This window comes from Prosthecobacter sp. (genome assembly GCF_044227185.1).
Lineage (GTDB): Bacteria > Verrucomicrobiota > Verrucomicrobiia > Verrucomicrobiales > Verrucomicrobiaceae > Prosthecobacter.
In genome coordinates, this window is record NZ_JBGAFO010000023.1 from 1 (window position 1) to 53,632 (window position 53,632).

At 62.4% G+C, this 53,632-nt stretch carries 57 protein-coding genes and 1 pseudogene; 15 read left to right on the forward strand and 43 right to left on the reverse strand.

Annotated features, from left to right (window positions below):
- Positions 1-408: 408 nt before the first annotated feature.
- A complete protein-coding gene (locus tag ACILSQ_RS31050) occupies positions 409-885 on the reverse strand; it encodes an REP-associated tyrosine transposase (RefSeq protein ID WP_395747598.1) in 477 nt (158 codons plus the stop codon).
- Positions 886-1,219: 334 nt separating this feature from the next.
- Positions 1,220-3,214, reverse strand: a complete 1,995-nt coding sequence (locus ACILSQ_RS31055; RefSeq protein ID WP_395747599.1) for a DUF1549 and DUF1553 domain-containing protein — start codon at positions 3,212-3,214, stop codon at positions 1,220-1,222.
- Between the two features lie 189 nt (positions 3,215-3,403).
- Between ACILSQ_RS31055 and nuoF the strand changes: the two genes are divergently transcribed.
- The 5 genes from nuoF to ACILSQ_RS31080 all read left to right on the forward strand — a co-directional run bounded on the left by nuoF (position 3,404) and on the right by ACILSQ_RS31080 (position 8,247).
- Entirely contained in the window at positions 3,404-4,798 is a 1,395-nt protein-coding gene (gene nuoF / locus ACILSQ_RS31060) for an NADH-quinone oxidoreductase subunit NuoF (RefSeq protein WP_395747600.1), read from the forward strand.
- 110 nt (positions 4,799-4,908) lie between these two features.
- On the forward strand, positions 4,909-5,526 hold the full coding sequence (locus tag ACILSQ_RS31065) for a hypothetical protein (RefSeq protein ID WP_395747601.1): 618 nt from the start codon (positions 4,909-4,911) through the stop codon (positions 5,524-5,526).
- A 317-nt stretch (positions 5,527-5,843) separates the two neighbouring features.
- A complete protein-coding gene (locus ACILSQ_RS31070; RefSeq protein ID WP_395747602.1) occupies positions 5,844-6,464 on the forward strand; it encodes a hypothetical protein in 621 nt (206 codons plus the stop codon).
- 132 nt (positions 6,465-6,596) lie between these two features.
- Complete coding sequence (locus tag ACILSQ_RS31075; RefSeq protein ID WP_395747603.1) at positions 6,597-7,226, forward strand: hypothetical protein; 630 nt, start codon at positions 6,597-6,599, stop codon at positions 7,224-7,226.
- Between the two features lie 388 nt (positions 7,227-7,614).
- Positions 7,615-8,247, forward strand: coding sequence for a hypothetical protein (locus tag ACILSQ_RS31080; protein WP_395747604.1), 633 nt, complete (start codon positions 7,615-7,617; stop codon positions 8,245-8,247).
- 192 nt (positions 8,248-8,439) lie between these two features.
- On the opposite strand, the gene ACILSQ_RS31085 is transcribed toward ACILSQ_RS31080, so the two are convergent.
- Positions 8,440-9,381, reverse strand: coding sequence for a hypothetical protein (locus ACILSQ_RS31085; protein ID WP_395747605.1), 942 nt, complete (start codon positions 9,379-9,381; stop codon positions 8,440-8,442).
- Between the two features lie 119 nt (positions 9,382-9,500).
- Between ACILSQ_RS31085 and ACILSQ_RS31090 the strand changes: the two genes are divergently transcribed.
- Positions 9,501-9,932, forward strand: coding sequence for a hypothetical protein (locus tag ACILSQ_RS31090; protein ID WP_395747606.1), 432 nt, complete (start codon positions 9,501-9,503; stop codon positions 9,930-9,932).
- 16 nt (positions 9,933-9,948) lie between these two features.
- Here the strand turns inward: ACILSQ_RS31090 and ACILSQ_RS31095 are convergent, their stop codons facing one another.
- On the reverse strand, positions 9,949-10,107 hold the full coding sequence (locus ACILSQ_RS31095; RefSeq protein ID WP_395747607.1) for a hypothetical protein: 159 nt from the start codon (positions 10,105-10,107) through the stop codon (positions 9,949-9,951).
- 96 nt (positions 10,108-10,203) lie between these two features.
- On the opposite strand from ACILSQ_RS31095, the gene ACILSQ_RS31100 reads away from it, so the two are divergent.
- Entirely contained in the window at positions 10,204-11,181 is a 978-nt protein-coding gene (locus ACILSQ_RS31100) for a BPSS1187 family protein (protein ID WP_395747608.1), read from the forward strand.
- Positions 11,182-11,199: 18 nt separating this feature from the next.
- On the opposite strand, the gene ACILSQ_RS31105 is transcribed toward ACILSQ_RS31100, so the two are convergent.
- Together ACILSQ_RS31105 and ACILSQ_RS31110 are read right to left on the reverse strand one after the other, a co-directional pair.
- Complete coding sequence (locus ACILSQ_RS31105) at positions 11,200-11,817, reverse strand: hypothetical protein (protein WP_395747609.1); 618 nt, start codon at positions 11,815-11,817, stop codon at positions 11,200-11,202.
- A 12-nt stretch (positions 11,818-11,829) separates the two neighbouring features.
- Positions 11,830-12,012 (reverse strand): hypothetical protein, encoded by a 183-nt coding sequence (locus tag ACILSQ_RS31110; RefSeq protein WP_395747610.1) that lies wholly within the window; start codon positions 12,010-12,012, stop codon positions 11,830-11,832.
- A 267-nt stretch (positions 12,013-12,279) separates the two neighbouring features.
- On the opposite strand from ACILSQ_RS31110, the gene ACILSQ_RS31115 reads away from it, so the two are divergent.
- Positions 12,280-14,460 (forward strand): prenyltransferase/squalene oxidase repeat-containing protein, encoded by a 2,181-nt coding sequence (locus ACILSQ_RS31115; RefSeq protein WP_395747611.1) that lies wholly within the window; start codon positions 12,280-12,282, stop codon positions 14,458-14,460.
- Between the two features lie 240 nt (positions 14,461-14,700).
- Here the strand turns inward: ACILSQ_RS31115 and ACILSQ_RS31120 are convergent, their stop codons facing one another.
- Positions 14,701-15,132, reverse strand: coding sequence for a ketosteroid isomerase-related protein (locus ACILSQ_RS31120; RefSeq protein WP_395747612.1), 432 nt, complete (start codon positions 15,130-15,132; stop codon positions 14,701-14,703).
- A 94-nt stretch (positions 15,133-15,226) separates the two neighbouring features.
- Here ACILSQ_RS31120 and ACILSQ_RS31125 point away from each other — a divergent pair, with 94 nt between their 5' ends.
- Both ACILSQ_RS31125 and ACILSQ_RS31130 read left to right on the forward strand, forming a co-directional pair.
- The gene (locus tag ACILSQ_RS31125; RefSeq protein ID WP_395747613.1) at positions 15,227-16,195 is read left to right on the forward strand and encodes a D-alanyl-D-alanine carboxypeptidase family protein; all 969 of its coding nucleotides are present in this window, start codon (positions 15,227-15,229) and stop codon (positions 16,193-16,195) included.
- A gap of 67 nt (positions 16,196-16,262) precedes the next feature.
- Positions 16,263-17,342 carry a 6-phosphofructokinase gene (locus tag ACILSQ_RS31130; RefSeq protein WP_395747614.1) on the forward strand — a complete coding sequence of 360 codons (1,080 nt, stop codon included), beginning with the start codon at positions 16,263-16,265 and terminating at the stop codon, positions 17,340-17,342.
- 384 nt (positions 17,343-17,726) lie between these two features.
- Here ACILSQ_RS31130 and trxA read toward each other — a convergent pair whose 3' ends face one another.
- On the reverse strand, positions 17,727-18,056 hold the full coding sequence (trxA, locus tag ACILSQ_RS31135) for a thioredoxin (protein WP_395747615.1): 330 nt from the start codon (positions 18,054-18,056) through the stop codon (positions 17,727-17,729).
- Positions 18,057-18,324: 268 nt separating this feature from the next.
- On the opposite strand from trxA, the gene ACILSQ_RS31140 reads away from it, so the two are divergent.
- Positions 18,325-19,143 carry a CHAD domain-containing protein gene (locus ACILSQ_RS31140; RefSeq protein WP_395747616.1) on the forward strand — a complete coding sequence of 273 codons (819 nt, stop codon included), beginning with the start codon at positions 18,325-18,327 and terminating at the stop codon, positions 19,141-19,143.
- 375 nt (positions 19,144-19,518) lie between these two features.
- On the opposite strand, the gene ACILSQ_RS31145 is transcribed toward ACILSQ_RS31140, so the two are convergent.
- Complete coding sequence (locus ACILSQ_RS31145) at positions 19,519-21,012, reverse strand: YfbK domain-containing protein (protein WP_395747617.1); 1,494 nt, start codon at positions 21,010-21,012, stop codon at positions 19,519-19,521.
- The gene (locus ACILSQ_RS31150; protein WP_395747618.1) at positions 21,009-21,560 is read right to left on the reverse strand and encodes an RNA polymerase sigma factor; all 552 of its coding nucleotides are present in this window, start codon (positions 21,558-21,560) and stop codon (positions 21,009-21,011) included. The genes ACILSQ_RS31145 and ACILSQ_RS31150 overlap by 4 nt, the downstream gene beginning before the upstream one ends.
- 166 nt (positions 21,561-21,726) lie before the next feature.
- Between ACILSQ_RS31150 and ACILSQ_RS31155 the strand changes: the two genes are divergently transcribed.
- Complete coding sequence (locus tag ACILSQ_RS31155; protein ID WP_395747619.1) at positions 21,727-22,017, forward strand: hypothetical protein; 291 nt, start codon at positions 21,727-21,729, stop codon at positions 22,015-22,017.
- A gap of 170 nt (positions 22,018-22,187) precedes the next feature.
- Here ACILSQ_RS31155 and ACILSQ_RS31160 read toward each other — a convergent pair whose 3' ends face one another.
- The 30 genes from ACILSQ_RS31160 to rpsL all read right to left on the reverse strand — a co-directional run bounded on the left by ACILSQ_RS31160 (position 22,188) and on the right by rpsL (position 47,011).
- Complete coding sequence (locus ACILSQ_RS31160; protein ID WP_395747620.1) at positions 22,188-23,597, reverse strand: efflux transporter outer membrane subunit; 1,410 nt, start codon at positions 23,595-23,597, stop codon at positions 22,188-22,190.
- Positions 23,594-26,710 (reverse strand): efflux RND transporter permease subunit, encoded by a 3,117-nt coding sequence (locus ACILSQ_RS31165; RefSeq protein ID WP_395747621.1) that lies wholly within the window; start codon positions 26,708-26,710, stop codon positions 23,594-23,596. The genes ACILSQ_RS31160 and ACILSQ_RS31165 overlap by 4 nt, the downstream gene beginning before the upstream one ends.
- Entirely contained in the window at positions 26,707-29,847 is a 3,141-nt protein-coding gene (locus tag ACILSQ_RS31170) for a multidrug efflux RND transporter permease subunit (RefSeq protein ID WP_395747622.1), read from the reverse strand. The genes ACILSQ_RS31165 and ACILSQ_RS31170 overlap by 4 nt, the downstream gene beginning before the upstream one ends.
- A 27-nt stretch (positions 29,848-29,874) precedes the next feature.
- Entirely contained in the window at positions 29,875-31,119 is a 1,245-nt protein-coding gene (locus tag ACILSQ_RS31175) for an MdtA/MuxA family multidrug efflux RND transporter periplasmic adaptor subunit (protein WP_395747623.1), read from the reverse strand.
- Positions 31,120-31,318: 199 nt separating this feature from the next.
- Complete coding sequence (map, locus tag ACILSQ_RS31180) at positions 31,319-32,173, reverse strand: type I methionyl aminopeptidase (protein WP_395747624.1); 855 nt, start codon at positions 32,171-32,173, stop codon at positions 31,319-31,321.
- Positions 32,170-33,672, reverse strand: coding sequence for a preprotein translocase subunit SecY (secY, locus tag ACILSQ_RS31185; protein WP_395747625.1), 1,503 nt, complete (start codon positions 33,670-33,672; stop codon positions 32,170-32,172). Before secY ends, map begins: the two co-directional genes overlap by 4 nt.
- Positions 33,669-33,851: a hypothetical protein gene (locus tag ACILSQ_RS31190; protein ID WP_395747626.1), complete on the reverse strand. Its 183-nt coding sequence runs from the start codon at positions 33,849-33,851 to the stop codon at positions 33,669-33,671. Before ACILSQ_RS31190 ends, secY begins: the two co-directional genes overlap by 4 nt.
- A 94-nt stretch (positions 33,852-33,945) precedes the next feature.
- Positions 33,946-34,389 (reverse strand): 50S ribosomal protein L15, encoded by a 444-nt coding sequence (gene rplO / locus ACILSQ_RS31195; protein ID WP_395747627.1) that lies wholly within the window; start codon positions 34,387-34,389, stop codon positions 33,946-33,948.
- A 28-nt stretch (positions 34,390-34,417) separates the two neighbouring features.
- Positions 34,418-35,026: a 30S ribosomal protein S5 gene (rpsE, locus tag ACILSQ_RS31200; protein WP_395747628.1), complete on the reverse strand. Its 609-nt coding sequence runs from the start codon at positions 35,024-35,026 to the stop codon at positions 34,418-34,420.
- Between the two features lie 21 nt (positions 35,027-35,047).
- Entirely contained in the window at positions 35,048-35,407 is a 360-nt protein-coding gene (gene rplR, locus ACILSQ_RS31205; protein WP_395747648.1) for a 50S ribosomal protein L18, read from the reverse strand.
- Positions 35,408-35,422: 15 nt separating this feature from the next.
- Positions 35,423-35,962, reverse strand: a complete 540-nt coding sequence (gene rplF / locus ACILSQ_RS31210; RefSeq protein WP_395747629.1) for a 50S ribosomal protein L6 — start codon at positions 35,960-35,962, stop codon at positions 35,423-35,425.
- Positions 35,963-35,986: 24 nt separating this feature from the next.
- A complete protein-coding gene (rpsH, locus tag ACILSQ_RS31215; protein ID WP_395747630.1) occupies positions 35,987-36,376 on the reverse strand; it encodes a 30S ribosomal protein S8 in 390 nt (129 codons plus the stop codon).
- A 27-nt stretch (positions 36,377-36,403) separates the two neighbouring features.
- Positions 36,404-36,988, reverse strand: coding sequence for a 50S ribosomal protein L5 (rplE, locus tag ACILSQ_RS31220; protein ID WP_395747631.1), 585 nt, complete (start codon positions 36,986-36,988; stop codon positions 36,404-36,406).
- Positions 36,989-37,080: 92 nt separating this feature from the next.
- Positions 37,081-37,365: a 50S ribosomal protein L24 gene (rplX, locus tag ACILSQ_RS31225; RefSeq protein ID WP_395747632.1), complete on the reverse strand. Its 285-nt coding sequence runs from the start codon at positions 37,363-37,365 to the stop codon at positions 37,081-37,083.
- Positions 37,366-37,370: 5 nt separating this feature from the next.
- Positions 37,371-37,739 (reverse strand): 50S ribosomal protein L14, encoded by a 369-nt coding sequence (gene rplN, locus ACILSQ_RS31230; protein WP_294398988.1) that lies wholly within the window; start codon positions 37,737-37,739, stop codon positions 37,371-37,373.
- A 42-nt stretch (positions 37,740-37,781) separates the two neighbouring features.
- Entirely contained in the window at positions 37,782-38,066 is a 285-nt protein-coding gene (gene rpsQ, locus ACILSQ_RS31235; RefSeq protein ID WP_395747633.1) for a 30S ribosomal protein S17, read from the reverse strand.
- Positions 38,067-38,100: 34 nt separating this feature from the next.
- The gene (gene rpmC / locus ACILSQ_RS31240; protein WP_395747634.1) at positions 38,101-38,319 is read right to left on the reverse strand and encodes a 50S ribosomal protein L29; all 219 of its coding nucleotides are present in this window, start codon (positions 38,317-38,319) and stop codon (positions 38,101-38,103) included.
- A 24-nt stretch (positions 38,320-38,343) separates the two neighbouring features.
- Positions 38,344-38,766 carry a 50S ribosomal protein L16 gene (gene rplP / locus ACILSQ_RS31245; RefSeq protein ID WP_184338222.1) on the reverse strand — a complete coding sequence of 141 codons (423 nt, stop codon included), beginning with the start codon at positions 38,764-38,766 and terminating at the stop codon, positions 38,344-38,346.
- A 44-nt stretch (positions 38,767-38,810) separates the two neighbouring features.
- Positions 38,811-39,449 (reverse strand): 30S ribosomal protein S3, encoded by a 639-nt coding sequence (gene rpsC, locus ACILSQ_RS31250; RefSeq protein ID WP_395747635.1) that lies wholly within the window; start codon positions 39,447-39,449, stop codon positions 38,811-38,813.
- 33 nt (positions 39,450-39,482) lie between these two features.
- Complete coding sequence (gene rplV / locus ACILSQ_RS31255; RefSeq protein ID WP_395747636.1) at positions 39,483-39,929, reverse strand: 50S ribosomal protein L22; 447 nt, start codon at positions 39,927-39,929, stop codon at positions 39,483-39,485.
- Between the two features lie 26 nt (positions 39,930-39,955).
- Positions 39,956-40,735 (reverse strand): hypothetical protein, encoded by a 780-nt coding sequence (locus ACILSQ_RS31260; RefSeq protein ID WP_395747637.1) that lies wholly within the window; start codon positions 40,733-40,735, stop codon positions 39,956-39,958.
- Between the two features lie 21 nt (positions 40,736-40,756).
- Entirely contained in the window at positions 40,757-41,035 is a 279-nt protein-coding gene (rpsS, locus tag ACILSQ_RS31265; RefSeq protein ID WP_184338226.1) for a 30S ribosomal protein S19, read from the reverse strand.
- 24 nt (positions 41,036-41,059) lie between these two features.
- The gene (rplB, locus tag ACILSQ_RS31270) at positions 41,060-41,899 is read right to left on the reverse strand and encodes a 50S ribosomal protein L2 (protein ID WP_395747638.1); all 840 of its coding nucleotides are present in this window, start codon (positions 41,897-41,899) and stop codon (positions 41,060-41,062) included.
- Positions 41,900-41,941: 42 nt separating this feature from the next.
- Entirely contained in the window at positions 41,942-42,226 is a 285-nt protein-coding gene (gene rplW / locus ACILSQ_RS31275) for a 50S ribosomal protein L23 (RefSeq protein ID WP_184338228.1), read from the reverse strand.
- Between the two features lie 2 nt (positions 42,227-42,228).
- Positions 42,229-42,840 carry a 50S ribosomal protein L4 gene (gene rplD / locus ACILSQ_RS31280; RefSeq protein ID WP_395747639.1) on the reverse strand — a complete coding sequence of 204 codons (612 nt, stop codon included), beginning with the start codon at positions 42,838-42,840 and terminating at the stop codon, positions 42,229-42,231.
- Between the two features lie 17 nt (positions 42,841-42,857).
- Positions 42,858-43,511, reverse strand: coding sequence for a 50S ribosomal protein L3 (rplC, locus tag ACILSQ_RS31285; protein ID WP_395747640.1), 654 nt, complete (start codon positions 43,509-43,511; stop codon positions 42,858-42,860).
- A gap of 36 nt (positions 43,512-43,547) precedes the next feature.
- Positions 43,548-43,856 carry a 30S ribosomal protein S10 gene (gene rpsJ, locus ACILSQ_RS31290; RefSeq protein ID WP_395747641.1) on the reverse strand — a complete coding sequence of 103 codons (309 nt, stop codon included), beginning with the start codon at positions 43,854-43,856 and terminating at the stop codon, positions 43,548-43,550.
- A gap of 41 nt (positions 43,857-43,897) precedes the next feature.
- Positions 43,898-46,048, reverse strand: coding sequence for an elongation factor G (gene fusA, locus ACILSQ_RS31295; RefSeq protein WP_395747642.1), 2,151 nt, complete (start codon positions 46,046-46,048; stop codon positions 43,898-43,900).
- Positions 46,049-46,095: 47 nt separating this feature from the next.
- Positions 46,096-46,569, reverse strand: a complete 474-nt coding sequence (gene rpsG, locus ACILSQ_RS31300) for a 30S ribosomal protein S7 (protein ID WP_395740378.1) — start codon at positions 46,567-46,569, stop codon at positions 46,096-46,098.
- 37 nt (positions 46,570-46,606) lie between these two features.
- Positions 46,607-47,011, reverse strand: coding sequence for a 30S ribosomal protein S12 (rpsL, locus tag ACILSQ_RS31305; protein ID WP_395730645.1), 405 nt, complete (start codon positions 47,009-47,011; stop codon positions 46,607-46,609).
- Positions 47,012-47,341: 330 nt separating this feature from the next.
- Between rpsL and ACILSQ_RS31310 the strand changes: the two genes are divergently transcribed.
- On the forward strand, positions 47,342-47,968 hold the full coding sequence (locus tag ACILSQ_RS31310) for a hypothetical protein (RefSeq protein ID WP_395747643.1): 627 nt from the start codon (positions 47,342-47,344) through the stop codon (positions 47,966-47,968).
- Between the two features lie 2,220 nt (positions 47,969-50,188).
- Here ACILSQ_RS31310 and tadA read toward each other — a convergent pair.
- Positions 50,189-50,734 (reverse strand): tRNA adenosine(34) deaminase TadA, encoded by a 546-nt coding sequence (tadA, locus tag ACILSQ_RS31315; protein WP_395747644.1) that lies wholly within the window; start codon positions 50,732-50,734, stop codon positions 50,189-50,191.
- 82 nt (positions 50,735-50,816) lie between these two features.
- Here tadA and rpe point away from each other — a divergent pair, with 82 nt between their 5' ends.
- Entirely contained in the window at positions 50,817-51,491 is a 675-nt protein-coding gene (gene rpe / locus ACILSQ_RS31320) for a ribulose-phosphate 3-epimerase (RefSeq protein WP_395747645.1), read from the forward strand.
- 141 nt (positions 51,492-51,632) lie between these two features.
- On the opposite strand, the gene ACILSQ_RS31325 is transcribed toward rpe, so the two are convergent.
- Together ACILSQ_RS31325 and ACILSQ_RS31330 are read right to left on the reverse strand one after the other, a co-directional pair.
- Positions 51,633-52,022 carry a tetratricopeptide repeat protein gene (locus ACILSQ_RS31325; protein WP_395747646.1) on the reverse strand — a complete coding sequence of 130 codons (390 nt, stop codon included), beginning with the start codon at positions 52,020-52,022 and terminating at the stop codon, positions 51,633-51,635.
- A 15-nt stretch (positions 52,023-52,037) separates the two neighbouring features.
- A pseudogene (locus ACILSQ_RS31330) lies at positions 52,038-52,121 on the reverse strand (SEL1-like repeat protein); the annotation flags it as partial.
- A 149-nt stretch (positions 52,122-52,270) separates the two neighbouring features.
- Between ACILSQ_RS31330 and ACILSQ_RS31335 the strand changes: the two are divergent.
- Complete coding sequence (locus ACILSQ_RS31335) at positions 52,271-53,407, forward strand: transposase (protein ID WP_395747647.1); 1,137 nt, start codon at positions 52,271-52,273, stop codon at positions 53,405-53,407.
- Positions 53,408-53,632: the final 225 nt, after the last annotated feature.

Here is a 53,632-nt window from a genome sequence, read left to right on the forward strand (position 1 = left end):
GTCGAGAGTTTGCCTCGGACTTCTTTCAGCCACGGCCTCGCGGCCGCTGCCTTGTCCTTCGGCTACGGTTAGCTTCCATCGCTTCCGATCAGTTCCTTTCATCTGATTAGTTCATGTTCATGCCAAGCACACTAGGGCGGCTTGTCCTCAAGCCGCCGGGTCTGGCGGGTTGCGACTGCACAGGTAGGGCATCGATCTCCGCATGCTGCACCCGCTGGACTCCGTTGCTGCCGGTCAGCGCTTGCTCATTCTCCTCGCTCTCGCGGAGGGCTGAGGACAGCCCTCCCTACCCCGCGCTGGGCGCGCGAGTACTCAGCGCGGGTAGGGCGGCTTGTCCCCAAGCCGCCGGGTCTGTTGTGTTGCAAACACCCGGGTCGGACACCGTGCATCGTTCCCTGCAATATCAAATCAGCCACGAATCAACAAACCTTCTCTGGAACATCGCCATTGATGCGGCCATTCCTCGGGGCTGGCGCACAGCCCTTTCCGCACGGGATTCTGCCGGATGTAATGATGCTTGGCGTTTTCCTCATGGCCATCACGCAAGCGATGATCAAAGAAACCGTCCTGCCACACAATTCCGAATTGCCGCGCGGTGTAGCGTTTCCAGCTTTTGAACAAATCTTCCATCACAACCTGTCGCGAAAAACTCAGCAGTGCATGCACATGATCCGGCATGAGAAGCCAGAGCGTGATGTGCCACTTCCGCTGGTCGTGGTAGAACCGCGCAGCATCCAACAATCCTTCAGCGACGGCGGGCAGAGTGAGCTGATCTGTCCCTCTTTCCGAACAGTTCACGGTGACAAAAAACAATGAGCCGTCTTCGATCCAATGAGGCACGTCGTGATGAAGTTTTTTCCGATCCGGCCGATCAGCGCCCTGCATGGGATGACAGTGCTGTTTGAGCGGTGGTATGCAAGGAGCTAATACGGACTCCGGTGCCGCCGGTCAGCGACTTGCTCATTCTCCTCGCTTTCGCGGAGGGCTGAGGACAGCCCTCCCTACCTCCGCGCTGGGCGCGCGAGTACCCAGCGCGGGTAGGGCGGCTTGTCCTCAAGCCGCCGGGTCTGTTGTGTTGCAAATACCCAGGTAGGGCATCACTCTCCGCATGCTGCACCCGCTGGACTCCGGTGCTGCCGGTCAGCGCTCGCTCATTCTCCTCGCTCTCGCGGAGGGCTGGGGACAGCCCTCCCTACCCTGCTGGGCGTGCCATGCCCTCTTAATCCACAAACAGCATCTCATTCCCCGCCAGCAGCGCCTGCGCATACTGCGCCCACACCGCGGCATCCTTCTCCCGGCCGCTGACAAACGCCTTCGCCACTTCGGCTTCACGCGCACTCGGCGCACGGCCAAAGAGGCGCGCATACACTTCCTCCACACGATGCTGCATGGCCCACTTCCCCAGCACTTCGGACTGCTGCTGCATGAAGGGGGAATTCAGTGCAAACAACCCCTGCAACGGCGTGATGGTCTCCGTGCGCCAGGGGTTGTGCGCGCCGGGATCGGGCACGTCGTGGATGCGCAGCATCGGGTCCATGTCCTGACGGTCGGCCGCGCCGTAAAGAGAGCGACGCACGTTGGCGGGAGCGCTGATGGATGACGCCGGACCACCGAGCTTGAGATCGAGCTGCCCCGTCGCGCTCAGAATCGCATCGCGCCAGGATTCCCAGTCGAGCCGGCGGCGCAGCATGCGGGCGTAGAGCTTGTTCTCCGGATCGCGCTGCTCGGACTCAGCGGCCATGCTGCTCTGCTGCCAGGTGGCGGAATTCAGAATCTCACGATGCAGCCACTTCAGCGACCAGCCGTGCTCTATGAAGCGGCCCGCGAGATCATCCAGCAGTTCCGCATGCGTGGGCGCTTCGCCGAGGTTGCCAAATTCGCTCGGCGTATCCACCAAGCCACGGCCGAAGTGGTGCTTCCACACACGATTCACGATCACACGCGCGGTCAGAGGCGCGGCATCTTCCACAATCGCCTGCGCCAGCTCCAGGCGGCCGCTGCCGGTGGTGAACTTGCGCGGCTGGCCGCTCCTGGACGGGAAGGCGGAAAGGAAGCGGCGCGGCACCACATCGCCCAGGTCGTTCGGATTCCCGCGCTTCATCAGCTCCAGGTCGCGTGCCATGCCCATCTTGTAGTCCAGCTTGGTGCCGTGCTCCTTCTCCTTGTTCACCACATACAGCGCGGCCTCTTCCACGGCATTCGCCATCGGCATGTTGAAATGCGGCGTGCCACTCTTGATGGCGGTGATCTTCGCCTCGCAGTCCTGCATCTGCTTCGCCAGGTCCGCGGGCTTTTTCTTCTTCAGGTCGGCGATCTGTTTTTCCAGCGATGCCACATCCGCACGCGCCTTGGCCACGGGCTTCCACAGTTCGTCCTTCATCGTCGGCAGCTCGGAGATCTTCACGGAGGCGAAGACACCGGCCAGCGCATAATAATCCTGCGCACTGATGGGGTCGGACTTGTGATCATGGCAGCGCGCACAGGCCAGCGTGAGGCCCAGGAAGGTGCGGCCGATCGCATCCACATGCTCCTCCCATTCATCCGCCACCGTCGTCTTGATGATCTCCGGCGGGAGCTGCAGCTCCTTGAAATACGTGGGGCTCAGGCCCAGGAAGCCCAGCGCCACGCGGTCCTGCGGCTTCGAGTCAGGAAGGAAATCCGTGGCCAGCTGACGCAGCACGAAACGGTCATACGGCATGTCCTCGTTCAGCGCCTGCACCACCCAGTCGCGGTAGAGGTAGGAGTACTTGGTGGAGTCCAGCCAGTTCGGCGTTTCATCCGCATAGCGCGCCAGGTCCAGCCAGTGCCGCGCCCAGCGCTCCCCGTAGTGCGGGCTGCGCAGCGTGGCGTCCACCGTGCGTCCCCAGTCGGTGAGGGCGGCATCTGAAGTACCCGGGCCATTCCTGGCCCGTCCGGCCCCCTCCGCCACCGGCGGCAGCCCCGTCAGATCAAAAGCCAGCCTCCGCTGCAGCACCCGCTCCTCCGCCCGCGGCGCAGGCTTCAGCCCTGCCGCCTCCATCTTCGCGAGAATATAGTAATCAATGCGCGTCTGCGGCCACGCGCTGTCCTTCACCTTCGGCAGCGGCCCGCGCTTCAGCGGCGCAAAGGACCACGGCACCGGCTTCGGCCCTTCGTCCTTCTTAGCCACAGCCACGCCCCCCGCTGCGAGGAGAAGCAGGGACAGGCACAGGGAGCTGGAGGCGGAGAGGCGCACCCCCAAAGTACAGCGCTCAGGGTGCCAAGCTTTCCAGAAAATAGATCTTATAAGACCTATCCGGCAGCTTGGCTCATGCCTCCCGCCCTTCGTCATTCCTCATTCTGGTTTCGTCATTTCCTCTCCCCGCTTGTGAAATTTTTCACAAATCCCAGTTGCCCAGCTTATTCACACTCGGATACTGGCCCCATGGCCTCCCCTGTCCAGTACCTTCCCGGCAAAGAACCCCATGCGCGTGAAAAGCGCCTGATCTTCAAGAACATCGACCGCGCCGGATACAATCCGTCCATCGAGTGTTACCTGGAGAATGGCGGGTATGAGCAGCTTAAAAAGGCCTTCAAGATGGAGCGCAGCGCCATCACCAATGAGGTGAAGGCCAGCGGACTGCGCGGCCGTGGCGGTGCGGGCTTCCCCACCGGTGTGAAGTGGGGCTTTATTCCGCCCACGAACACGAAGCCGGTCTATCTCATCTGCAACGCGGACGAATCCGAGCCCGGCACCTTCAAGGACCGCTACATCATGCATCAAGATCCGCATCAGCTGATCGAAGGCATGACCATCGCCTGCTTCGCCGTCGGCGCAAAACTCTCCTACATCTATGTGCGCGAGGAGTTCCCCTACGCCGCGAAGATTCTCGAAAAGGCCATCGCTGAAGCGCACGAAAAAGGCTTCCTCGGCAAGAACATCCTCGGCTCCGGCTTTGACTGCGAGATCTACGTGCACCGCGGCGCGGGCGCCTACATCTGCGGCGAGGAAACCGGCCTCATCGAATCCCTCGAAGGCAAGCGCCCCTACCCGCGCATCAAGCCACCCTATTTCCCCGCGGCGCTGGGCCTCTACATGAGCCCCACCATCGTGAACAATGTGGAATCCCTCTGCCACGTGAAGCACATCCTCGAGATGGGCGGCGCGGAGTACGCCAAGCTCGGCACGCCGAACAACACCGGCACCCGCATCCTCTGCGTGAGCGGCGACGTGCAGAAGCCCGGCTACTATGAAGTCGAAGTCGGCAAAGTCACCATGGGAGAGGTCATCAACGATCTCTGCGGTGGCCTCAAGCCCGGGCGCAAATTGAAAGCCATCATCCCCGGCGGCAGTTCCTCCAAGGTGCTGCGTGCCGATGAAAAGTACAAGCTCAAGGACGGCCGCGAGCTCGGCATCATGGACATCCCCATGGACTTCGACACCATGGCCCAGTGCGGCACCATGGCCGGCTCCGGCGGTGTCATCATCATGGACGACAGCCGCAGCATGACCTGGGTCATCAACAACCTCAACGCCTTCTACGCGCACGAGTCCTGCGGCCAGTGCACCCCCTGCCGCGAAGGCAGCCTGTGGATGAAGAAAATCAGCGACCGCATCGTGGGCGGCGACGCCAGCCCCGATGACGTGGACACCCTGGAGACCGTGGCCAACCAGATCGAAGGCAAGACCATCTGCGCCTTCGGCGAAGCCGCCTCCTGGCCCACCCAAAGCTTCATCAAAAAGTTCCGCGACGAACTCAAGTCCGACTGCAAACCCGACCTCACCGGGAAGATTGTGAATGAAGAGACGCTGGTGGCCGCTGCGGCGTTGGTGAAGTGAGGCGAGTGCCAGTGAGGTGCTGCGCGGGTGGTATTCTGAACTCGACAGAGAGAGGCTCTGTCGGGTAAAACGGCGGTATGAAAGAGTCCGCCCCAGACGATCGCCTACCCTTGAGCTGGATCGTAATCGCTACAGTTGTGGGTGGGGTTGTTGTAATCTTGTTTTGCCTTATCTTTGTTTTGCCCCGGTGGTTCCTTACGGACTACCCGACTGGTGAATACGGGCGAACACAGGCGCAGATCAAAGACCTTCGGTACGCCATTCAAGTATACGATGTGGATTACAACCGCTATCCCCTTTCATCCTCCGTCTTGTCCGCTGCGGACGGCAAGGACATCTCGACGCGTTCGCGAGGCCAGATACTGCCCATGCTCATCGGCAATGAAAACGCTCCGCAAGGCAAAATGCAGATGAACCCCAAAGACATCAGATACATCGTCCTACCTAAAGCCCAGAACCACAAATCCGGCACCTGGCAGGACGGCAGTGAACTGGTGCTCAGCGACCCCTGGGGCGAGCCATATTACATCGTGCTCGATACCAACAATGACCACCAGATCGCCAATCCTGAATACGGCGCGGACCCGCCGGCCCCAGACTATGAGAAACGGGGCCAGGCCTCTTCACCGCCCAAAACACTGCCTTTGGAAATACTCATTTACTCCTCAGGCCCGGATCGCGATCCGAAGACATGGCACGACAATGTTTGTTCGTGGTACCCGCGTTGATCGAAATCGCGATACCGGAAACCTTCCCTTCTATCCGAAGCCATGTCCCAACGCAGCGGGCTGAAGGCCCGCAGGATTCAGCCCAGGGCGCAGCGCAGCAAGCCCTGGGTCACGCATGAAAATTTCCCTCCCCGCCGAAGGTCGCGCTCTGAAGGAGCGCGGGAGAGGAACGCACAGGCCAGGAGCGGATGAAAATCCAGCCACGTGGGAGGACAATCAGCCGCCGGGTTTTACGAAGTAGTTTGTGACAGGACCACGAGCCGTCTGCGTCCATTCAAAACTCGACAACCCAAGCTCCTTCCGGTTAAAACGGGGACATGAGCCAGGGCACTCCGTACCATGACCCCCTCGACCTGAAAAAGAATGGCTGCCTCTGGCTTCTGGTCATCGCGGGGACCATCGCAGGGGTCATCATGCTGCCCCAGGGCCTGGAAATCTTTTTCGGCAAAGGGCACAAGAAGCTCCATCCTCAGACCATTTTTAAAGCCATCGCAGGCGCTGTGGCATCGTATGAAACCGAGTACGGGCACTTTCCCATCCCGGAATCCGACTGGCACGGCCCCGATGTTTCCCTGCGCACTCGCGGCCCTGTGGTGCCGGCGCTTTTGGGCAAAGAGGGCCCGCTCAATCCCAAGAGCATCAAGTTCATCGACTTCCCCCAGGCCACGGACCGCAAGGGCGGCCAGTGGCAGGACGGAGCCGAATGGGTGATCAGCGACGCCTGGGGCGAGCCCTACTACATCACCCTCGACACCAACGGAGACGGCAGGATCGCCAACCCGGAATGTGCCGCCGACAGGTCTGATCCGGAATATCGAAAGCGCGAAAAATTCCCCTCCCCTGCGGAGCTGCCATTGACCATCATTGTCTATTCCGCAGGCAAAGATCGCGATCCCAAAACGTGGCACGACAACCCCTGCTCCTGGCGGTCGCGTTAAGGCAGCCCCTGTCGCGATAGCGGCACAGATGCCCCTCCCCGCACAGGCCGGCAAGTCCGCACATTCGCGCTACGACACGCCGCCGTAGGCGGAAGCTCGACAGCGGATGGCTCGTGCAGCTAAAATAGTGGCATGAGTGATCAAGTGCGTAGTGACCGCATGGCAGGATATGCTCGCCTGGGAAAGGGCATGCTGATCGCTGCAGCCGTTGTCCTGGGGATGTTTGTGCTCCTCATCATCCATTATTCTTCATACATAACGGACTCAGGCAGCCACACGGTCAGCGTTAGAGGCGACATCAGAGCTTTAAAGACTGCCCTCCATTCCTACGAGGTCGACTATCACCACTTCCCAATTCCGCAGAATGGCAAGCCCACTGAAGACTTTCAAACACGCTCCCGCGGAGTGCTGCTGCAGGTCTTGCTGGGAGAAAACATCTCGATGCTCAATCCACAAGAGGTCAGATACGACGAGTTCCGCAAAGCCAAAGGACACAGGCACGGTCTCTGGCAGGATGGCACGGAATGGGTGCTCAGCGACTACTGGTGCGAGCCTTTCCACATCATTCTCGACACCAACAAGGATGACCAGATCGCCAATCCTGAATTCGGAGCGGATCAGTCAAACTCAGAGCATGCGGCGAAGAGCAAATCCCATCCGCCGCCTGAGATGCTGCCATTGCACGTGCTGGTGTACTCCTCCGGTCCGGATCGTGATCCCAAAACGTGGCGGGACAATGTTTGCTCCTGGCGCGCGCATTGATCGAACATCACGACACCGGAAACCTTCCCTTTTGTCCGAAGCCATGTCCCAACGCAGCGGGCTGAAGGCCCGCAGGATTCAGCCCAGGGCGCAGCGCAGCAAGCCCTGGGTCACGCATGAAAATTCCCACCCCGCCGAAGGTCGCGCTCTGAAGGAGCGCGGGAGAGGGATCACATGGCCCAGAGCGCCCTGGCATGGCAGCCCATCTGTGCGCGCCCGCGCCGCCTTTCCCGCGTTCCTTCAGAGCGCATCCTTGAAAACGAATCCTGGGGCATTCATAACCCAGGGCTTGTCGCTGCGCGCCTGCGCCCCGGGCTGACTCCGGCGGGCCTTCAGCCCGCGGGAAACATTCTTGCCCATCCCACACTCCTCCCCACATTCCCATCCCATGACACGCTCCACCGCCATGCGCACCGCGAAGATCGCCGCTGCTGTGTTCGGGCCGCTGTCTTTGATGCTCTGTTATCTCACGGTGGTTCATGAGTGGTGGAGTTCTTACTGGCTGGCGCTGCTCATCGGCTCCGTCCTGATCTCCTGCTCCCCCTCCCTGTGCGCCGATCCTATCGTCGAAGACGAAACCGACCGGTCGCTACGGAACAAATTCCTCGACGTCATGGCCGTCCTCTCCGGCCTCGGTGTGGTTTGGGTGTCGCGGAGTTCTTACTGGATGGTGCCGCTCATCTTGTCTCTGCTGGCCTTCTGTTCCCCGGCCCTGCGCGCGGATCCCAGCGCCGAAGGTAAGGAAGCCACGCGTGAGTGGCGGGACAAAAAGAGCTTCTACATCCTGCTCGTCCTCATGGTCCTCAGCTTTGGCTTCATCATTCCATGGCAGCTCAACCGCCCCGAAGTTCACGCCTTCCTCACCTCCCTCAAACCGCAGCTCAAAGACTGGAAACCCACCACCGCCGTGGCGCTCCTGTGCCTGATGATGGTGCGCGTGGGCCTGCGCAAGGCGCTGGCCTTCCAGGCCGCCGATCTCTCCCCCCACCTGCGGCGGGCCGTGCAGGCACGCCCTCGATGAATCCTGCATCATCCTGTGAATCCTGTTTCAGGGTGCCGCGTTGAATGGAATCCCCAATTTCTCCGAGGCGCTTGATTCGAAGGCTTCCAGGCAGAGAGGCTTCGCCCGCGGAATGAAAGACCTGTTTTTTACCACATCATGGCATGATCATGGCATGAAAGACCATGACCAAGTAGGAGACCGCCGCTCAGGTCAGAGGCTGCTACTGGGGGCGGCCAGTCCCAGCACCAGGACGAGCACGATGCCGAAAAGCGCCATCAGAAACAGGCCGCTGTGCGGCGTGAGCTCAAAGTCACGCAACACCTGGCACCAGTGAGGCAGAGGGGTGGGCGTCAGCACCGTTTTGGCCCCTTTCAGCTCGGCCAGGGGCGGGTAGCCCGGCGGGAGCACCACACCGAGGTCCGCCAGCTTGCGCCGGTAGGGCGCGGCCTCGGGGTTTTCCAGCCACCAGCTTTGCGCGCGCTCATACCAGCCGGGCCGGGTGCCCGCCGCCTTGATCTCCGCCGCCAGGCCCGGCCTCTCCCGCAGCACGGCATGCAGGGCGCCGGCCACGTCGTATTTGATCGCGCTGGGGACGCCCAGTCCTAAATGTCCGGGTGGAATGGGGCCGGTCACCTCCGGGTTGCGGCTGTCAAACAGGAAGCGGCCCAGTTGCACAATGCAGTCGTCATCGCCGATGGCCCGCAGCGTGGTCAGATCTGCCCTCCTGGCAATGTCCTGGCCGCCCATGATCGCCAGCAGGGCGAAGCGGTCTCCCACAAAACGCGGCAGCCCGGGCATCTGCCGCAGCCGCTCCAGCGCACGCCGTTCCACCTCCAGATTGAGCTCCCGCCGCTGCTCCTCGGTGTACTGCGTTTTTTGCACTTCCTCCGGGGTGTTCCAGCGCGGATACCCAAACTGGCGCGCCTTGGCACGGCCGTAGTAGGTGCGCAGCAGGGCCGCTTCATTCAGGGCAAAGGCTTCATCAATGGGGCTGAAATCATGCTGCTGATTGATCAGCCCCGTGGCGCGCTGCTCCTCGTCCAGACGCCATTGCGGATCTTTTTTGTCAAACTCCTGCGCAGCCAGCGGCAGGCCTCCCAGCAGAGCCAGCAGGCCGAGGCAGGTCTTGAGAATGCGTTGCGTGTGCGGCATGAGATTGAGTTCATTCTAGGCCGGACGTGCCGGCGCGGTCACGCCCAAACTTGCCCCCCACCTTCCCACCCGGCGGGGCCGCTCGCCACGGGTCCGAGGAAAGCAAATCGCGCCAGGCCATGATCAATCTTGCTGAAAGTGACCGCAGCCTCATTGAGGCTTTTGACAGGTGCATTGCCGAGCACCTGCGATCAGGCGTTGCCATCAAATTCCTGTGGATCCACGTGCTCGCAAATCACGGAGAAGTTCATTTCTATCCCACGGAACGTGCTGACATACAGCATCCGGAAGACGAATTGCTCGGGGCAATCGTGGGGCACACGGCGGAAATCCAAGAGTGGCAGAACGGCTGCGAGTTTCGGCTGCCGGACGGAACCGCGGCCACAGCCAGGGACGCCCGCGAAAGGCAGCAGATCATAGCAGCCCATGTGGCGAGGACTCTTTTCCAAAGAGCCTCCGCTCAGGATCCTGCTTCGGTGCCCGCCAGGATCGTGCTGCACAGCGAATCAGGAGAGTTCGAAACCGCCTGGGAAACGCCAGGTCTTCCATAGCAGGCGCGAGCCTCCCTCACTCCGCCCTCCGCACCACCCGCACGGCATAAATCTTTTCCGTCAGCTCAGGCAGCTTCACCGGCTCCTTGTCATCGCGCAATGGATCACGCGCGAGGTATTCCAGACCGTCTTTGCCGACGATGACGCACCCGTGTTGTTCCTGCGTGGCCTTCAAGACAAGGAAAGACGAAGATCATTGTGCGAGGCCTGCACAGGTGGTAGAACGGCAGCCTTGTTGACAGTCGATTAAGCAAGTCTCCATAATGCGCTCATGAAAACCATCGGCACCGCACTCCTCGCGCTCGCGCTGGTGGCACATGCGGAGGTGACCACCTTTCCCATCGTCCCCTCCGCGACCGATCCGCAGATCAAGCAGTTCGATGACCCGCACTGGATCTATGTGAACCACGACCTCGTAACGGGCTCCCAGGCAAATGGCGTGCAGGACCGGCATGAACTGCTGCTCTGGCTGACGGGAACCGGTGGCCAGGGGCACGATGCCCAGGGCTTTTCCAAGCTGGCCGCCGACCTCGGTTATCATGTGGTCACGCTCATGTTTCCGAATGATCTTCCGGCCTCGGCCTGTGCACGCGACAGCAACCCAAAGGGCTTTGAAGACCTCCGCATGGCCATCATTCAGGGCGGCCATGCCACCTATCAGGACGGTCGCAAGGAGCTGACCATTACGCGGACGGAATGCATCGAAAGCCGGCTGATCAAAGCGCTCCAGTTCCTGCAAGAAAAGCGGCCCAGGGAAAACTGGGCGCAGTTTCTCAAGGCGGACGGCTCCATCCACTGGGAAGCCATCGCCGTGGCCGGTCAATCCCAGGGCGGAGGCCATGCCGCGCTGATCGGGATCAAACACCGCGTCGCGCGCGTGCTGTGTTTTGGCGCACCCAAAGATTACAATCAAAAGCTGAACGCACCCGCAGCCTGGTATGGGCTGGAATCCGCAACGCCCAAAGACCGTTTCTTCGCCTTCAATCATCATCAAGATCCCAAGGGCTGCACGCCGGAGCAGTTGTTAATCAATCTCAAAGCACTCGGCCTGGCCGCTTCAGTCCCGCCTGCGGAGGTGGATTCAGAAGCCCTCCCCTTCCACCACGCGCGGATACTTTATACCAGTTACCCGGCCGTGACCATCACGGGCGTGGACAGCGAAGGAGCCAGGACGGCTCACGGCTCGGCTATTCTCACCAAACACGCAGAGCGCTGGAAACAAGTCTGGACCTACATGCTGACTGAATGAACCCGGTCGGCCGGACTCTCACTCCGTCTTCCGGATCACCCGCACCGCATAGATCTTTTCCGTCAGCTCTGACAGCTTCACCGGCTTCGGGTCATCACGCAGCGGGTCGCGCGCCAGGTATTCCAGGCCCTCCTTGCCCACGATGATGCACCAGTGCTGGATGCCGCCGAGGAGAAAGTATTTCACCACGGGGTAGGCACCCTGCTCCAGAGCCTTGTCCATCACCTTGTGGCTGGCGGCGGGGTGGAACTCGGCGGTGAGCTTGCTCTCCGTCACCTTCGGGATGGCGTTCCAGACCACCCAGCCTTGAGGCAGGAAGCCATCGGCCTTTTTCAGGCGCTCGTTGAGTTCCTTGGGGGTGAGCTCCACGCCGAGATCGCAGCAGGCCATGGCAATGCTGGAAACCAGGCAGCCGTGGCTGCCCAGGGTGCCGGTGGAGGTGCCGAGCTGGTCATCCGCCCAGCGTTTGTCCCTTTGCAGGTGCGTTTTGCCACCATCCGGAAGGCGGAGGTGCAGGTCTTTGCCGCCCGTGGAGGCAATGGCCGGCGCCATGCGAGCCCAGCAAGTGCGGAGAAACACGCAGCCAGTCCCCAGCGTCACCAGAGCCAGCAGGCCGAGGATGGCATAGCGGCGCATGGGACGGAGCTCTTAGTGGCCCTTTTTCTCGCTGTGGTCGGTGGGGCCAGCGTGGGCGTTGCCATGCACTTCGCCTTTGTGGGCCTCGTGCATGCCTTCATGCAGCACCTGGGTTTCCTTCCACGTGTGCTTCCCGCAGGAAGTGGAGGAAAGGACGACGGCGGCGGCGCAAAGGAGGAACAGGGCGGTTTTCATGTGAAATGGGTGGCGCATCCTATCGGTGGAGCCTCGTCGTGCAAATGCATTTCTGGCCCGATCAAAAGGCCGCCATGGCAGCCAGCCCCCGTTTGCCGGAGGGGCTGCAGCGCCAACCGGCGTCGGCGGAACGGGTTCAGGGGCGTTTTTGAAGGCCTGTCACCGCCGTTCTTCCTTCGCAGTTCGTTGACGGACTGTGCAAATTCATCTTGTCGGATGCGCGGGCCAACGTGTATATAGGACGCAGACCAACAGCATCTCCTCGAAATGAACCCCTCGCAGCCAGGAAATCCGCAGAATCCGCAGCCGCCAGCGAACCCCGGCGCCACGCAGCCGTTGCCGCATGGCTACCCACCGCCGCAGGGCTATCCGCCGCAGATGCCGGGCTATCCGCAGGGTTATCCGCCGCCCCAGGGCTATCCGCCGCAGATGCCGGGTGGCTATCCTCCGGGCTACCCACCGCAGATGCCTGGTGGCTACCCTCCGGGCTATCCGCCGCAGATGCCTGGTGGTTACCCTCCGGGCTACCCGCCGCAGATGCCCCAGGGTTATCCGCCACCGCAGGGTTACCCGCCGCAGATGCCAGGCTATCCGCCCGGCTACATGCCGCAGATGCCCATGCCGGCCATGCCGCCGCCGCCCGCGCCTTCGCCTGCGGCACCGCCACCTGCCACTCCCAAGCCCGCCAGCGCCGCCGTGCCCGTCGCGGCTGCCATGCCTGTGCCTGCCGCCGTGGCTCCGGCCATGCCTGTGCCCTCCGGTGGGATCCCGGCCGCACCCGTCGCTGAAGCCGTTCTGGCCGTCCCGGCAGACGATCCTGATGGTGCCCCTGTGCTCATCGAGCACCATGAAGGCGAAGTCTATCACCCGCCCGCGCTCACCCACATCGAGACCGGTCCTCCGCCCAACAAGTTCGTGCAGATGTGGCGCAAGGCTGGTGCCAGCTCCCTGATGCTGAGCATTCTCATCCACGCCGGCCTCGGTGTGCTTGCCCTTTTCATCGTCTTCACCACGGGTGTGATGGACAAGCAGGTGGACTTCCTGCCCGGTGGCGGCACCGCCCAGGGCGCGCAGGCCAGCGCCGATCTGCAGCACAAGGTGCAGCAAAAGAAGCGCAGCACCATCAACAAGCAGATGCCCATGAAGAAGCTGGTCAGCACCAGCACGAATGCCTCCATCACCCTGCCTGAGGCCCCGCCAGACTCCCTGGACATGCCGGACGTCAGCGCCATGATGGGCGGTGGTGCTTTGGGTGCCAGCGGTGGCTTCGGCGCCGGCGGTGCCGGTGGTGGCTTTGGCAAAGGCATGGGCATGGGCGCGGCCAATGGCTTCGTGACCCTGCCGCCCTCCATGCGCAGCCGCTGCTCCACTCAGGAGCGTCTGGAAAAACTGCGTCAGAACGGCGGCACCCCCGAGTGTGAGGCCGCGGTGAGCGCCTCCCTCGAATGGCTCAAAACCCAGCAGAACGCCGACGGCTCCTGGGGCCGTGGCAACAAGTGCGCCATGACCGGCCTGGCCCTGCTCTGCTTCCTGGGCCGCTGCGAAACGCCCGAGTCCCCCTTCTACGGCGACAACGTCATGAAGGGCATCATGTTCCTGCTCGAAGTCGGCAAAAAGAATCCCTATGGCATCTTTTCCGAAACCGGCTGGAAGGGCAAGGCCAACGGCGGCAACGGCGGCGCCGGCACCTATGAGCACGGCATTGCCACCTATGCGCTCGGTGAAATGTACACCCTCGCGCGTCTCGGCAGCAAGTCTCTCCCCGGCATGCGTGAGGCCTTTGAAAAAGGCGTCAAAACCATCATCGAAAACCAGACGCCGAAAGGCGCCTGGGCCTACGGCGGCCCCGACCAGATCGTTTACAACAAAGCTGGCGGCGCCGACCTCTCCGTGGTGGGCTGGCAGTTCCAGGCGCTCAAGGCCGCCAAGAACACCGGCCTGAAAATCGAAGGCCTGCACAGCTGCATTGGCAAGATGACCGACTACCTGGAAACCATGCAGACGAAGGACGGCGGCTTTGGCGGCACCAACCGTGACGCCCACTACAACCAGTGGAGCCTCTCCGGCGTGGGCATCCTGGGCCTGCAGACCATGGCCAAGGGCAAGACCACCGCGATCAAGAAAGGCATCAAGTTCCTGCGCGAATTCATCACCGCCGAGCCTCTGGACTGGAACAAGAACTGCAACCTCTACTGCTGGTACTACTACACCCAGGCCTTCTTCCAGCAGGGCGGAGACGACTGGAAGTTCTACAATCAGCAGTTCCTCCCGCAGATCCTCAGCGCCCAGCAGGCAGACGGCTCCTTCAAGCACGGTCGCCCCAACTGGCCCGCCGGCGACGCCGCGGATGCCATCTACCGCCAGTGCCTCTGCACCCTTCAGCTCGAGGTGTACTACCGCTACCTCAAAGTCGGCGACCGCGAAGAGTCCTCCTTCTTTGACAAGTAAGTTTGGCGTGATGGCAAGCCTCTGAAGTACGATGGTCACTCCTGACCGTCGCTCAGCGTTACCGCCAGCCCCCATCATTCCCAAGAAGCCCCCGACGCCGCCACATCAACGGCATGGGTTTGCCCAGCGCTTGTTTGCAGTAAAGAGTGAATCAGTGTGCCTGCGGGAATGGTGATGGACGGTCAGGAGAGCCGAGTCTCTGCAAGACAGGCGCAGCCAGACCATCGTACTCTTTCTCTCTCACGCCCCCACCTGCCGCAGCCACTCTTCCAGGTTGTAGTAGTTCGTCACGCGGCGGACTTTGCCCTCCTGCAGATCAAAGAACGCGCCCACGCGCAGGCGGTAGCGCTGCCCGGTGGCGGGAGGCAGCCCCTCGTCAGTGGAAAGGTATTCCCCTTCGATGAAAAACTCCGCCGCGCCGCGGGCGCCGTCTTCCGAGGCGAACACCACGAGATCACGCACCTGCTCGCGGTAGCAGCGGTCCATGCGCGCGAGAAAAGCCTTGAAAGCCTCGCGTCCCGTTTCCGCACCACCCTGGTTGATGTCATGCACCACATCTTCAGTCAGCAGCGCCAGAAAGGCGGCGCGGTCGCCGGAGTTGAAAGTGCTGTAGTAAGACTGGATGAGAGCGAGCGCTTGTTGCTGAGGTGTGTCCATGGAAAGGCGGAGCATGAATTCGGCAGCGCCAGCGTCAATCAAATTAGAAAATTACGAAGGGAAATCCACGGTTGCGATACGGACGCGCAGAGCTAAACATCAGAGGTCTATGTTCTCCCCCAGCATGGCGCGGCTCAGCTCCCGCGCATTGATCCTTGGCATCTCTTTTTCGTTCATCACCGGCGCCGCCGCCCTGCGGGCGCAGTCCGCCGTGATGGTCGTTGACGCCTTCAATAAAAAAGTACACGTCGCCGCGGACGCGCTCGCAAAGCGCCCTGTCGGCGGCATGGCTAAAATCGCCACCGCCATGGTCACGCTCGACTGGGCGGAGGCCTCGAAGGTGGGCGTGGGCGTCCTGGCCACCGTGCCCGCCTATGCCTTCCAAATGTCCAATCAGACCAGCATCGGCCTGCAGCCCGGAGACCAGGCCACGCTGCGTGACCTCATCTACGCCACCATGATGACGGGCGACGACATTGCCGCCATCACCCTGGGTGACTTCGTCGGGAAGGACCACCTGGCGCGGCTGGGCCGCAACGGCCACCCCATGGAGGAGTTCGTCAAGCAGATGAACCAGCTCGCCAAGCGCGAAGGCGCGCGCGCCACGCACTTCACCAATCCCCACGGCCTGGAAAACTCCCGCCCCCTGCCCTACTCCACGGCCGCTGACATCGCGCGTCTGGCCATCTATGCCGTGTCCCGCCCCGCGCTGCGCTTCTACACCAATCAGAGCAGCCGCAGCATCACCATCTACCGTGCCGGACAGCAGCTCAGCGCCACATTGCAAAGCACCAATCAACTGCTCGGCGTGGACCGCATTGACGGCGTGAAAACCAGCGTCACCCAGCGCTCCGGCGGCTGCGTCGTCATCTCGGCTGAAAAACCCTCCAGCGTCCAGGTGCAGGCGGACAACACCAGCCTCATCTACCGCCACCGCATGGTCGTCGTCCTCCTGGGTTCCGCCAATCCCTTCGGAGAGGCACGCACCCTGCTGCATCAGGGCTGGGCCGCCTATGACCGCTGGCTGGCGGCGGGCCGCCCCATCACAGACAAGCGCCAGATGCTCGACCAGTTCTGATTTTCATCAGAACCCTTTCCCCCTTCCCTCCACCCCAAAAAACAAACCCTTTAAAAAACAAACCATCATGCGAATCGGAATTCTAAACAGCGGCGGGGACTGCCCCGGCCTCAATGCGGTCATCCACGGCGTCGTCGGCGCCGCACATACTCTCGGCTGGGAAGTCGTCGGCTTTCGCGACGGCTTTGAAGGCCTGCTGCCTCCGGGCGACTACATGATGCTCGACTCCGAAAAGACCGTCGGCATCATGAAACTCGGCGGCACCATCCTCGGCACCACCAACAAAGGTCATTTCGTGGCCAAAGTCGGCGAAGGCAATGTCTCCCAGGTCCCCGTTGAAATCGTCGAGAAGGCCAAGGCCACGCTGCGCCACCTCGAAGTGGGCGCGCTCATCGTCGTGGGCGGAGACGGCAGCCTCACCACCGGCCTGCAATTGTACCAGATGGGCGTGCCCGTGATCGGCGTGCCGAAGACCATCGACAATGACATCCAGGCCACCGCCACCTCCTTCGGTTTTGACTCCGCCGTCGCCACTGTGGTGGATGCTCTGGACCGCCTGCACACCACGGCGGAAAGCCACAAGCGCGTCATCGTGCTGGAAGTCATGGGCCGGCACGCAGGCTGGATCGCCCTCTACGGCGGCATGGCCGGCGGCGCGGACGTCATCCTGCTTCCCGAAATTCCGTTCCACTTTGATCACGTCGCCAAGGCCATCCGCAAGCGCGATGCCGCCGGCCACCACAGCACCCTCGTCGTCGTGGCTGAGGGCGCACGCATGGAAACCGGCGAACTTCTCACCAAGGAAAAAGTCGGCACCAAGGGCGAAGACCGCCTGGGCGGCATCGGCGACTACGTGGCGAAGCACATCGAGAAGGACACCGGCAAGGAAACCCGCGCCTGCACGCTCGGCCATCTCCAGCGCGGTGGCGCCCCCACGGCGCTTGACCGCATCCTCGGCGTGCGCTTTGGCGCCAAGGCCGTCGAGCTCATCTCCCAGGGCAGCTTTGGCCGCATGGTCAGCTACCAGCAGTACCAGGTGGGCGATGTGCCCATCGAGGAGGCCGTGCACCAGCTCCGCCTCGTGAGCAAGGACAGCGAAATCGTCCGCGCCTCCCGCGCCGTGGGCATCTCCTTCGGCGACGAGTAACTCTCATCTCAAATCATCAGCAGGAGGGAGGCATGGAGTCATCCATCGCCTCCCTTCTTTTTTGTTCCGTGCCAAAAAGCAGCCCGCGCTGGGACGAGGATTCCAGGGACGCGCACAGCGCATCCCTACCATCCAGCGTGACGCGGTGCCGCAGCGCTGGTAGGGAACCGCTGCGCCGGGTCCGAAGCTTCGGGTCTATGCCATCGCAGGCATTCAAAAGGTTCGCCGTCCTTGTGGCGACCGAAGACAGCATCTCCGTCCGGGCGGTTTGGCGCGATGGTTCGCGGGTCCGGTCAAAGCCTCCCCCCAAACCCATCTCATGAAAAAAGCAGCCGCTGGCACCAACCAGCGGCTGCTCAAAAAAAACGTTCAGGCATTCAGCACTCAGGCCAGGGCCGCGAGGCGCTTGCTCAGGGCGTCTTTGGACTGCACGCCCACCACATTGTCCACCACCTTGCCGTCCTTGAAGAAGATCAGCTTCGGAATGGAGGTCACGCTGAACTGCGTGGCGAGGCCTGGAGACTCGTCCACGTTCACCTTGGCCACCTTCACCTTGCCTGCCTGCTCCGTCGCCAGTTGGTCCAGGATCGGTCCCAGCATGCGGCAGGGTCCGCACCATTCCGCCCAGAAGTCCACGATCACCGGCACGGTGGAGGAGGAGATTTCGGATTCAAAATTTGCTTCGGTGAGAGTGACGACTGCTTCGCTGGCCATGGTGTGAGTGATGAGGGTTGGAAACGGGATTACGCATGCACGCTGGCACCGGAGACACGCGAATCAACGAAAGTTTTCAGCAACTCCGCCTCCGGCTTCGAAAAAAGACCGCCCAAAAAACCGAATGTGACGACACTCACAGCCAGTCCAATGATTTGAGCCAGTCAGACAATTCACAGTCTGCCGCCCACTTATTGCCACTCTTTGCAGACGAATGTGAAAAACTCTTTCTTGCCGTCTGGAGGGATGCTCTCCTGAGTGCCGGTTCATGAAACAAAGCCATGACTCCGCGGGCCTGCCGGGCCGGAAGTTGAAGCGTTTGTTGCATCAGCTCTGTGAGCGCGCGCAGGATGATGTGAGGCGAATGTCCTCCTATGAAGAAAGCGCCACGCACCAGCTCCGGGTGCGCATGAAGAAGATGATGGCTCTGCTCCGCCTGGCGGATGCAGGCATCGAAACACACACGCTGCACGCCATGCGGCAGCACCTGCGCGCCGTGAAGAATGCCTGCGCCGGCAATCGTGAGCAGGTGGTGCAATGCAGGCTCATCGACAAGCTGACGCGTCGTTTTCATCTCGCTCCCAAACACCGCCCGCAGCTCATGGGCGCGGCGCTGCAGGCGCCCCCCGCCTCCGCCATTCACCACCAGCTTCACGCCATGAGCCAGCTCATCGAGCGCACCTGCATCGAGTCGCTGACGGAGGAGCAGATCCTCGAAGAACACGCCCGCTGCTACCGCAAAGGCCGCCACCTCATGCGGCAGGCGTTTGAGACCACGGACAAACGCACCCTGCACCGCTGGCGGCATCGCGTGAAGGATCTCTACTTCCAGTCCCTGGCGCTGCCGCAGCTCCGCGGTTCGGAGCGGCGCATCCGCCGCGCGCGCCGCCTCGGCCACTTCCTGGGCCGGGATCAGGACCTGGCGAATCTGGCCACCGAGCCCGCCTTTGCCATGCGGCGCAGCCCCTGGGTGCAGGTCATCAATGAACACCGCGACCACCTGCGCGAGCGCTACCTCTCCCTCGGCCACAAGCTCTACGCCGCCCCCTGCGCGCGCTTCAATGGCAAGATCATGAGCTGCGCCTAGCCGTGTTTGGAAACCTGGTGCAGTGCGGAAAATCAAAGCGCTGCTGGCGCGCGGGTCTCCGAGCCCGCAGCACTCCGCCGCACGCAGCAGCGCCGCTTCTCCCCTCAGTTTCTCACAGGCACTCCCCTGACGCTGCTCAGCACACTCGTGCTTGCTCGCCTGGCTGAAGCGAATGAGAAGCCCGCGGGTGTTTGCGACCTGCTGCGGGCTCGGAGGGCCCGCGCTCCACAAGCGACGTGCCAAGCCCCTTGCCTGCCATTCGCCCGCGTCTCCGTCTCAAGAACAGCGGCGCTTCAGCACAGCTTTGCTCGTGGACGGGCGGGCTTTGCGCCACACCCATCCCACGAACAGAAACACCTCACGCTGCCCGTGTGTTTACAATCCCGCGGCCTGCCGCGCATCCTGCACGAGATGGATGAAGCGGGCGCGCTCGCCGTGAGGATCAGCACCTTTCGACTGTTTGGCGAGGTTCAGCACCAGATCGTGGTTCAGCACGCCCAGGTGGTCCGCGCCGCGCAGCAGCAGGCCAAAGCCCACCACGGAGGTTTCAAACACGAAGTCTTCGCGCGCATTTTGCAGCGAGTAGCCGCGGTCGATGACCTGCAGCTTGCTGCTGTCAAAGGGTCCCACCGCCTGGGAGGTGAAGTGCGTGTTCGCCAGCGTGACGGTGGCGATCTGACGGCTGCTGTCGCGCGGGATCTCACCGCTGCCGTTGGGCTGAAATTCATACCAGAGCACATGCGTCCCGGCGCTGCGCAGCTCCGGAGCCGCGAGATGCCGCTCACACAGCATGCGGTACTGTTTCACGTTCGCCTGGTCAAAGGCGATCTGCATCGGGAAGCTCGCGCCCGTGGCGAGCACCGCAGCCTGGTCGGCCGGCAGTTGAATGACGATGCGCAGCAGCCGGTTGGCCGTGTTCCATGGGCAGGCGGCTACTTCCGCTTTCCACGAATGGATGTAAAGGTCCGCATGCCGCTCCGTCTTGGGTTCAGGTTTGACGGGGACCGTCTGCGGCGAGGCAAACATCTGTCCCTGCCCTTTGCCCTTCTGCGGCAGCGGTTTGACCTGTCCAGGGTGCAGACTGAACTGATCAGCGGCCTGCTTCGTCGTGCTGACAAACGTGCCATGCCCCGTTGGCAGAGAGAAGCCGAGGTTGGGAGCAGCCCCGCCAGCCACCGCAGGTGTTTCTTTCTCCTTCTCCTTCACCGGCGCTGCACTGGCCACCATCACTTCTTCCTTCTCTTTCGCGGCGGGTACAGGCGTGGCGGCAGGCACCGCTGCAGGCAGGGGTGCTGGCGCGGAGACGGGTTTGACCTCACCCACCATTTTTTCCGCCACGGGCTTGGGTGTTTCGGATGCTTTGGGTTCAGCTTTGGCGGGCTTGACGGCCACCAGCGGTGCGGGAGCGGCTTTCTCCACCACAGGCTGCGGCTTGACGGCTTCGGGGAGCGGTTCAGCCTTGGGTGGCGTGGCAGCCATCTGCGCGGCAGACTGCACCGCAGGGCCGAAGGACCAGCCGGCCAGGAAAGCCGCGCCGGACAGCGCGATGACGGCGGCGGCCTTCACCAGCGTGCCCATGACCGGCCAGAACGTCTGGTGCGAACGCTGGGACGGCTTGCGCGGCAGCATCGGTTGAATGCGACGCGGCAGATTGGAGGGATGCAGCACGGCATGGCGCTGCTCATGCGTGAGGCGTGAAAGCGGGATGGGAGCGCCGTGCCGCAAGGCATCGGTCACCGCCTCGATCTGCTCCAGCTCGTGCGCCGCGGCCGGCGTGGTGGCCAGCAGCTCGTGCATGTCACGCGCTTCCTCCGCGCTCAGCTCTCCGAGCGCGTAGGCGGTGAAGTGGGGGTTGTCCTGGGGATTCATGAATGGGTGGGTGAGTATTCTTCGCTGATGTCCGTGCTCATCAGCTCGCGAAGTTTCTTGATGGCGTGATGCATGATGAAGCCCACGTTGCCAACGCTGAGCCCCGTGATGCCGGCGATCTCCTGGTAGGAGCAGTCATGCAGAAACTTGAGCCGCACGACTTCGCGCTGGTTCGGCCGCAGGCGGTCCACGCAGTTCCACACGTGCTCATAGAGCTCATGCGTTCCGGCGCTTTGAGAAGGGTCGGGGTCGTGGTCCGTGGCAGCCTCGATGACCTCCTCGTTGCCCAGGTCCAGCCGCTGCTCCTTGCGCAGGATGTCAAAGGCGCGGTTGCGGCACACGGTGAAGAGCCAGGACTTGAGGTTTTCACGGACGCGGTCCGGCTCCGTGAGGTAAAGCCGCAGCATGGCGTCCTGCACGACGTCCCGCGCACGCTCGATGTCTCCACCGAGGATGCTGGCTGTGTAGGCGATGAGCGTGCTTTCATGCTGGTCCAACGCCCGCCTGACCAGCACGGCGGCTTCATCCTGTACGTGTTGGGCGGGCATGCGAGAGTTCAGGGTTGAAACGGGCGGGCACGGGGGGAAATTAGGCCAGGCGGAAAGTTGCCGCCATTTTTTGCCTTGAAAACCGCAATCTTGGCCTGTCCAGCCCCTTCCCGCCACCGGCTCTGCCGTTGACTTGGCCCCCGTCTGGGCCGTCTGTACCATTATTGTGAGCACTTCCTCCTCATCCGGCACCTCGTTGGTCCTCATTCTGCTGGCCCTCGGCGGCGCTGTGTGGGCAGTGCAGCAGTCCCTGGCTCCCCAGCCCAGACCCGCCGTCGTGGAAGAGGCGGCAGAGCCCGGGTCCGAGACCTCCACCGCCCGCCGGGCCCTGGATTATTCCAAGGCCAATGGCGATGCCGCGAACAATGCCATGAGCGACCAGCTCAAGGCCGTGCAACAGATGACCGGCGGGCGCTATGACGGCCAGACCTACGTGCTGCCGGGGGCAAAGAAATAGGCGCGGTTGCTTCCAGGACTGATGTCTGGAACTTCAAAAATCAGCAATCCTGGTTCATCAATCCTCAATCAGGCACGCCCAGGACGCTCATGAGCCGGAGGATTGACGATTGATGAACAATCGATTTTTGATTTTTGAAGCGTCCCCCGGCACGCGAATGCCCTCCTCACTCACCACCCGCCGCCCAGCGCCTTGATCAGCGCCACGGTGGCGTTCAGCCGGCGGGAGCGGATGTCGATGGCGCTGCGCTCGGCATTCAGCGCGGCGGCCTGCGCGGTGGTCACATTGATGTAGCTCAGCGTGCCGGCTTCATACTGGTTGCTGGTGATCCGCTCGCTCTCCCGCGCGGCGCGCACCGCTTCATCCTGCGCGGCGGACTCCGCGGCCAGAATGCGCAGCGTGGACAGCGCATCCTCGGACTCCTGCATCGCCGTGAGCACGGCCTGCCGGTAGTCCGCCACCGCCTGCCTCCAGGTGGCGTCCGCCTGCGCTTTGGCGGCCAGGCGCTGCCCGCTGTCCAGGATGTTGAGCGCGGCGTCCGGGCCGAAGGACCAGAAGTTGTTTCCCTGTGCCAGCAGGTTCGTCAGAGCACGCCAGCCGGTGGCGGCGCCCATGCTGATGGTGGGAAAGAAGGCCGCGATGGCGGCGCCGATGCGCTCGTTGGCCGCCGCCACCCGCCGCTCGCCCGCAGCGATGTCAGGACGCCGTTGCAGCAGCGTGGAAGGCGCGGTGGCCGGCACATCGGGAATGTGCGCGGTGAGCGTGGCAGGCTTCAGCCCAAAATCGGCCGGGGGGCGGCCCGTCAGCACCGCAATGGCATGCTCCATCGTCGCACGTGTGACTCCGGTCTCGATCAAGGCGGCGCGTGAAGTCGCGAGCTGGGTCGCAGCGAGCGCCACGTCGGCCTCGGAGGCGACGCCCTGCGCCTTGCGGTTTTGCGTGAGCTGCAGGGACTTCGCGTAGGTCTCCACCTGGCGCTCCAGCAGTTGCCTCTGGGCATCCGCCGCGCGCAGTGAGAAGTAGCTCTGCGCCGCCTGCGCCTGCAGCGTCAGACGCGTGGACTCCACATCTGCCTGCGCCGCCTCCACGTCCGCCTTGGTGGCTTTGGCGGTATGCCGCAGCCGTCCCCACACATCCAGCTCCCAGTTGGCCGTGGCTCCCACCGACTGGATCTTCTTCACGCCTGACCCGGCCCGTGAAGCGTTGATGGAGTTTGCGCTGCCGCCGCCGCCGAGTGCGCCGCTCAGGTTGACGGTGTAGTCGCTGGTGAGCTGGGCGGTGGGCAGAAAGGCAAGCTTGGCGGCCGTCAGCATGGCCGAAGTCTGCTGCGCCTTGGCCACGGCGGACTGCAGCGACTGATTGGACACCTCCAGGCTGGCCATGATGGCGTCCAGGTCCTTGTCATGAAAAATGCTCCACCATTTGCCACGCGGCAGATGATCCGCCGGCTGCGCCACCTTCCAGCCGGAGCCTTCCTTGAATTTCGTCGGCAGGTTCATCACCGGCGCCTGCTTCTTCGGGCTAAAGCTGCAGCCGGCTGCGGTGAGCATGAGCATGCTGAACAAGGGGCGTTTCATCATAGGGTGACTGGAGCAGAATCGGCAGAAAGGACGGGCGCCGGGGGATGTTTCTTCAAAAAGCGCAACCGCAGGCCGTCAAGGAACAAGTACACCACCGGCGTGGTGTACAGCGTGAGCACCTGGCTGACCAGCAGGCCGCCCACGACGGCCACGCCCAGCGGGCGGCGCAGCTCCGAGCCCACCCCCGTCCCCAGCGCCAGCGGCAGGGCGCCCAGCAGCGCGGCGCAGGTCGTCATCAAAATAGGGCGCAGGCGGAGCTGGCAGGCTTCAAAGATGGCCTGAAAGGATTCGATCCCCCGCTCACGCTCGGTTTGCAGCGCAAAGTCGATCATCATGATGGCGTTCTTTTTCACAATGCCGATGAGCAGGAAGATGCCGATCATGGCCATCACGGTAAACTCCATGCCGCAAACATACAAGGCAAGCAGCGCCCCCACCCCCGCGGAAGGCAGCGTGGAGAGGATCGTCAGCGGATGCAGAAAGCTCTCGTACAGAATGCCCAGCACCAGGTAGATGACCAGCAGCGCCGTGAGAATGAGAACCGGCTGGCTGTCCAGCGAGGCCTGGAAGGCGCCTGCGGTGCCGGCAAAAATGCGCTGTACATCCTCGGGAATGTTCAGCTTGTTCACCGCATGGGTGACGGCCTCCGTGGCCTCGGCAAAGGCCACTCCCGGCGGGATGTTGAACGAAAACGTCAGCGCCGCAAACTGCCCCTGGTGGCTGATGGACAGGGCGGCGGGCGCGGCCACCCAGTGCGCGAGCTGGTTCAAAGGCACCAGCTTGCCAGAAGTGGCGCGCACCATCACCTGGTCAAACGCGCCGGCGTCGTCATTCTGCGAGGCCTCCAAAATCACCCGGTACTGGTTCAGCGGCGCATAGATGGTGGAGACCATGCGCTGGCCAAAGGAGCTGTTCAGCACGGCATCCAGCGCCTGCATGGTCACTCCCACGCGGGCGCACGCATCCCGGTCGATCACCAGCCGCGTGACGGTGCCTTTGTCCTCAAAGTCGCTGTTCACATCCGTGAGCTCCCGCAGGCCCAGCAGGGCCTGCCGCACCTTGGGCTCCCATTTGCGCAGCGTCTCCACATCGCCGGCCTGCAGCGTGTACTGGTACAAGGCACGGCTGGAGCGCCCGCCGATGCGCAGGTCCTGCGAGGGCATCAGCAGCAGCGTGGCGCCAGCGATCTTGGAGAGCTTGCCGCGGAAGCGCGCCAGCACCACATCCATCGTGTCACGCTGGCTCACGGGCTTGAGCGCGATGAACACCCGGCCGCTGTTCTTGGGCCCGCCCATGCGCGAGTCGGAACCGCAGCTCGCATTGACCTTCGCCACCGCCGGGTCATCCTTCGCGATCTTTGCGATGGCGATGAGCTTCTCCCGCATGGCCTGGAAGGAGATGTTCTGGTCCGCGCTGATGTTGCCGATGAGCAGCCCGTTGTCCTGCTGCGGGAAGAAGCCCTTGGGGATCGTGACATACAGCCACCCCGTCAGCCCCACGATGCCGATGAGCGCCATCAGCGTGGCCCAGTGATGCCGCAGCGCGATGTGCAGCGTGTCCGCGTAGAAGGACTGCACCCAGTGAAAAACACCGTCGGAAACGCGGGCAAAGAACCCCGGCTTGTGACCTTCTTTGTCAGGGCGCAGCAGCCGCGCACACATCATCGGCGTGGTGGTCAGGGACACCACCAGAGACACCGCGATGGCCACGGAAAGCACCACGGCGAACTCGCGGAAGAGCAGCCCCATCAGCCCGCCCATCATCAAAATCGGGATGAACACCGCGATCAGCGAGACGCTCATCGAGATCACGGTGAAGGTCACCTCTCTCGTACCCCGGCGCGCCGCCTCCATCACCGGCACGCCGTTCTCCACATGGCGGGTGATGTTTTCCAGCACCACCACCGCGTCATCCACCACGAAGCCGGTGCTGATCGTCAGCGCCATCAGCGAAAGATTGTCCAGGCTGTAGCCGCACAGATACATGACGCCAAACGTGCCCACCAGCGAGACCGGCACCGCCACGCCCGGAATCAAGGTGGCCCGCACCCGCCGCAAAAACACAAACACCACCAGCACCACCAGCAGCGTGGCGATGAGCAGCGAGTACTGCACGTCATCGATGGAGGCGCGGATCGTCACCGTGCGCTCCATGGTGATGTTCAGGTTCATCGCGGCGGGAATCATCGCCTGCAGCCGCGGCACCATCTCTTTGATCTTGTCCACCACCTCGATGATGTTTGCGCCGGTCTGGCGGAAGACGATCAGGGAGACGGAGACCTGGCCGTTGGTGCTGCCGTAGTTGTAGGCGTCCTGCACGGCGTCCGTCACCTCCCCCAGGTCCGCCAGCCGCACCGCCGCGCCGTTGACGTAGCTCACCACCACTTCCTTGTACTGGTCCGCGCGGGAGAGCTGGTCGCTGGCCAGCACCTGCCAGCGCCGGCTGTCGTCCTCCACCATCCCCTTCGGCCGGTTCACGTTGGCGGCCGTGATGGCGTTGCGCACGTCCTCCATCGTCAGGTTGGCCCGCGTCAGCGCCGGCATGTTCATGCTGGCGCGCACGGCAGGCAGCGAGCTCCCGCCGATGCTCACATTCCCCACGCCGTCGATCTGCGAAATCTTCTGCGCGATCACCGTGGAGGCCATGTCATACATCTGCCCGGAGGTGGCGACATCCGAAGTCAGCGCCATGATCATGATCGGCGAGTCCGAGATGTTCATCTTCCGGTAGGTCGGGTTTCCCGGCATGCCGGTGGGCAGCAGGCTGCGCGCGGCATTGATGGCGGCCTCCACATCCCGCGCGGCGCTGTCCACGTCCCGGCTGATGTCAAACTGCAGGCTGATGCTGGTGCTCCCCAGCGAGGAGGAGGACGTCATCTCCGTGATGCCGGCGATGCGCCCCAGCGTGCGCTCCAGCGGCGTGGCCACGGTGGCGGCCATGGTCTCGGGGCTGGCGCCCGGCAGTGACGCCGACACGGAAATCGAAGGCATGTCCACCTGCGGCAGCGGCGACACCGGCAGGTACAGGTAGGCCAGCACACCCGACAACGCGATCGCCAGCGTGGCGAGCGTGGTCGCCACAGGACGATGGATGAAGGTGTCGGTAATGCTCATGCGATGGCAGAACTGACGTTGCCCACGTGCTCCTTGCCCTGCTCCTTTTTATGTGATGGCACAAAGCGGTCAAACATCAGGTAGATCACCGGCGTGGTGAAGAGCGTGAGCATCTGGCTGACCAGAAGGCCGCCCACCATCGTGAGCCCCAGGGGATGGCGCAGCTCAGACCCCTCCCCGCTGCCGATCATCAGCGGCAGCGCACCCAGCAGCGCGGCCAGCGTGGTCATGAGGATGGGCCGGAAGCGCAGCAGGCAGGCCTGGTAGATGGCCTCCCGCGGCGCCATGCCTTGCTCCCGCTCCGCCTCGATGGCGAAGTCGATCATCATGATGGCGTTCTTTTTCACGATGCCGATCAGCAGCACGATGCCGATGATGGCCATCACGCCGAGCTCCGTGTGTGTGAGCTCCAGCGCCAGCAGCGCCCCCACCGCCGCGGAGGGCAGCGTGGAGAGGATCGTCAGCGGATGAATGAAGCTCTCATACAGAATGCCGAGCACGAGGTACATGACCACCACCGCCGCGAAAATGAGCAGGAGCTGGTTGCTCAGCGCGCTCTGGAAGGCCAGCGCCGTTCCGGCAAAGGCGGTCTCGATGCTTTCGGGCATGTCGATTTGATCCTTGATGCGCTGGATCTCGGCCACGGCCGCTCCCAGTGAGACGTCGGAGGCCAGATTGAACGACACGGTCGCGGCTGGAAACTGATCCTGATGCGCGATGGCCAGATCCGCCGGTTCTTCGACGATCCTCGCGATCGAGTTCAGCAGCACCTGCTGCCCGCTCGTGGAGGGCACGCGCACCTGGTCAAATGCGGAGAGGCCCGCCTGAAACTCAAGGTCATGCTCCAGCACCACGCGGTACTGCCCGCTCTGCGTGAAGATGGTGGAGACGAGGCGCTGCCCGAAGGCATTGTAAAGCGCCGCATCGATGGCGGCGACCGTCACTCCCAGCCGGCTGGCCGTTTCACGGTCAATCACCACCCGCGCCTGCAGGCCTTTGTCCAGCAGATCGTCGGCCACGTCCGCCAGCAGGGGGGATTTCCGCAGCTCGTCCACCAGCTTGTGCGTCCACGACTGCAGTGACTCAATGTCTGGAGACTGCAGCGTGAACTGAAACTGCGTGCGGCTCACACGGTCCTCGATGTTCAGATCCTGCACCGGCTGCAGGTACATCTGCACATCCGGCAGCAGATTGGCCCGGTCCTGCAGGCGGCGGACCACCTGCATCGCCGTCACATCCCGCTCATGCCGCGGCTTGAGATTGATCAGCATGCGCCCGCTGTTGGGCGTGGTGTTCACCCCGTCCACGCCGATGAACGATGACACGCTGTTCACCGCCTCGTCTTCCAGCACCAGCCGTGCCAGCTCCTGCTGCCGCCGGCCCAGCGCCGCGAACGACACATTCTGCGGCGCCTCCACAAAGCCCTGGATGAGCCCGGTGTCCTGCGAAGGGAAAAAACCCTTCGACACGCTCTCATAAAGCACTCCGGTCGCCACGAGGGTGGCGGCAAACACCAGCATCGTCGTCGCCCCGTGGTCCAGCACCACGCGCAGCACCCTGCCGTAGAGATGGATGATGGCGTCAAAGGCCCGCGCCACCATCTGCGCCACCGGCCCCTCCCCGCCATGCTTCAGCAGGCGGGCGCACATCATCGGCGTCAGCGTCAGGGACACGATCGCCGAGATCACGATGGAAATGGCCAGCGTGATGGCAAACTCGCGGAACAGCCTGCCCACCACGTCCTGCATGAAAAGCAGCGGAATGAGCACGGCGATCAGCGAGATGGTCAGCGAGATGATGGTGAAGCCGATCTGCCGCGCCCCTTTCAGCGCGGCCTCCATCGGCGGGTCTCCGTTCTCAATGTAGCGCGCGATGTTTTCGATCATCACGATGGCGTCATCCACCACGAAACCGGTGGCGATCGTCAGCGCCATGAGCGTGAGGTTGTTCAGGCTGAAGCCGCACAGCCACATCACCGCAAAGGTGCCTACCAGCGAAAGCGGCACCGCCACGGCGGGAATGATGGTGGCCCTGAGGCTGCGCAGAAACACAAAGATCACCGCCACCACCAGCGCGATGGAGAGCAGCAGCTCATACTGCACGTCCTCCACCGAGGCGCGGATGGTGGTCGTGCGGTCGGTGAGGAGCTGCACCTCCACCGCGTGCGGCAGGTTTTCACTTAGCTTGGGCAGCAGCGCCTTGATGCGGTCCGCCACTTCAATGACGTTGGCCCCCGGCTGCCGCTGCACATTGATCACCACGGCAGGCTGCACTTCTTTTCCTGGCTGCCCCCCTCTGGCGCCCTGCTCGCTCACCCAGGCGGCGAGCCGCATGTTCTCCGCGTCGTCCACCACATCGGCGACATCAAGCACGCGCACCGCCGCTCCATTCCGCCAGGCAATGACAAGGTTGCGGTAGTCATCCGCGGAAAGAAGCTGGTCATTGGCATCCACGGTGCTGCTGCGCGTGGCATTGTCGAAGCCGCCCTTCGGCTGGTTCACGTTCCCTGCGGTGATCGCGTTGCGCAGGTCCTCGGTGCTCAGGCCGCGTGCCGCCAGCGCCACCGGATTGGCCCGGATGCGCACTGCGGGCCGCATGCCGCCGCTGAGCGAGACCAGCCCCACGCCAGAAATCTGCGACAGCTTGGGCACCAGCCGCGTGTCCGCCGCGTCCTGCACCTTGATCAGCGGCAGTGTGCGCGAGGTCAGCGCCAGCGAGATGATCGGCGCGTCCGCCGGGTTCACCTTGTTGTAGATCGGCGGATTCGGCAGGTCCGTGGGCAGCAGCGTGGCCGCCGCATTGATGGCCGCCTGCACGCTCTGCTCCGCAATGTCCAGCCGCAGCCCCAGCGTGAAGCGCAGCGTGATCACGGAGGAGCCGCCGCTGCTGATGGAGTACATCTGCGCCAGGCCCGGCATCTGCCCAAACTGACGCTCCAGCGGCGCGGTGATGGAGGATGTCATCACCTCCGGCCCCGCACCCGGGTACAGCGTGACGACCTGGATGGTCGGATAATCAACCTGCGGCAGTGCCGCCACCGGCAGCAGCCGGTAGGCCAGCCCGCCGACCAGCAGCACCGCCACCATCAGCAGCGTGGTGGCGACGGGGCGCTCGATGAAGATGCGGGAGGGATTCATGCGACATTCTTCAAGCGGTTCCAGCGATTACGGCAGCGGCGCGCCTTTGCCGCCCTTCCCCTCCCTCTTCGGCCGCTCTCCTTTGGTGGCGTCCGCCAGCGGCGGCTTGCCCGGAGTGACCACCTCCACCTTCGCTCCTTCTTTCAGACGGTCCACCCCCTGGGTGACCACCTTGTCCCCTGGTTTCAATCCTTCGGTGATCAGCACGCGGTCCCCCTGTGTGGGTCCGGTGACCACATTGTGCAGGGTCACGGTGCTGTCATCCTTGAGCACGTAGGCGTAGGCGCCCTTGGCACCCCGCTGGATCGCCGTGGCCGGCGCCACCGTGGCCCCCTTCTGCGTGTTCACCAGCAGCCGCGTGATCACAAATTCGTTCGGAAACAGCCGGCCATCCGTGTTCGGCACCTGCGCCTTCAGCTTCAGCGTTCCTGAAGTCGAGTCGATCAGGTTGTCGATCGACAGCAGTTGTCCGCGCCCGAGCAGCTTGTTCATCTCCTTGTCCACCGCCTCCATCAGGACCGGGCCCTCCGTAAATCGTTTGCGCACCGTCGCCACACGCTCCTGGGGGATGGAGAAGACCACGCCCATGGGATCCATCTGCGTGATGATCACAAGCCCGTTCGCATCGGTGGAGCGGATCATGTTTCCGGCATCCACCTGGCGCAGGCCCACGCGCCCCGTCAATGGCGCCACGATCTTCGTGTAGCTGAGCTGAAGCTCCGCGCTGGCCACGGCCGCGCGGTCAGACACCAGGGCGGCCTCATACTGCCGCACCAGGGACTTCTGCGTGTCCACTTGCTGCCGGGCGATGGAGTCCTGCTTCAGCAGCTCGGTATAACGATCCATGTCTTTGTTGGCGTTGGCCATCAAGGCCTCGTCACGCGCGAGCTGTCCCTTGGCCTGGTCAAGAGTCACCTGAAACGGGCGCGGGTCGATCTCCGCCAGCAGGTCTCCCTTCTGCACCATCTGCCCCTCCACAAAACGCACCTTGTCCAGCTGCCCGTCCACACGGCTGCGCACCACCACCACCTGCAGCGAGGTGACCGTGCCCGCCAGGCTGATCCATTCCTCAAAGTCCTCCTGCTTCACCTCCGCCACTGTCACGGCCGCAGTGCCGCCACGCGAACCGCGCCCGCCCCCGGGGCCCGCTGCCTGAGGCGGCGTCCGGTGCATCCACAGCCAGCCGCCACCCGCAAGCACTAGGAGAATGACGATAAAGCATCCGGCACGGCCTTTAGCTGATGATTTGGGAGGAGGTGGGGTTTCGTTCATGTCAAAACAGATCGCGCGCGGGGAGGCTGGCTCCGGGTTGAATCGCACGCAGGATAACGAATCTGGCATGCGCTTAGAAGCAGTCCAGCGGCAGAGAAGCCAGACAAACAAAAAAGATAAGGGGGATCTAAATCCCTCGCGCCCGTAGCCATCCAAGGCTCAACGCCTACAAGATGTAGCGTCTTCCACGAATCAAACGTCAGCCCAGTTCTGACACGGGCCTAGGCGTGAGGTCAGCCGTCCCCTTTGGGAACATCCGATCACGCGCGGTCAGGATTTCAGGCTCGTCCGGTGTGATGAGAACCACATGCTCAAAGTGCGCTGACGGTTTGCGGTCCGTGGTCACCACCGTCCATTTGTCTTCCAAAGTGCGTGTCTTCGCAGTGCCCATGTTGATCATGGGCTCGATGGCCAGGGTCATGCCGGCTTTGAGGCGCGGGCGCTCGCCCTTCCTGCCATAGTTCGGCACCTGCGGCTCTTCGTGCAGCTTCCGGCCCACGCCATGGCCCACAAACTCACGCACCACGGTGTAGCCGTACTGGCTCACATGGTGCTCCACACTGTGGCAGAGATCGCCCAGCATCCAGCCGTCGCGCGCATACTTGATGGCGTTGAGCAGGGACTCTTCGGTGGCGGCGAGAAGATGCAGCGTTTCCTTCGCCACGTTGCCGACGGGAACGGTGAGCGCGTTGTCGCCCACCCAGCCTTCGAAATGCACGCCCACGTCGATTTTGACGATGTCGCCCTCCTGAATCACCCGCGGGCCGCCGATGCCATGCACCACCTCCTCGTTGATCGAAATGCAGATGTGGCCGGGAAACTTGGCCCGGCCATAGCCCAGAAAGGCGCTGGTGGCGCCGCAGGCCTTCATCTCCGCGGCGGCATAGCGGTCCACCTCGGCCGTCGTCACCCCGGCATGCACCTGGGATGCCGTCTTGATCAGCACATCACGCGCGACCTGGCAGGCCCTGCGGATGCCCTGCTGCTGCGCGCCGTGGCGGATGGGGATGCTCCCCGGTTTTACAAAGGCCATGACGCGCTGGATTAAGCTCACTTCAGAGCCAGTTTATACACCACACCGATCAAAACAATGACGGCGAGCGCGACCCAGATCCACACGACGGTCGTGGAGTCCACCGCACGCGCACCCTGCTGGATGCGGTCCACGCGGCCACGGATGCGGCCCTTCTTGAGGAATCCGTCGTAGTGGCTCTGCAGCAGGTGCGTTTCCACCTGGCGCATCACGTCCAGCACCACGCCCACCAGAATGAGCAGGCTGGTGCCGCCGAAGAACTGCGCCGCGGAGCTGGAGATCTTCAGCGTGCTGCTGACGAGACCCGGCATCACATACAGGCCGGTGAGGAAGATCGCGCCTGCAAAGGTCAGTCGGCTCATGGTGAAGTCCAGGAAGTCCGCCGTCGGCTTGCCAGGGCGGATGCCCGGCACGTACCCGCCGCTCTTCTTGAGGTCCTCCGAAATCTGCGTCGGCTGGAACATCGTGGCCACCCAGAAATAGCTGAAGAAGAAGATCAGCAGCGAGGAGATCACGTAATACACCCAGCCGCTGCCCACAATGATCGCCAGCTTCTGGATCCAGCCCACATCCTTGAAGATCGAGGCCAGAATGGTGGAGGGGAACAGCAGGATGGCCTGCGCAAAGATGATCGGCATGACCCCGGAATAATTGATCTTCAGCGGCAGATACTGCGTCTGCCCGCCATACACCTTCCGGCCCACCACACGCTTCGCATACGTGATGGCAATCCGGCGCGTGGCCTGGGTCAGGGCGATGACGCCGGCGATCACCAGGATCATGAAGCCCATCAGCAGCACCAGGGTGGCCGCGCTGGAGGGGTTCGCCTTCACGCTGCTCACAAAGGTCTGCCACACCTGGATGAGGGCCCCAGGAAGGTCGGATACGATGTTCACGCAGATGAGGATGGACACGCCGTTGCCAATGCCGCGGTCGGTGATCTGCTCGCCCAGCCACATCATCAGCATGGTCCCGGCGGTGATGGTGATGACGCTCGTGAAAAGGAAGCCGTAGCCGTAGTTCGGCACCAGCGGGCGCCCGCCCAGCTTGTCGATGGCCTCCTGCAGGCCGGCCATCAGGTAGTTCTGCGCCGGGTCGTGCAGCGACTGGGCCAGCAGCAATGACTGGAACACGCACAGCACGATGGTCGCGATGCGCGTATACTGGGTGATCTTCTGGCGGCCGCCTTCCTCACGGGCCATCTTGCTCAGCGGAGGCCACACCGCGGTGAGAAGCTGCAGCATGATGCTGGCGCTGATGTAGGGCATGATGCCCAGCGCGAAGATGGCGCAGTTTTGCAGCCCGCCACCGCTGAAGATGTTGAGCAGTGCGGCCACCTGGGCGGCGCCGGAGGCGTTGTTCCCCGCCTTGTTTTCAATCCAGGCGTTCAACACCGTGGCATCCACGCCCGGAAGCGTGATGGCGGCGCCGATGCGGACGATGACGATCATCGCCAGGGTGAAAAGAATGCGCGAGCGAAGTTCGGGGACTTTGAAGCTGTTGGCGAAAGCTGAGATCATGGGAGAGAGGAGGCTTTAGTTTCCACTTTGTTTTCGACCCAGGCGTTCAGCACCTTGGCATCCACTTTCGGAAGAAAGATGGACGCGCCGGTCCGGACGATGACAATCGTCGCCAGGGTGAAAAGAACGAGCGTGCGAAGTCCGGGGACTTTGCGGCTCTTGGCGGAGGTGGAAATCATGAGAGAGTGGCTCTAAGCGAAGATGGGCCTGTTTCCTGACAGCATGCGCTGCGCGGAGACCGGCCCATCAAAGAGGTTGGTTGGGTCAGAAAAATCAGGCGGCGATGGAACCGCCGGCTTTCTCAATCTTTTCGCGGGCCGTGGCGCTGACTTTCGCGCCTTCGATGGTGAGCTTGCGGGCAAGGTCACCGGTGCCCAGGATCTTGATGATGTCGCAGTTGCGGCTCACGAGGCCTGCCTCGCGCAGCGCTGCTTCATTGATCACAGCGCCGTCCTGGAAGGCTTCGTTGAGCTCACCCACGTTCACCACTTCGATGGCGTCCTGGAAGAGGCTGTTGTTGAAGCCCTTCTTGGGCAGACGACGATGCATCGGCATCTGGCCGCCTTCAAAACCGGGGCGGATGCCTCGGCCGGCACGGGCCATCTGGCCCTTGTTGCCTTTGCCGGAGGTTTTACCGTGGCCGGAGCTTTCACCACAGCCGATGCGCTTGCGGCGCTTCTTGGCACCGGGGCGGGGTTTGACGTCTTGGAGTTGCATGAAATTAAAAAAGGAAAAAGGGATTCAATCAGAGGGCCTTGCGCTCCTTGATCTCCTTGCCGCGGGCGCGGAGGATCTCGTCGGCAGGACGCAGGGCGGTGAGGGCGGCCAGCGTCGCGCGGACCACGTTGGCATGGTTGCTGGAACCCAGGGATTTGCCGATCACGTCTTTCACACCAGCGGCTTCGAGCACGGCGCGGGCGCCACCACCGGCGATGATGCCGGTACCAGGCGTTGCAGGCTTGAGGAGGATGAAACCACCGCCGTGGGCACCCGTCACTTCATGCGGGATGGTGCTGTCCTTCAGAACGATGTTGAACATGTTCTTGCGGGAGGCTTCGGTCGCCTTCTTGATGGCGTCGGACACTTCGTTGGCCTTGCCAAATCCGCAGCCCACCTTGCCCTTCGCATCGCCGGAGACGACGAGTGCGCTGAAGCTGAAGCGGCGGCCGCCTTTGACCACTTTGGCGCATCGGTTGATGTGCACGACTTTTTCCACACCGTCCGTCTCGCGCGGGCCGCGGTCATCACGACCACGGAATCCACCGTAGGAAGGGGCCGGCGCCTGTGCTTGCGCTTGAACTTCTGCGGCGGCTTCCACCGGCGCTGCTTCGGTAACTACTGTTTCGTCAGCCATATAAAAAAGAATGCGGGTGGATTAGAATTTCAGGCCCTTTTCGCGGGCGGCATCGGCCAGGGCTTTCACCTTGCCGTGATAAATGAAACCGGCGCGGTCGAAGACCACTTCGGTGATGTTCTTGGCCATGGCGCGCTCCGCCAGGAGCGTGCCGACCTTCGTGGCGTTTTCGATGTTCGCCTTGCCGGCGCCGTAGCCTTTTTCCTTCGTGGAAGCCGAAACGATCGTCTTGCCGGCAGCGTCGTCGATGACCTGGGCGTAAACGTTGGTGTTCGAGAAATAGACGGCGAGGCGGGGACGCTCGGCTGTGCCGCTGAGCTTGCGGCGGATGCGCTTGTGAATGCGAGCGCGGATTTCTTTGCGATTGGTAAGAGCCATGATGAGTATCTCCGGAGATTATTTGACGGACTTGCCGGCCTTGCGGCGGATGTGTTCGCCCACATAACGCACGCCCTTGGCCTTGTAAGGCTCCGGCGGATAGTAGGCACGGATGTCAGCAGCGAGCTGCCCGACGACCTGCTTGTCGATGCCTTCGATGGCGATCTTCGTGTTTTCGGTCACCGTCACCTTCACGCCCTTCGGAATGGGGTGCAGGCGGTCATGCGACTGGCCGAGCTGAAGGTCGATGTTCGAACCTTTGACCGCGGCACGGAAACCCACGCCGTGGATTTCAAGATTGCGGGTGTAGCCCTGGCTGACGCCGATGAGCATGTTCGTGATCAGACGCTGGGTGGTGCCATGGAGGGCGCGCACACGGCGGTCTTCAGATTCGCGGGTGACCGTGGCGGTCTTCGCGTCAGATTCGACAGCGACGCCAGCCGGAAGAGTCCAGCCGAGTTCACCTTTAGGTCCTTTGACCTGCACCGAGCGGTCGGCACCTACTTTGAGGGTGACCTTGTCTGGAATGGAAATAACTTGTTTGCCTACGCGTGACATAAGGGTTTGTGACGGGTTGGGGGTTTACCAGACGGTGGCGAGGAGTTCACCGCCCACCTTGGCCTTGCGGGCCTTGGCGCCGGTCATGATGCCGCGCGGGGTGGAAAGAATCGAGATGCCCAGGCCGCCGAGCACACGGGGGATCTCCGTGCTGCCGACGTACTTGCGCAGACCCGGCTTGCTGACGCGGTCGAGCTTGCGGATGACGGGGGCCTTGTCCTGATACTTGAGCTTCAGCTTCAGGCGGGGATGGGTGGCGCTGGTGTCCACTTCATAGCTCCAGATGTAGCCTTCTTCCTGCAGAATGCGGGAGAGTTCGGCCTTCATCTTGGAGAAGGGAATGAGCACCTGCTCCTGCTGGGCGGCGCAGGCGTTGCGGATGCGGGTGAGGAAATCTGAAATCGGGTCGGTCATGACGCTGAGGGGGTCCGGGTGTTGGGGTTATGCGGCGGCTTCAGCGCCTTCTTCCTTCTTCGGCTGGGCGGTGCGGGTGCGGAAGGGCATGCCCAGGGTGCGCAGCATTTCACGGGCGTGGTCATCATTGTTCGTGCTCGTCACGAAAGTGATGTCGAAACCAAGCGGACGCTTGATCTTGTCGAGTTCGATTTCCGGGAAGATGGACTGTTCGGCCACGCCGAGTGTGTAGTTGCCACGGCCGTCAAAGGCGCGGGGGGCGACACCGCGGAAGTCACGGATGCGGGGGATGGCGGTGCGCACCAGGCGCATCATGAAGTCATACATCTTGCCACCGCGCAGGGTGACCTTGACGCCGACGTTTTCACCTTCGCGCAGCTTGAAGTTCGCGATGGCCTTCTTGCTCTTGGTGATGACGGGCTTCTGGCCGGTGATGAGGGTCACTTCATTCACGGCGTCTTCGATCGCCTGCTTGCGCTCGCTCTGGCTGCCGATCGCGCAGTTCACCACAATCTTCTTGAGCTGCGGGACCTGGTGGATGTTTTCAAGGCCAAGCTGGTTCTTCAGCTCGGTACGCTTCTGTTTGTAGAGGGTCTGTAGGATGTGTTCCATGATTCAGTTTTGGGCTGTGCCGCCTTTCCCTCGACGGTCGCGCCAGGGTGGCGCGACGATGACCAGGGGGGAGGCAAATGGGGGGCGGGCAGTTAAGCCTTGGCCTTCTTCTTAGCAACTTTCTTTTTCTTCTCTTTCACGGGCGCATCGACGCGCTTGACGTTGGAGATGTGGATGGGGCCTTCCTTGTCCTGGAAGCCGCCGGCCTGGTTCTGCTGGGTGGGCTTGACCGCTTTCTTGATCATGCGCACGCCTTCGACGAGCACCCGGCCCTTGCCAGGCTGCACTTCGAGGACAACCCCCTGGGCGCCTTTGGCGGCTCCGGAGATGACGACGACATTGTCGCCTTTTTTAACGTGGGTCTTGGTACGGCTCATGGGAATTACAGCACTTCAGGTGCGAGGGAAACGATCTTCATGAAGTTTTTGTCGCGCAGCTCACGGGCCACAGGGCCAAAGATGCGGGTGCCGCGCGGGTTGTTGTCCTTGTCGATGATGACCATCGCGTTGCGGTCAAAGCGCAGGATCGAGCCGTCCACACGACGGATCGGGTGGGAGGTGCGCACGATCACCGCGCGGACGACTTCACCCTTCTTCACGGCGGCCGTCGGGGTGGACTCGCGCACGTGGGCGGTGATGATGTCGCCCACATAGGCGAAGCGGGTGTTTTTCTTGCCGAGCACGCCGATCATCGTGGCAAGCCGGGCGCCGGTGTTGTCAGCCACCGGGATTGAGGACTCCATTTGCAACATAAGCTGTTTCTCCTGGTCAGGTTAAAGGGTTCAATTTGCGGCTTAGTGCTTCTGCACTTCGATCAGCTCCCAGCGCTTCAGCTTGGAAAGGGGGCGGGTTTCGGCGATGAGCACCTTGTCGCCTTCCTTGGCCAGGCCCTTTTCGTCATGGGCGTAGAACTTGGAGGTCTTGCGCACGATCTTCTTGAAGATCGGGTGCGGAACGCGGCGTTCAACTTTGACGACGATGGTCTTCGTCATCTTGTCGGACACCACGACGCCGACGCGTGTCTTGCGGACGGGTGTTTTTTCGGGGGCTGCAGGGGCTGCTGCGGTGGGCTCGCTCATGATAGGGGAAATGCTTCAGGGGTTGATGACCGGATCAGGCGGCCTTCTTGGCGGCTGCTGCGCGGGCGCGCTCGGTGATGATGGTTTCAATCCGGGCGATCTCGCGGCGGATGTGCGTCAGACGGGCGGGATTTTCAAGCTGGCCGCCACCGGCGCTCTGCTGCACGCGCAGATTCAGCGCTTCCTGCTTCAGTTCGCGACGGCGGGCGGAGAGTTCTTCCACAGACGATTCACGGAGTTCTTTGATCTTCATAATTCAGTTCGCGGGGCGCGTTGTTTATTTGTGGAGGCTTTCGCGGCTCACGAAGCGGCAGCGGATGCCGAGCTTCGTGGCGGCCAGGCGGCACGCTTCACGGGCGGTGGCTTCATTCACACCGGAGATTTCAAACAGCATGTGGCCCGGCAGGACCACGGCCACCCAGAATTCGGGGGAGCCTTTGCCTTTGCCCATTCGGACTTCCGGCGGGCGCTGCGTCACGGGCTTGTGCGGGAAAATGCGGCAGAAAACCTTGCCTTTGCGCTTCAGGAAGCGGGTGATGGCGACGCGGCAGGCTTCGATGTGGATGTTCTTCACCCAGCCGCGCTCAAGCGTCTGAAGGCCGAAGTCACCGAAGTCCAGCTTGTTGCCGCTGGTGGCGTTGCCGCCGCGGTTGCCGCGCTGCGATTTGCGATATTTTACTCTGCTTGGAAGAAGGGCCATAAGTCTAGGTCCGGGAAAAGTTTGTGTTCAGTGAATCTGGCAGGTTAGGCCTGAGCGGCAGGAGCCGGGGCGCCACCACCCTGCGGGCGGCGGTCACCACCACGGGGGCCGGGGGCGCCTGGACGGCGGTCACCACGGTCGTCGCGGCGCGGGCGGCGCTCGCCGGAAGGACGGGACACGCCTTCAGGAGCATTGCCACGGTTCATCCAGCACTTCACGCCGATGATGCCATAAACGGTGCGGGCTTCGGCAAAGCCATAGTCGATCGGGATACGCAGGGTCTGCAGCGGCACCTTGCCCTGGCGGTACCACTCGGCGCGGGCGATGTCAGCACCACCGAGACGGCCGGCGCAGCGGAGACGGATGCCGTCGGCACCCATGTCCATGGCGGTCTGCACGGAGCGCTTCATCGCGCGGCGGAAGGAAATACGGCGCTCAAGCTGAACGGCCACGGCTTCTGCGACGAGCTGGGCGTCGAGCTCAGGCTGCTTGATTTCGAAGATGTCAATTTTGACCTGCTTGCCACCGCACATTTCGGAAACCTTCTGGCTCATCACGTCGATTTCCTGGCCTTTGCGGCCGATGACGAGGCCCGGACGGGCGGTGTGCAGCGCGTACCACTTGGAGCGCCAGTCTTTGGTGACTGCGAGGCGGAAGCCGATCGGATTTACTTTCTGTCCCATAAAGTGAAGAGGTGCGGTTCGGTGGCGTTGCGGTTATTCGGAAGCTTTCTTGGATTTCTCAGCCTTGGCCGCCTTCTTTTTGGCGGGGGCGCTGCGGCGGGCGGACTTTGGAGCCTTCTTCTCGCCTTCAGCCTTGGCTTCTTCAGCCTTCGGCGCGCCGATGATCACGGTGATGTGCGTCATGCGCTTCTTGATCGGAGCGGCGGATCCACGGGCGCGTGGCATGATGCGGCTCAGGGCGGGCCCTGGGGTCGCCACGGCGGACTGGACGATGAATTCGGAGGCATCCTGCTCGTGGTTGTTCTCGGCGTTCGCGATCGCGGAGCGCAGAGTCTTGCCCACAAGGAAGGCGGCTTTTTTCGGGGTGAAGTCGAGAACGCTCAGCGCCTGGGAGACGGGCATGCCGGTGATGGCACGGGTGACCTGACGGGCTTTCTGCGAGGAGATCCTGGCGTATTTGAGGACGGAGCGGACGGACATAAAGCGAGGGGGGTTCTTGACTTCGTTTAGAGAGATTTGTTGAGATCGACACGACCCCGGTCACCGACGCGGACGGGATCATTCGCAGTGGCCAGTTCCTGGACCACGGCGCCACAGACAGAGTTGCGGACTTCAGTGACGAGCACCTTGGCGATGGGCTTGTCTTCGCGGTAAATTTCAAAGGGCATGCCGGGCTTCACGCCATCCTTAGCTCCGATGGAGAGGACGGCGATGCCGAGCTCGCTCTTCATGCTGACGACACGGGCGTTCTGCAGGTCACCCACGGCCTGGCCGTTCTGACCACCACCGGCTTTCACCAGGGCGGCGTCCGCCTGCGTGATCGCCTTGTTCAGGCGGTCGGCGGCGGCAGGGTCGGCGTTCTGCGCGGTCTTCATCAGGCCCATGCCGGACTCGGCCAGTTCAATCAGGGCATTGGCGAGTTCATCGCGCTGCTCCTTCATGATGCGCAGGTCGCTGAGGGCGGCGAGCAGGCGCTCCTGGGTCTGATCCTTGGAGTTTTCGAGGGCGCCGACTCCGAGACCTTCGAGCAGGCCGCGCAGCTTTTCATAGCGCTCCTTGAGCTCGTTGGTTTCAGCATTGGCGGCGGCGGCGCTCTGGGCCAGGGCGTCGTTCTTGTCCTTGGCGGCAAGAAGCTGGGCGTCCTGGGCCTGGATCTTCGCGGCGGCCACCTGCAGGGAGATGTGCAGCTCCTGGTTCTCGAGCTTGTCATCCGCGCGCAGGCCGGTCACGCCCGCTGCCAGAAGCAGCGAGAGAGTGGTGCCGGTGATGGATGCGCGGAGTGACATGATAAACTCGATGCTCAGGAATTACTTGGCGGCCTTGACGGTGACGGCACCGTGAGACTTGAAGAGACGGGTCAGGGCAAATTCACCCAGACGATGGCCCACCATGTTTTCGGTGACATACACGGACACGAAGTCCTTGCCGTTGTGAACGAGGAAGGTGTGGCCCACCAGGTCAGGAGTGACCATGGAGGAGCGTGCCCAGGTCTTGATGGGGCGTTTCTGCTTGGCGTCGTTGAGCTTGTCCACCTTGTCGAGGAGGGCCTGCTGAACGAAGGGGCCTTTTTTGAGGGAGCGTGCCATGATAGTGCGTCTGTGAGGAATGGATTACTTCTTGGCGTTGCGGCCCTGGATGATGAGCTTGTTCGTCGCCTTCTTCTTGTTGCGGGTCTTCTCACCCTTCGCGTGGCCCCAGGGGCTCAGAAGGTGCTGACGACCACCACCGGACTTGGACCGGCCTTCACCACCACCGTTCGGGTGGTCGATCGGGTTCATACACATGCCGCGCACGGTCGGGCGGGTGCCCTGCCAGCGGGTGCGGCCCGCCTTGGCGCTGACCACGTTCATGTGCTCAATGTTGCCGACCTGGCCGATCGTGGCGTAGCACACGGCGAGGATCTTGCGGATTTCACCGGAGGGCATGCGCACCAGGGCGAAGTCACCTTCACGGTTGGAGAGCACTGCGGCTTGACCTGCAGCACGGGCGACGACGCCGCCTTTGCCGGGGGAAAGCTCGATGTTGTGGATCGAGGTGCCGAGAGGGATCTTGCTCAGAGGAAGGGCGTTGCCCACTTCAGGAGCGGCCTTCTCGCCGGCCATCACCGAAGCACCAACCGCCAGAGCGTTCGGAGCCAGGATGTAGGCGCGCTGTCCGTCCTTGTATTCCACGAGGGCGATGCGGGCGGAGCGGTTCGGATCGTACTCGATGCCGACCACCTTGGCGGCTTCGTCACGACGGACGCGCTTGAAGTCGATGAGACGGTAACGCTTGTCGTGACCACCGCCGATGTGACGGCAGGTGATGCGACCAGTGTTGTTACGGCCACCGGACTTGCGGAGGGCCACGGTGAGGCTTTTCTCCGGAGAGTGCTTGGTGATCTCGTCAAACGAGTTCCACTCTTTGTAGCGGTTGGTGGGCGTGGTAGGCTTGAATGTTTTCAGCGCCATGACGGTAGGATGAGTTAAAGGGTTGCGTGCCTGAGCCTGGGTTTACGCGAGGTCGAACTTCTCGCCGTCCTTGAGACGGACGATGGCTTTCTTCCAGTGATTGGTGCGGCCGTAGTCGGCGCGGCGTTCACGACGGGCCTTCCCGTCATAGTTCGCCGTGCGCACACCGGTGACTTTTTTGCCAAAGAGCTTTTCGATGGCCTGCTTGATGTCGATCTTGGTGGCATCGACATCGACGGAGAACACGTACTCGTTGTTCTTTTCGCCCAGCAGCGTGGCTTTTTCGCTGAGACGGATGGTTTTGATGACTTTATGAAGGTCTTTCATGATCAGGCGGTCCTCTTGGCAAGGGTTTCAAGGGCGTCTCCGGTCACCACCACGCTGCGGTAGCGGAGGAGGTGTTCGGCGTTCACTTCGTCAGCGGAGATGAGCTGGACGTTCTGGACATTGCGGCCGGCGCGGAAGGTGAGCTCGTCAAAGCCTTTGCCGATGAGCAGCACGTTCTTGGCGGTGGTCAGGCCGTTCACAGCGGCGATGAAGCTCTTCGTCTTGCCATCAGCCACGGCAAAGCTGCCGGTGGTGAGCACTTCCCCGTCCAGGATGCGGGCGGTCAGCGCGGCGCGGAGCGCCAGCTTGCGGGTGTTCTTCGTGGTCTTCTTGGCCCACACGGTCGTGTTGCGGGGACCAAAGACGACACCACCACCGCTCCAGATGGGGGAGCGCTTGGAGCCCATACGGGCGTTGCCGGTGCCCTTCTGGTTCCACAGCTTCTTGCCGGAGCCGGAAACTTCGGAGCGGTTTTTGGTGTGGGCGTTGCCCTGACGGCGGTTGGCACGGTAGGCCACCAGCGTGTCGTTCAGAGCCTGGGAGCCTTTATAGCCCTCGGTCAGTTGGATGTTGGCCGCCTTGGCGGCGTCGGCTGAGAGAATGGTCGCGGACATGATTCAGTTCCTCGTGGTTATTTCTTGGCGACGGCTTTTTTGCCGGGGCGCACCACAACGATGCTGCCAGTGTTGCCGGGGAGTGCGCCTTTGATGAGCAGGATGCCTTCTTCGGGGCGGCTCTGCACGACCACCAGGTTCTGGGTGGTGCAGCGGGTGGTGCCGTCATGGCCGGGCATCTTCTGATTCTTCCACACGAGACCGGGGGTCAGACGGCAGCCGATGGAGCCGGTTCGGCGATGCATCATGTGACCGTGGGAGGCAGGCTGGCCGGAGAAGTTCCAGCGCTTGACGACGCCCTGGAAGCCCTTGCCCTTGGTGTTGCCGATGACGTCAACCACCTGGCCGTTGCTGAAAAGGCTCGCGTCGAGCTTGGCGTCAGCAGCAGGAAGCTGGTCGTCGCTGGCAAGACGGAATTCTTTGACGATGCGCTTGGCCGTGGTGCAGCCGTGCTTCTTGAAGTGGCCCAGCAGCGGCTTGCTGACGCGGGAATCCTTCAGCTGGTCGCCGTAGCCAACCTGCACTGCGCTGTACTTGTCTTTGCCATCGCTGCGCTTCACCTGAAGAATGGTGTTGCCGCTGACATCAACGACCGTGACGGAGATTGCGTCGCCCTTGGCGTCGTAAACCTTGGTCATGCCGAGTTTTTTACCGATCAATCCGAGACTCATGAGTGTGTCCTCCTGGTTTAAAAAAGTGAAGATCGCTTAGATCTTGATGGTGATGTCCACGCCGGAAGGAAGGTTGAGCTTCTTCAGCTCGTCCACGGTGCGGGAGGTGGGGTCAACGATGTCCAGCAGGCGCTTGTGCGTGCGGATTTCAAACTGGTCCATCGACTTCTTGTCCACGTGCGGGGAGCGGTTCACGGTGAACTTCTCGATGCGGGTCGGCAGCGGGATCGGGCCGGCAACACGGGCCCCGGTGCGCTTCGCGGTTTCGACGATGTCGGCGGTGCTCTTGTCGAGCACGCGGTAGTCATAGGCGCGGAGGCGGATTCTGATGCGTTGATTATTCATGACGATGGTCCGTGGGAGATGGGGTTTCAGTGCGCTTGGCGTTATGCCTTGGAGCCTCCGCGCTGCTCGACGATCTGCTCAACAATCTGCTGCGGCACCTGCTCAAAGTGAGAAGGCTGCATGGAGTAGCTGGCGCGGCCGGAGGAAAGGGTGCGGATGGCGGTGGAGTAGCCGAACATTTCGGCCAGGGGAACTTCAGCGCGCAGGATCGCGGTGGTGCCGCGGCTGTCCATGCCCTGAATCTTGCCACGGCGACGGTTAAGGTCACCCATGATGTCGCCCTGGTAATCTTCCGGTGTGGAGGCTTCCACGGCCATGATCGGCTCAAGCAGGATGCACTTCGCTTTCTTGAGCGCGTCCTTCACGGCGAAGATGCCGGCCATCTTGAACGCGTTTTCGTTGGAGTCCACTTCGTGGCTCGAACCATCGACCAGGTCGATGTGCATGTCGATCACCGGGTAACCGGCGATGATGCCGTTGAGAGCGGCTTCGATGCAGCCAGCCTTTGCAGGGTTGATGAATTCTTTCGGAATGGTACCACCGACGACCTTGTTTTCGACGACGATGCCGGAGCCCTTCTCACCAGGGCGAACCTTGATGACGACGTGGCCGTATTGACCGCGGCCACCGGACTGCTTGACCAGCTTGCCTTCGCCGTCGGCTTCCTTCGTGAGGGTTTCGCGGTAGGCGATCTGCGGCTTGCCGGTGTTGGTTTCCACCTTGTGCTCGCGCTTGAGGCGGTCGCAAAGAATTTCCAGGTGAAGCTCGCCCATGCCGGCGATGATGACCTGGCCGGTTTCTTCGTCGGTCTTGACGAAGAAGGTGGGATCTTCTTCGGAGAGGCGCTGGAGGGCGTTGCCCATCTTTTCCTGGTCGCCCTTGGTCTTCGGCTCCACCGCCATCGAGATAACGGGTTCCGGGAAGGTTGGCGGCTCAAGCTGCACTTCGAGATCTTCATCACAGAAGGTGTCGCCAGTGCGGACGTCCTTCACACCCACGAGGGCGGCGATATCGCCAGAGTAGCAGGTTTCGATGTCCTTGTGGACGGCGGCCTGGATCTGGATGAGGCGGCCCACACGCTCAGACTTGCGGGTGCGGGGATTGTAGATCGTGTCACCCTTGGAAACCTTGCCAGAATACACGCGGAAGAACACGAGACGGCCAAACTTGTCGGACCAGAGCTTGAAGCCGAGGGCGATGAACTTGCCGTTGTCATCAGGCTTGGCCTCAATGATGGTGTCTGGCTCATCAACGACGCTGCCCTTCTGGGGTTCGATGTCGAGGGGGCCGGGAAGGTAGTCGATCACGGCGTCGATCAGATACTGCACGCCCTTGTTTTTGAAGGCCGAACCACCCGCCATCGGGATGATCTTGTTGGCGATCACCGCGCGGCGGAGGCCCGCCTTGAGTTCCACGGGGCCGATGGGCTTCTCTTCGAGGAACATCATGCCCAGCTCTTCGTCAGCGCTGCAGACGGCGTCCAGAAGCTCGTCATAGGCAGCCTTGGCGGTGGCCACTTCGTCACCTTCCAGGTCACGCACGTTGTACTTGGAACCAAACTTTTCATCGTCAGAATAGATGATGGACTTCTGGTTCACCACGTCGATCTGGCCGATGAGATGCTCTTCAGCGCCGATCGGGATGAGGATCGGGTAGGCAGGGGCGCCCAGCTTGGTGCGGACGTCCTTCACCACGTTGGCGAAGTTGGCGCCGGTGCGGTCCATCTTGTTCACGAAGGCGATGCGAGGCACACCATACTTTTCAGCCTGGCGATACACCGTTTCAGACTGGGGCTGCACGCCGGCCACGCCGCAGAGCACGAAGATCGCGCCGTCGAGCACGCGCAGGGAACGTTCCACTTCAGCGGTGAAGTCCACGTGTCCGGGGGTGTCGATGATATTCACGCGGATGTCTTCCATTTCGCGGGACTTATAAATGCCGGCTTCCTTGAGCTGCTTCCAGCGGGCGGTCACGGCAGCGGAGGTGATGGTGATGCCGCGCTCTTTTTCCTGCTCCATCCAGTCGGTGGTCGCAGCGCCGTCATGCACTTCGCCGATCTTGTGGATCATGCCGGTGTAGAACAGAATACGCTCGGTCAGAGTCGTCTTGCCCGCGTCGATGTGGGCGCAGATCCCGATGTTGCGGGTGCGCTCAAGTGGGTATTCGCGGTTGGGGGAATTGGGGTTCGACATGGGGTCGGAAAAACGAAAAGTGGACGGAAAGAGTAAAGTGGAAACGATTAGAAGCGGAAGTGGGCGAAGGCGCGGTTGGCCTGGGCCTGCTTGTGAACGTCGTCGCGCTTGCGGACGGCATTCCCCTGCCCCTGCGCGGCGTCCTTCAGCTCATTGGCGAGGGCGCGGTGCATGGCCTGGCCTTTGCGGCCGCGGGCAAAGCCGACGATCCAGCGCATGGCGAGGGATTCCTGGCGGCGGGGAGAAACTTCGAGCGGCACCTGGTAGGTGGCACCACCCACGCGGCGGGCTTTGACTTCCACGCGTGGCTTGGTGTTTTCGATCGCGCGGTTGAAGAGCTCAAGAGGATCGACGCTGTCGGTCTTGTCATTGAGAGCCTCGATGGCGGAATAGACGATGCGCTCGGCGAGCGACTTCTTGCCATCCAGCATGATGTTGCTGATGAGAGCGGCAACGAGTTCGCTGTCGTAGCGGCTGTCCTTGCGGACCTCTTTGTTATAAACGCGTTTTCTGCGGGCCATGACGGTAGGAGATAAAGGGTGGGGTCAGAGAAAATGATTATTTCTTCTTCGCGGCAGCGGCGGCGGCACCAGCCTTCGGACGCTTTGCACCGTACTTGGAGCGGCCACGACGGCGGGCGTCAACGCCAAGGCAGTCAAGCGTACCGCGGACGATGTGGTAACGCACACCGGGCAAGTCTTTCACACGACCACCACGGACGAGCACGATGCTGTGCTCCTGAAGATTGTGACCTTCACCACCGATGTAGGCGATGACTTCGTAGCCGTTGGTCAGACGCACCTTGGCCACTTTACGCAGAGCGGAGTTGGGCTTCTTCGGTGTGCGGGTCATCACCTGAAGGCAGACGCCGCGACGCTGCGGGCACTTTGCAAGCGCAGGAGACTTCGACTTTACCGCTTTGTCTTTGCGGCCGTGTCTGACGAGTTGATTGATGGTGGGCATGGTGTGAAAGAGCTGTAAACCTTGGCTTTTATCGAAGCCAGTTTCGGGGGACAGCGCGCCATGCTCACTCTGAGCACACGCAGACTTTTCCGGTTCTGGTTCCGATAATAAAGACCCTCCGTGGAGGGTCTTAGTTTGCCAGCATCGTGGGGGATGGCTGGGCCTTGGGAGCGCGCATTCTGGCGAGTCCCCAACTTCCCGCAAGCGGTATTTGAGGTTTTTTGAAATAATTATTCACATTTCCCCCAGTTGTTCACCGCCGCGCGCCTCGTTTTACGCCTCCTGCACGTACATTTGCACCACTGCTACTTTACGCCACACTGCCAGCCCATGCGCACGCTCCTCTGCCTTCTGCTCCTTTCGGCCTCCCTCCTGACGGCGCAGCAGCCTGCCGCACCAGCAGCGCGCAAGCTCGAGTCCCTCCTACTCATGCCAGAGCCCAAGGCCATGCGCGGGCCTTACTCCATCACCCTGGCGAATTCGCAGCAGACCGTGTTCACGTTCTATCGGGAGTCTCCCTCCGGTCTCAATGGCGTGGAGGCCCACTCCGCGGAGACTTTCACCAAGCTCGGCCTCAGCGCCGACTCCTTTGCCGCTCGCGCCAAAGCAGCCGCCGACAAACGCCTGCTGCAGCTCAAGCCGGAACTCATCAAGGGTGATGACGGCAGGATCGCCTACGCCGTCTATCGCGGCGAGTCCCCGCTCTACGCCACCCTGCTCCTCGCCCCTTCCCTGCCCAAGATCTTTGCGGAACTCTTTGGCCCCGAAATCTGGGTCGCCGCCCCGGACCGCCACGCTCTCTACGTCTTCCCCGCCAAAGCCTCCCTGCTCGATGAATTCGCCGCCGACCTCGCCGACCGCTACACCACGGATGCCTTCGCCGCGAGCTGCGAAATCTTCTCCCTCAAGGCAGGCGCGGAGCCCCACGTCGTCGCTTCATTCGCCGGGGAGGAGTAGGCTTTCCGGTTGGCTCTCATACCACGACTCATTGAAAACGGGTCTGTTTCTCACACTGGCGGAACCGGCTGGCAGTTCACCACCGAGGATGCATGCATCAAGCTCAAGCGACTCCGCCCCTCTGCTTGCTGGCATGAGCCACCAGTGGCCATCGAGCACACCAGGTCTTCCGTGCCCTTTCACCGCACCTCGGCGGCATTCAGAAAGTGCTCCACAGCCCACGGCCCCTGAGTCCCAGCCTGGCTCTCAGACAGGGTTCGGACGCCCCCCTTGGCCCCTGCGACTTCCACGGATTCCCCACCCTCTCCCCGGAGCCCGGACGCAGGTACGGCAGCAGCCCACAGCCCATCCATCCCGGTCGCTCCAGAATGGCTCACGCGCCCCGGCGGCTTCACCGCTTCAGCACGGCTTTCCGCCGCCGGCGCCCCCTTGGTCACAGCCACATCAGCGGCCGCAACCGCAGGAGCAGACACAAAACGAGCCGCCTTGTCATTCGCAGGCACCACCTCAGGTGGCGGCTGCCTCTTCCCTTCTGGCACTCGGGGCATAGCAGAAGGAGCGCCAGACCTCGGCACGGCCCCAGGCGCCGCAGCGATCATGCCCCCCGTGTCCGCCCCCTTCCCATCAGCAGGCACGGCCGCGCGCATTTCACAATTGCTGCGGGAAAGATCATAGCTCGACACACGCCGCGGCAGCGCCACCTGCGCCACCGTTCCCTGGCTGGCCTCTCCACCACCGCTCGCAGACGAAAAACGCCCGTCGCGTCCGATGTTAAACACGTCAAACTCCGTTCGGGCATAGCCCCCCACGTCAGGAACCACCAGGCCCGCACGGAAAAACTCCACCAAGCTCCCTGTTTGATACAGCGGCACTTTCCCACCCAGCACTTTCCCGTGCATCACCTCAGTCTGATTTCGTGGCAGCGCGCATCCACTCATCACCCCAGGCAGGACAACCAGGATCAAAGCAAGCCAGGGGCGCATCTGGATAAAAAGAATGAGGAGTGTGAAAAGGTGTAGATTGACCGTCAGGCCAGCCCAGTTCGTCCTCCCACCGCTTCGCGCGCCTGGGAGGGAGGTGCAGGTCAATACTTGACCCGGCCAAAAGGACCTCCGTAGCCACTCCCGCTTCCAGAGCCCCCGCTTCCAGAGCCCCCAGAGCCCTTCGGCGCGCAGTCCAGGTACGAGTTCGGCGGCGGACAATACGTCCCCTTCGGCGTCGGGCAGTACGTTGACTTAGGCTGTGAGAAAGAGCCCGAATTCGAGTAGGAATTCGAATTCGCGTTCGCGTTCGAAGTTGAATTCGAATACGACTTCGAGGTCGAGTTCGAGTGCGAATTGGACGTTGACGTCGAATTGCTCGAACTCGTCCCACCAGTCGCGCTAGCAGACCCACCCGTGGCGCTTGCCGAGCCGCCATCCGCATAGGCGGTGGACGTCGCCAGCGGGCCCCCTCCCGAAATGCCAATCTTCACCCCCCGGAACCAAGCCATTCCGGTCAGCAGGCTGCCCGCTCCCCCGATCAAGTCTCCCGTCCCGCTCATCAGCTGATAAAGCGCCACGGAACCCGGAATCTCTCCAGTAAGATAACTCTTCGGCACCGCCACGAGCCCGATAGGCATCTGCTCACGGCACGCCGGGGTCTGGGTCTGCCGCACGCAGATCTGCCGGTCAGGGTACAGCCTCAGGAACTCAAACTCCGCCTGCGTCCACCCCCGCAGCCACCCCGCCGAGAGCCCCCCGGCTTTCAGATCATTGTAGGTGGCCATCACATAAATCGGCATCGCACCTCCCGAAGGCATCCCACGAATGATATTCGCGCTCGGAGGCGGAACGGCACAGTTCGAGAGGCTCAGGGTCAATGTCAGCGCGAACGCAAGGCGGCAGAGGATGGATTTAAGAGAGCACATGGAAAAGAGATAATTATCAATACCGACTCTAGCTAACGATACCATTATCGCCAATGGAATTACAGTATGAATCAATATTCTTACAATTTATATTCTTTTCATTATTGCACCTCAAATACCCTCCCCACAGCAACTCATAGCCCTTTTGGGACTAGCAGAAGCAGAGCACGGCTCCGCCACATCCCCTCCCCCGGCAAAAGAGTCACGCCACACAGGTCTCCCATTTGGCCGACGCCCCCCTTCCTTCCATTTCACCGCCCTTCCCAAGTGGTCGAGAATAGCTCCAACCACACCACCCCCGCCACACCGCCTCACGGCCCGTCGAAAATCACCCCATCATCCGCGGCCGCCTCTTTCGCCGCCCCCTTCTTGTGCTCCAGCCCCTCCGCGCGGCGGCGGCGCGCTTCCGCAAAGAACTCCTTCAAAATCCGCACACAATCATCATTCAGCACCCCCGGCGTAATCTCCGTGCGGTGATTCAAATTCGGCGCCTGCAGCAGATTCCAAAACCCGCCCGCGGCCCCGCCCTTCACATCCGGACAGCCGAAAACAACCCGGCGCACGCGGCAGTGCATGATCGCCCCGGCGCACATCGGGCACGGCTCCTTCGTCACGTAGAGGTCGCAGTCCGTCAGCCGCCAGTCCCCCAGCGCGCTCTCTGCCTGCGTCAGCGCCAGCATCTCCGCATGCGCCGTGGCATCCTTCAGCGTCTCCACCTGGTTCCACGCCCGGCCAATGACGCTCCCCTGGTGCACGATCACCGCGCCGATCGGCACCTCGTCCTGCTTCGCCGCCTTGCGCGCCTGCCGCAGCGCCTCGCGCATGAAGTGTTCGTCGTCGAAGGGGTTGATGATCATGGATTCGCTCACGCCCGTTTTATAAACGCGGTCCGTATCAACTCAAACCTTGAACTTTAAACCGTGAACCTTATCTCAGGTCATGCATCACAGCACAAACCTCATCCTCCCTTCCCTGCTCGCCTCTGACTGGTCGCACATCGACGCCGAAGTCAAGCGCGCCGCAGCCGCCGGGGCGCAGTGGCTGCACCTCGATGTGATGGACGGCAGTTTTGTGGATAACATCTCCTTCGGCCCCCAGATGGTGCAGGTGGTGCGCAAATGCACCGACCTCTACCTCGACGTGCATCTCATGATCCACCGTCCGGACCACTACCTGGAGCGCTTCATCAAGGCGGGGGCGCAGAACATCACCATCCACGTCGAGGCAAACTACGACACCAGCGTGGCCGAAACTCTCAAGCGCATCCGCGCCGCCGGCGTCCACTGCGGCCTCGCCCTGCGCCCCGCCACCCCCTTTGAAGCCGCCCTCCCCTACGTCAACGACATCGACCTCCTCCTCGTGATGACCGTCGTCCCCGGCTTCGGCGGCCAGCCCTTCATGGAAAAGGAGACCATGCCCAAGCTCGCCGCCGCGCGCGACTACCGCGACGCCCACGGCCTGAACTTCCACCTCGAAGTGGACGGCGGCATCTACACCAACACCGCCCCCATCGCCCGAAAGCACGGCGCCAATCTCTTCGTCTGCGGCACCTCCTCCTTCGGCCCGCCAGACATGAACCAGTCCATGCGCGACCTCGCCGCCTCCGTGTCGTAACGTCCCTCCGCAGCAAGCCCCTGCGCCCCCCTCTAAAATCAACAATCCTTGTTCATCAATCGTCAATCACGCACACCCAAGACGTGCTGACGCCATGGAACCCGCGCGCACGCCCCAGCCCCTTCGCCGCTGATTCATTCCCTAGTCAATTTGAATCCGCTTCTCCGCTTTGCGCTCCGGATCCTCGGCCTTCTGTGGCGTTTCGCCCGGCTTGCTCTCCTCTCTTTTCTTCCACCCGTCGGCCAGGGCTTCGGCCGCTTTGATTTGCTCCGGTGTCATGGAGAGCTCCAGCGTGGCCTGATGTGCATCGGCAGTTTTGTTGCCCTGCATGGCCGCCAGGTGGATCCACATCCACGCCTGCACGAGGTCTTTTTTCACGCCATCGCCGTTTTCGTAGCGCAGGCTCAGCCACAGTTGCGCCTTGGCATAGCCCCGCTCAGCGGACTGGCGGAAATACTGAGCCGCCTTGGCTGCGTCCTTGGGGACTCCATCCCCGTTCAAACAGGTCGCGCCCAGGTAATAAATGGCCATGGCATCTCCCTGGTCTGCTGATAGACGCAGCCACTTTAATGCCTCGGTCGCATCTTTGGCTGTGCCTGCACCCCTCAGGCAGCACTCGCCTAAAAGGGCCTGGGCAGGAGCATTGCCATGCGCGGCTGCCGGGCGAAACTACTTCACGGCCTCAGTCTCATTCTCCGCTACACTCCGCTACACTCCGCTACACTAAATGCCAGGCATTTTGTTGACATCGCTTTTGCTTTGCGCCTTTATTCCCCACCATGAATCCCACTCAACACACTGATCCCCAGCGTTCCCCGCTCGAAGAGCAGCTCGTCGGTGTGAACGCCAAAACCGGCCTCTATCCCGGCGCGCGCTCCTGGTCTGGCGGGCGGCGGCGCATTCTCGGCAAAGGCCCCCTCGAATCCTACTGCTACCACGTCATGTCACGCACATGTGGCGGCGAGGTGCATTTCGATGACGTCGAAAAAGAAGCCCTCCGCCGCGTCATCTGGCGCATGGCTGAATTCTCCGGCATCAAGATCGTCACCTACTGCCTCATGGGCAATCACTTCCACCTCCTCGCCGAAGTTCCCCATCGCCAGACCTGGCTCCAGCGCTTCGACGGCCCCGATGGCGAAACAAAACTCTTCGGTCACCTCAGCATCCTCTACAGCAAAACCTACCTCGGCATGCTGCGCGACGAACTCTCCGACCTCCGCCAGCGCGGCATGCACGCCATCGCCACCCAGCGCATCGAAGCCCTCAAAAAACGCTTCTGCGACCTCTCCCTGTTCGTCAAAGAAATCAAAGAACGCTTCAGCCGCTGGTACAACAAACGCCGCGGCCGTCGCGGCACCCTGTGGATGGACCGCTTCAAAAGCGTCCTCGTCGAAGGCGAAGGCGAGCCCCTGCGCACCATGGCCGCCTACATCGATCTCAATCCCCTGCGCGCCGGACTCGCCCAAGACCCCAAGGACTACCGCTGGTGCGGCTACGCCGAAGCCCTCAGCGGCAGCCGCCGCGCCCAGCGCGGTCTCTGCAAAGCCCTCGGCAAACCTGTGGACGGCTGGCGGAGCGCCGGCGCTGCGGAAGCCTACCGCTGCCTGCTCCACGAAGAAGGCCGCGAGGTGAAGGATGCTCAAAATGAGAACGTGGTGGAACGTGGTATCACCATGGAGTCAGCGCGGGCGGTGCTGAAGGCACGTGGAAAACTGAGCCCCGCGGAGATGATCCGCCTGCGCGTGCGCTATTTCAGCGATGGCTTGGTGTTGGGCAGCAAGGAATTTGTGGAAGGCATCTTCGCCGCGCAACGCGAGCAGTTCAGCCCCCGGCGCAAGCAGGGTGGCCGGCGCATCACGGCGTCCGCCGCACCGTTCTACACACTGCGCCATCTGCGCCTCAAACCATTCGGCTGATCTGCCTTCACCTCGCCCCCCCCGGGCACGGACAGCCAATGAGTGATATGGCGGCCTCCATCCCATCGGGTAGGAGGCGGGGTTGCCCCCGCCGTCCTCCCACACCACCGGACGTGCGGTTCCGCATCCGGCGGTTGAGTTGAAGAGTTTGTGTTCATGGTCTGACCTGACGCTGCCAACGTTGGATGGTTTCGAGCAGGAACACCAGGCTGTGCTGGCGGAACC

What these genes read in the sequence shown, in the direction of transcription:
- rplP (WP_184338222.1), bottom strand. Translation starts at nt 38,766, where the DNA reads ATGGCCCTTCTTCCAAGCAGAGTAAAATATCGCAAATCGCAGCGCGGC.
- rplW (WP_184338228.1), bottom strand. Translation starts at nt 42,226, where the DNA reads ATGAAAGACCTTCATAAAGTCATCAAAACCATCCGTCTCAGCGAAAAA.
- rplO (WP_395747627.1), bottom strand. Translation starts at nt 34,389, where the DNA reads ATGCAACTCCAAGACGTCAAACCCCGCCCCGGTGCCAAGAAGCGCCGC.
- rplF (WP_395747629.1), bottom strand. Translation starts at nt 35,962, where the DNA reads ATGTCACGCGTAGGCAAACAAGTTATTTCCATTCCAGACAAGGTCACC.
- nuoF (WP_395747600.1), top strand. Translation starts at nt 3,404, where the DNA reads ATGGCCTCCCCTGTCCAGTACCTTCCCGGCAAAGAACCCCATGCGCGT.
- ACILSQ_RS31115 (WP_395747611.1), top strand. Translation starts at nt 12,280, where the DNA reads ATGAACCCCTCGCAGCCAGGAAATCCGCAGAATCCGCAGCCGCCAGCG.
- ACILSQ_RS31125 (WP_395747613.1), top strand. Translation starts at nt 15,227, where the DNA reads ATGTTCTCCCCCAGCATGGCGCGGCTCAGCTCCCGCGCATTGATCCTT.
- trxA (WP_395747615.1), bottom strand. Translation starts at nt 18,056, where the DNA reads ATGGCCAGCGAAGCAGTCGTCACTCTCACCGAAGCAAATTTTGAATCC.
- ACILSQ_RS31310 (WP_395747643.1), top strand. Translation starts at nt 47,342, where the DNA reads ATGCGCACGCTCCTCTGCCTTCTGCTCCTTTCGGCCTCCCTCCTGACG.
- fusA (WP_395747642.1), bottom strand. Translation starts at nt 46,048, where the DNA reads ATGTCGAACCCCAATTCCCCCAACCGCGAATACCCACTTGAGCGCACC.
- ACILSQ_RS31140 (WP_395747616.1), top strand. Translation starts at nt 18,325, where the DNA reads ATGAAACAAAGCCATGACTCCGCGGGCCTGCCGGGCCGGAAGTTGAAG.
- rpsQ (WP_395747633.1), bottom strand. Translation starts at nt 38,066, where the DNA reads ATGAGCGAGCCCACCGCAGCAGCCCCTGCAGCCCCCGAAAAAACACCC.
- secY (WP_395747625.1), bottom strand. Translation starts at nt 33,672, where the DNA reads ATGATCTCAGCTTTCGCCAACAGCTTCAAAGTCCCCGAACTTCGCTCG.
- tadA (WP_395747644.1), bottom strand. Translation starts at nt 50,734, where the DNA reads ATGATCATCAACCCCTTCGACGACGAACACTTCATGCGCGAGGCGCTG.
- ACILSQ_RS31170 (WP_395747622.1), bottom strand. Translation starts at nt 29,847, where the DNA reads ATGAATCCCTCCCGCATCTTCATCGAGCGCCCCGTCGCCACCACGCTG.
- rpsE (WP_395747628.1), bottom strand. Translation starts at nt 35,026, where the DNA reads ATGGCTGACGAAACAGTAGTTACCGAAGCAGCGCCGGTGGAAGCCGCC.
- rpe (WP_395747645.1), top strand. Translation starts at nt 50,817, where the DNA reads ATGCATCACAGCACAAACCTCATCCTCCCTTCCCTGCTCGCCTCTGAC.
- ACILSQ_RS31130 (WP_395747614.1), top strand. Translation starts at nt 16,263, where the DNA reads ATGCGAATCGGAATTCTAAACAGCGGCGGGGACTGCCCCGGCCTCAAT.
- ACILSQ_RS31080 (WP_395747604.1), top strand. Translation starts at nt 7,615, where the DNA reads ATGACACGCTCCACCGCCATGCGCACCGCGAAGATCGCCGCTGCTGTG.
- ACILSQ_RS31175 (WP_395747623.1), bottom strand. Translation starts at nt 31,119, where the DNA reads ATGAACGAAACCCCACCTCCTCCCAAATCATCAGCTAAAGGCCGTGCC.
- rpsJ (WP_395747641.1), bottom strand. Translation starts at nt 43,856, where the DNA reads ATGAATAATCAACGCATCAGAATCCGCCTCCGCGCCTATGACTACCGC.
- ACILSQ_RS31145 (WP_395747617.1), bottom strand. Translation starts at nt 21,012, where the DNA reads ATGAATCCCCAGGACAACCCCCACTTCACCGCCTACGCGCTCGGAGAG.
- ACILSQ_RS31190 (WP_395747626.1), bottom strand. Translation starts at nt 33,851, where the DNA reads ATGATTTCCACCTCCGCCAAGAGCCGCAAAGTCCCCGGACTTCGCACG.
- ACILSQ_RS31050 (WP_395747598.1), bottom strand. Translation starts at nt 885, where the DNA reads ATGCAGGGCGCTGATCGGCCGGATCGGAAAAAACTTCATCACGACGTG.
- ACILSQ_RS31070 (WP_395747602.1), top strand. Translation starts at nt 5,844, where the DNA reads ATGAGCCAGGGCACTCCGTACCATGACCCCCTCGACCTGAAAAAGAAT.
- rplV (WP_395747636.1), bottom strand. Translation starts at nt 39,929, where the DNA reads ATGTCCGTCCGCTCCGTCCTCAAATACGCCAGGATCTCCTCGCAGAAA.
- rpsS (WP_184338226.1), bottom strand. Translation starts at nt 41,035, where the DNA reads ATGGCACGCTCCCTCAAAAAAGGCCCCTTCGTTCAGCAGGCCCTCCTC.
- ACILSQ_RS31110 (WP_395747610.1), bottom strand. Translation starts at nt 12,012, where the DNA reads ATGAAAACCGCCCTGTTCCTCCTTTGCGCCGCCGCCGTCGTCCTTTCC.
- rpsL (WP_395730645.1), bottom strand. Translation starts at nt 47,011, where the DNA reads ATGCCCACCATCAATCAACTCGTCAGACACGGCCGCAAAGACAAAGCG.
- ACILSQ_RS31335 (WP_395747647.1), top strand. Translation starts at nt 52,271, where the DNA reads ATGAATCCCACTCAACACACTGATCCCCAGCGTTCCCCGCTCGAAGAG.
- ACILSQ_RS31085 (WP_395747605.1), bottom strand. Translation starts at nt 9,381, where the DNA reads ATGCCGCACACGCAACGCATTCTCAAGACCTGCCTCGGCCTGCTGGCT.
- rpsC (WP_395747635.1), bottom strand. Translation starts at nt 39,449, where the DNA reads ATGGGACAGAAAGTAAATCCGATCGGCTTCCGCCTCGCAGTCACCAAA.
- ACILSQ_RS31160 (WP_395747620.1), bottom strand. Translation starts at nt 23,597, where the DNA reads ATGATGAAACGCCCCTTGTTCAGCATGCTCATGCTCACCGCAGCCGGC.
- ACILSQ_RS31075 (WP_395747603.1), top strand. Translation starts at nt 6,597, where the DNA reads ATGAGTGATCAAGTGCGTAGTGACCGCATGGCAGGATATGCTCGCCTG.
- rpsH (WP_395747630.1), bottom strand. Translation starts at nt 36,376, where the DNA reads ATGACCGACCCGATTTCAGATTTCCTCACCCGCATCCGCAACGCCTGC.
- rplD (WP_395747639.1), bottom strand. Translation starts at nt 42,840, where the DNA reads ATGTCCGCGACCATTCTCTCAGCCGACGCCGCCAAGGCGGCCAACATC.
- ACILSQ_RS31260 (WP_395747637.1), bottom strand. Translation starts at nt 40,735, where the DNA reads ATGTCACTCCGCGCATCCATCACCGGCACCACTCTCTCGCTGCTTCTG.
- ACILSQ_RS31165 (WP_395747621.1), bottom strand. Translation starts at nt 26,710, where the DNA reads ATGAGCATTACCGACACCTTCATCCATCGTCCTGTGGCGACCACGCTC.
- ACILSQ_RS31100 (WP_395747608.1), top strand. Translation starts at nt 10,204, where the DNA reads ATGAAAACCATCGGCACCGCACTCCTCGCGCTCGCGCTGGTGGCACAT.
- rplN (WP_294398988.1), bottom strand. Translation starts at nt 37,739, where the DNA reads ATGTTGCAAATGGAGTCCTCAATCCCGGTGGCTGACAACACCGGCGCC.
- rpsG (WP_395740378.1), bottom strand. Translation starts at nt 46,569, where the DNA reads ATGGCCCGCAGAAAACGCGTTTATAACAAAGAGGTCCGCAAGGACAGC.
- ACILSQ_RS31105 (WP_395747609.1), bottom strand. Translation starts at nt 11,817, where the DNA reads ATGCGCCGCTATGCCATCCTCGGCCTGCTGGCTCTGGTGACGCTGGGG.
- ACILSQ_RS31325 (WP_395747646.1), bottom strand. Translation starts at nt 52,022, where the DNA reads ATGGCCATTTATTACCTGGGCGCGACCTGTTTGAACGGGGATGGAGTC.
- ACILSQ_RS31150 (WP_395747618.1), bottom strand. Translation starts at nt 21,560, where the DNA reads ATGCCCGCCCAACACGTACAGGATGAAGCCGCCGTGCTGGTCAGGCGG.
- ACILSQ_RS31090 (WP_395747606.1), top strand. Translation starts at nt 9,501, where the DNA reads ATGATCAATCTTGCTGAAAGTGACCGCAGCCTCATTGAGGCTTTTGAC.
- rplX (WP_395747632.1), bottom strand. Translation starts at nt 37,365, where the DNA reads ATGAGCCGTACCAAGACCCACGTTAAAAAAGGCGACAATGTCGTCGTC.
- rplB (WP_395747638.1), bottom strand. Translation starts at nt 41,899, where the DNA reads ATGGCGCTGAAAACATTCAAGCCTACCACGCCCACCAACCGCTACAAA.
- rplC (WP_395747640.1), bottom strand. Translation starts at nt 43,511, where the DNA reads ATGAGTCTCGGATTGATCGGTAAAAAACTCGGCATGACCAAGGTTTAC.
- rplE (WP_395747631.1), bottom strand. Translation starts at nt 36,988, where the DNA reads ATGGAACACATCCTACAGACCCTCTACAAACAGAAGCGTACCGAGCTG.
- rpmC (WP_395747634.1), bottom strand. Translation starts at nt 38,319, where the DNA reads ATGAAGATCAAAGAACTCCGTGAATCGTCTGTGGAAGAACTCTCCGCC.
- ACILSQ_RS31120 (WP_395747612.1), bottom strand. Translation starts at nt 15,132, where the DNA reads ATGCTCCGCCTTTCCATGGACACACCTCAGCAACAAGCGCTCGCTCTC.